The following is a 42,427-nucleotide window of genomic DNA, read 5'->3' as shown; positions in this document are numbered from 1 at the left end:
CTCTTTGCAAATAGTAAGGGCCTTGGCTTGTATACTTTGTTGCCGATTCTTGATTTAGAATGACTAGATCTTTAAATCGCCGCCGCGTCTACAAACCAAATCAGTCTCGCTGAACCTAGCATATCGAGGTTACTTGGGTATATTAAACGAAAAGAGGCAGCATTCAGCTACCTCTCTTTCTATTCCCAGTAATGCCGTTTTGGTTGCGCTACACTAACTCACCCGCGCCTTGCACCGAGCGTTCACTGTTCTCAACAAGGAAGACTGTGGCAGTTTGTTTAAGTGCTTCCCATTCTCCGTCTTCAACAAAGATACCCTCTTCCCACGACGTTTTCTGTGCACGATTCAGTTCATCTCCATCAATATGAATTGCGTAACCTTGTGAACTTGCTTCGATATCAAAATCCGTTACGGCAAGCTCTATCGTCATACTGTGATAATCGGTACTGTTGTCTTCAATCTGATCAGAAAAGAATACCTCTGGTGCAATCCGCCCACGGTTTAACACATACAAGGTTCGCTTTGGGCTAGTGCCATTAACCCACTGAGCACGGCATGCAATGCCTTTGGCAGATAGCCTAACTAGCTCACTAAATGCTAGCCAACGATTGTGGCATTGTTTCAGTGTGATCGTAACGCTCTTGCTGCTGACCATTTTCTCAAGCGCAAAATCCAACACCGCAGGTAAATGACAGGCAATACTGCCATTGTGTAGCTCGACTTCGATATGAGAGTCGGTGTTACTCGTAATGCTAACCGCACAATCTGAATCTAAGTTGAGAAACAGGCTGGCGTTGTTGAAGTGACGCACGCCGTGCAAACCCACCATTTGCAGATCCGCAACCATATTGGCAATCACATCGGCTTCACCGCAATGACGGCGCATACCAAGAAAAGCTTTGTTTACTGCTGCTACCAGCTCGTTATGCGAAACGATCATAATGCAAAACCTCCAGTGATTTTTTGATTGTCGCTTTGCGCGATTTCTTCACGCTCTGGCATGGTTGGGAAAATCCACGTATCGCTGAAACGCGGGTCCTGAATCTCATCAAGCAATGGTGCGCCTTGGAAAAAGGTCACGCGCACCCATCGGTCTGAACGCGGATCAAACTTAGTCGCACCAAAGATTGCTAACTTACAGCGTAGTAGATGCATCGGCAGTGCGTCTTCACGTAGTACATTCATCTGGATATCGCCCATTTCTCGATTGCCGAGCGTCCATACACGACGAGTGATTGCACGATACTGCGGATGCTGCAGTAAGAACTCCGCCAACGATGTTTCTGGGTGGCACGTTTGCAGCGCATGGTAGAGGCGGTTTACTTGTCGCCCTATATCGAGTGGCAACTCACGTTCTTCACCGATTTCTTCCCCACGAATGCCTAGTCTCGGTTCTTCTTTGTCTTGTGAGCGATACCAGAACCAATAGTTGTTCTCTGGTAACGTGTAGTCGGCATCGATTGACCAACGGTATTTGCTCTCTAGTATTTGCGAAACATCTTGAACGCTTTTTCCACCAGGAATAGAGAGTGACTCATCGGTGTTCATTTGGTTTTCAAATTCATCAACCAAAGACGGGTAAAGCTCGATCAAACATGAAGTTAGGATTTCTTGGGCTTCCAAACTCATGGTTGTGGTTTGTTTGATCAAGCTTGCCCAATTTGAGTGCTCTGCCATCAAAGCATTTAAGTTAATTTGTAGCGCTTGGAGATCAGCAATCGCTTGATGATTAAGCTGATCTTGATGTTCATTGATTGTTATCACTTGCTCTAAGTGTCGCTGTGCTTTTTTAAGCAGGGCTTTTAACGGCAGCTCTAACTCGATAGATTCACATGGCATGGCAAGCACATTGGCAATAGCACGCTCACGTGATGTCATCCATTGGTCGACAATACATGGATGGTTGATTAAATATGGCGCCATACCCAAACCAGTTGCATTCCCCACACCAAGATAGCGCTGCAGGCCTTTGTGAAGTGCAACTGCATTATCTCCGCCTTTTTTCGCAGCAAGGTAATGAACCCAATCTAAACTGAATTCACGCAGCATATAAACGGCACACATTTGTGCACTGAACGATTGGTTGAAATCAGGGTTGTTCTCCAGCAGTTTAAAATCGGCAATACCAAATTTACCGTTACCATAAACGGCGGTGGTTCTTAGGATGTAACCCACTTCTGCCAGTTCCGAAGGCTCTGGCTGCTCACCTTTAGAAAGCGCATTCACAATGTGTTCAAACACACGAACACTCTTATTCGCACGAGCAAGAACAAGCACGTTGTTTGGATTGCGCCCCGCTTCTTGCAAAGGCACATTGGCTCTAAGTTGCTCTAGCAACTCAACATTAACTTCACCTTTGACCAGCGCAAAGGTTACGTCCCATTTTTCAGCAATGACTCGGTCATTACGCTCTTCATCAGCAATTTCATCGCAAAATACAACCAAGTGATAAACGTGTTCCGGCGTCGCTAATTTGTAAATTACATGACCAAAACCGCGTGGACACAATTGCCACTCATGTTTGTTCACTCGCCATTCCTGACTCGCCATTTTTCGGATCAAGCTTCGCACAAAGCTGATTCGATTTTGGTGCATAGCCCCTAGCCTGTCTGGCGCCATCACAATTGCAGCGTTGCGAAGTGTTGCTTCAGTGTAAGTAGAACGATGTGCATCCATCTTGCTCACCACCTATTTTTTATTGTAAGAATAAGGGCTTGTGCGGGTGTGGGGAGGAATCACCCACACAAGCGCCACGTTATTGGGTTTGATCTTTTTGTTATAACCGTTGTTATAGCCCTTGCTCTTTCGCCATCTTCATAGCGATCTGCGGTGCATTCCAAAGTGACGGTAACAGAATTAATGACACTGGAACGGCTGTAATCACGATGAAGGATTGCAGGGCTGATATACCACCAGAGCCAAGTGAGATGAGAATCAACGCCGTGATACCCATAGCCACGCCCCAGAAAGTACGAATAATCGCATTTGGTTCTGTCTCACCACTGATCACAACACTGATGGTGTACGTCATTGAGTCACCGGTAGTGACGATGAAGATCGTGGTCAAAATCAAGAACAAGATTGAAACAAGTAGTGGCATTGGCAGTTGTTGAGTCACTGCGAGTAACGCGCCCGGTAAATTGAAGCCTTCAAATGCTGCACTCACACTGCCTGGGTTCGCAATTTCAAACGCTAAGCCAGAACCACCAACAATGGTGAACCAAAAACATGTAGTAAGCGGAGCAACAATGCTGATCGTCGAGATAATTTGACGAATACTGCGACCACGAGAGATACGTGCAATGAAGATTGCCATCATCGGTCCGTAGCCCAAGAACCAGCCCCAGAAAAATACTGTCCACCAGCTCAACCAACCTTCATCACCACGGTAAGTTGCCATTGGGATAAAGTTATCCAGCATGGTACCTACGCCTTGAATATAACCATTGAAGATAAAATCTGTTGGACCAAATAGAAGGATATAAACCATCAACACCAACGCGAGAATCACGTTGTATCGGCTCAGCATTTGCATGCCGCGGTTTAAGCCACTTAAAGCTGATACGGTGTACAACACAATCGCAAATAAGATGATGACCAACTGTGTGGTAAAGCCATCAGGGATATCAAACAATGCATTTAACGCGTAGCTAACCTGTAAACCTAGGAACCCAATCGGTCCAATGGTTCCAGCCGCTACGGCGATGATGCAACATGCGTCAATCAGCGCACCCGTTTGACCTTTTAGCGCTCGCTCACCCAGCACTGGATAAAGCAAGATGCGAGGTTTTAACGGCAGTCCTTTATCGTAGTGTAAATGCATGACCACGATAGACGTTAAGCTGCCAACAATAGCCCACGCGAGAAAACCCCAGTGCATAAACGACTGTGACAACGCATTAATGGCACCTTGCTGAGGATTGTCTTGCGGACCATACAAAGGTGGAGGACTCACGTAGTGCGCGATAGGCTCTGCCGCCGCCCAAAATACGCCGCCGCCAGCTAAAAGCGTACAGAAGATGATTGCCATCCAACGAAAACCATCCATTTCAGGCTTCGTTGTTCCGCCTAAAATCACCTTGCCTGTTCGCCCTGCAGCCAAGCCAAGACCAATAAGAAAAGTGAGAAGAAGCAGTATCTGCCAGTACGGGCCGAAGACTTTTACTGACCACGCAAATCCCGTATTAACTAACGTTGATAGCAACTCTCCATCGTAAAGCGCGATAGCTACGAACAAGGCAATAAAGCCACCGCTATACCAAAGTGCCGGGTTACTTAACCCTAACTTATCCGGTGAATTTTCCGTTGCTGAAGTGTCGTTGTGTTTTGCTTGTTGCTTCTTTGATGACACGCTCATCGTTGAAGCTTTCATGCTATTGGTTAGATCAGACATACTCTGACTCCAGAGGTTTATTGCAGCTGCCATAACGGCTACAAAAAGTGACTTTAACACTCGCCTTGTTATTATTTTTTGAGCGAGCTATTCCATGTTTATTTGGGTTACGACCTAGCTCGCCTCCAGCCCTTCTTTAAGGAAGTTAAACCAGTTCTCACCCAGGATTTTTCCTGCCTCGGATTCACTGAATCCATGATGCATTAAGCCGTTGTAAATGTTCTCCATCCCTTTACTGCCACTAAACCAAGGCAAAGCATCAGGCCACCCCGCATTACTAGCGGAGCCTTCACCAAAGTCCATTGCTTTGGACCAACGACCGTTGCGCATCCACTCAAGCACTTGCTGTGGTTGGTTTAAACAAAGATCACTGCCGATGCCTAAATGATCCACACCGAACTGATCGGCAGTTTTCGCGACCATTTGGCAGAAATCTTCTAGCGTGCATTGGCTTCCGTTTGGAAGATGGAATGGGTAAAGACTAAAGCCAATCAAGCCGCCACGTTCGGTGAGCGCTTTAATGACCTTGTTCGATTTGTTGCGCAGAGCATCATGAGCAAACGTTGGGTTCGCGTGACTAATACAAATGGGACGTGAAGAAAGGTCAATCGCTTCCAACGTTGAGCGCTCTGCACTGTGGGACATATCGATGATCATCCCGACACGGTTCATCTCTTCGATGGCTTGTTTACCAAAACGCGTGACACCAGAGTCGTTCTGCTCATAGCATCCTGTCGCCAGCAAGCTTTGGTTGTTATAGGTCAACTGCATAATCAGCAAACCTTGACGGCGCATGACTTCTATTAAGCCGATTTCATCGTCAATTGGAGAGCAATTCTGCGCACCAAAAAAGACGCCAACCTTACCCTCTGCTTTTGCTTTCTCGACGTCAGTCATCGAGTAAATAGGCATAATAAGGTCTGCATTTTGTTCAAATCTCAGGTTCCATTCGGCAAAGCGAGTTAAGGTCTCGCGTGCATTCTCATGATAAACAATCGTCGCATGCACAGCCGTAATACCGCTCGCCTTCAGCGTTTGGAAGTATTCTCGATCCCAATTGCAGTACTGCAATCCATCAATCACAATCCGTTGTTGGTACATAACCACTCCTTAAACGTTAATGAGCCTTTAAGGTTGGGCAGCGGAATGCTCGGCTGCCCTATTTCACTTAGTAAGGACGTTGATAAGCGGTTTTCACCACGGTGTAGAATTCTTTTGCGTATTGACCTTGCTCGCGTGGACCAAAGCTCGACTCTTTACGACCGCCAAACGGCACGTGGTAATCCGTTCCTGCGGTTGGTAGGTTGACCATGACACAGCCAGTTTGCACTTGTTGTTTGAAGATGGCGCTATTACGCAGGCTTTGTGTAATGATGCCGCCCGTCAAGCCAAAGCGAGTATCATTCGCGACAGCAATGGCTTCGTCCAAGTCAGAAACTCGAATCACACTTGCCATTGGCGCAAACACTTCTTCTTGGTTCACTTCCCAACTGTTTTGCGTATTGAGGAAAAGGGTTGGCGACATGTAGAAACCGTCATGCTCTAAGCTCAAGCGCTCGCCTCCGAATGCTAATTCCGCACCACTTTGACGTGCTTTCTCAATCCATTCAAAGTTGGCATTCAATTGGTTTCCATCCACAACAGGTCCCATGAAAACGCCTTCTTCTAAAGCGTGACCGACTTTAAGCTCGCTCATTCGTTTGATCAGTGCTTCCACGTAAGCATCATGAATTCCATCCATGACGACTAAGCGAGAAGACGCGGTACACTTCTGACCTGCGCCAGAGAAAGAGCCTGCAATGGTCGCTTCAACTGCAATTTGAATGTCTGCATCATCAGCAACCACAAGTGCGTTCTTACTGCCCATTTCTAGCTGGCAGCGCACAAAATTCGGTGCCGTTGCTGCCGCTACTTTACGTCCGGTATCAACAGAGCCAGTAAAGCTCACACCATTTACATCTTTCGAGTTGATAAGCGTGTTACCCACTTGCGAGCCACTGCCCAACACAAGGTTGAACGTGCCTGCTGGTAATCCTTGACGATGAATAATCTCAGTCAGTGCAACCGCACTAGCAGGTGTTAGGTTAGCGGGCTTCCATACTACGCTGTTGCCGAACGCAAGCGCTGGCGCGATTTTCCATGCAGCCGTAGCGGTTGGGAAGTTCCAAGGAGAGATGATGGCGATAACGCCGACGGCTTCACGAGTGACCTCAACGGAAACGCCTGGACGGACAGAAGCTGCGTTATCGCCAATTTGACGCAGCACTTCCGCCGCGAAATATTGGAAGAATTGACCAGCACGGTAGATTTCACCGCGACCTTCAGCAAAAGGCTTGCCTTCTTCACGTGAAAGCAGCGTACCAAGCTCATCACAACGAGCAATCAGCTCATCACCAATCGCCTGCAAAACCGCTTGTTTGCGCTCAATCGGCGTTTTTTCCCACTCTGGCTGCGCAACTTTCGCGGCTTGAATGGCTTGTTCTACTTGACCTTCACTCGCCTGAGCAAAATCGCCTAAACTCTCACTGATGTCTGAAGGGTTAATGTTCGCAACCGTATTAATACCAGATTGCCATTCGCCTGCAATGTAGAGAGATTTCTCTGCTTGAACATTATTGATAAAAGTCATTGCTCTGTCCTTATTCTTCCTGACGTCTGGTGATCGCCACCAGCTCACTGACAAAGCCCGGTGATGAGGCTTTGATTATTATTCTTTACTCTGGTTGACTCGCTGATGCGTACACCACAAACTCCACCAGCATCTCTTCACGCGCTAGTCCTGCCACAACCATAGCGGCACGATTAGGGTAAGGCGCGTCAAAATACTCAGCGTAGACTTGGTTAACCGTTTTTAAGTACTCACGATCCGTCACATAAATCAGCACTTGCAGAACAGAGTCTAAAGACTCCCCTGCACACTCCAGCGTGTGAACGAGATTATTAAAGGTTTGACGAGTTTGCGCTTCGATACCGTCTTCCACGACAGCACCAGTATCATCAATCGGGATTTGCGCGGTGTATAAAGTACCATTGTTAACAATTGCCCATTCAAGCGGCGCTTTAGAGGCAAACAATGCAGTTTTGACTGGGTATTTTTTCGTAGAAGTATTCACGTGCCTTTCAACCTTTGTAACAACCTTGTTTCAAGATAGTTAAATACTGCACATTGACAGGCGATAAATCGAGCGGTAAATTTTTTACATTTGATAAGAAAAATCTATCACCTTATTAAAACTAAGGTAAATAAAGGGATTGCAGAGGTTTCGCCGTGAGTATCAAGCTTCAACAATTAAAGCATTTTGTGATGGTGGTCGAGGAAGGTGGCTTTCGAGCCGCTTCACATAGAGCAAATCGCTCTCAAGCAGCACTGTCGACATCCATAAAAGAACTAGAAAAGATACTTGGTCAGAGCCTATTTGAATCTGGAAATAAATCCAAACTCACACCTTTCGGCGAGATCTGCCTGCCTAAGATCATTCAGTTTCTCAACATCTATAACGCACTGGATAATGACTTGAAAGCCGCCGCCGCAGGGCAGCAAGGGCGGGTACGCATCGCCAGCGTTCCTTCTGTTGCTGCCAAGCTGATTCCCAGTGTGCTCGGCGCATTCTGTGAACGATACCCGAATGTAGAAGTCAGCCTAATTGATGATAACGCCGCTGGCGTCGAAGCGCGTTTGTTATCAGGCGAAGTGGATTTAGCGTTGGGTAACCCATCACACTTGGACGAAGGCGGTATCGAGTTTACCCCGTTAATCTCTGACCCCATTGGTGTGGTGTGTTTGAAGGATAACCCTATCGCTCAGCATCCGGAAGGCATTGGGTGGCAAACGCTGTTAGAGCAACCTTTTATTCGCAACGGAACTTGCACCCTACTCGATCCCACTCCTGCGCGCGCGTTAAGTGAACAAGCTTTGTATTCTGTTGAAAACATCACGTCTTTGTTCTCAGTCCTTGAGCTCGGTATTGGTGTCACCACCTTGCCAAAGTTAGCGTTCCCAACCAATGAAACTCGATTAGTTTGGATTCCGCTTATTGATCCACCTTTGAAAAGGCAGGTGGGAATCTTTACCTTAACGGACCGAACAATATCGCCTCAAGCTAAAGCTTTCCATGAGCTGTGCATTCAATACTTAAACTACCAAGGGAATGAGGAGTAACAGTATCGATAAAATCGTTACTCGCCTCTCTCCAAGACGAAAAAAAGCCCTTTCCAACCGGAAAGGGCTTTGACTTAGTTCCCAAAAATTTTGCCGTTTTACAGCAGTTCCACCGACTGTTGAGCGATAACCCACTCTTCATTGGTAGGAATAACTAGCGCTTTCGCACCAAGTAACTCAGATGTAGCAACAACACCTGCGTTACCAAATCGTGCATCTTCATTACCTTTCACATCTTCAACAAAACCTAGAAGTTTTAGGTTGTTTAGGATTTCGCGACGAATTGGCATAGAGTTTTCGCCAATACCGCCAGTGAAGATGATGCCGTCGAATGAATCAAGAGCAGCAAGGTAAGACGCGATGTATTTAGACACACGGTATGTGAATACTTGGAATGCTAGAGCAGCGCCTTCGTGACCTTCTTCCATCGCTTCCAAAATACCGCGTGCATCGCTTGTTAGACCAGAAACACCTAAGAAGCCAGAAGCTTTGTTCAATGAGTTGAACACTTTCTCTTGAGACCAACCTTTCTTCAGTAGGTACTCAATGATGCCTGGGTCAAGGTCACCACAACGTGTACCCATCATTAGACCAGACAGTGGCGTGAAACCCATAGACGTATCTACAGATTCGCCGTTGTTGATTGCACAAACAGAAGCACCGTTACCAAGGTGAACAGAGATGAAGCTCGATTCTTCAACCGGCTTGTTAATCATCTTCGCGGCTTCGCGACTTACAAAGTAGTGGCTAGTGCCGTGGAAACCGTAACGACGGATGCCGAAGTCCGAGTAAAGCTCTTTCGCAATTGCACCAGTGTAAGCTTTTGCAGGCATTGTTTGGTGGAAAGCAGTATCAAACACAGCAAACTGAGGTAGCTCAGGGAATGCCGCCATTGAAGCACGCATACCAATCGCATGAGCAAGGTTATGTAGAGGAGCCAAATCACTTAGCGCTTCTACGTCTGCAATAACAGACTCATCTAAACGGACTGTTTTGGTAAACTTCTCACCGCCGTGAACCACTCGGTGACCAACAGCAACAACATCTTCAATTAATTTGTACTCTTTTACTAACTCAACTAGTTTTGCTACTGCAAGTTGATGGTGATTCTCATCGCCTTGAATAGCGTACTCAAATTTCTCACCGTTGAATTTCCAGCTCATACGAGCGTCTGATAGACCAAAGCATTCGCCCAGACCACTTAGCACAGCATCGCCAGATTGAGAGTCGATTACTGCAAATTTTAGTGATGAGCTACCAGAGTTGATCACCAGTACAAACGAATTAGACATGAAATAGTTTCCTGTTGTGGAGCAGAGGTTGTAATTGCGCTTCCGCGCTGCGTACTTCTTGTTTGTGCTTTCTATTATTCAATAATTTTTTAATCTTTCAACTATCTTTTAGCATTACTTAATTAGTTGAACATTTTTTGTTGATCTACGACAAGTTTGAATTTTATTTGAAGACTAAAAAATATGTGTTGTTACAACAAATGTATGAATACTCATATTTGTACAAAACCTAAAGTATGAGCTACGTTGTTTATTGGGGAATGAAAATTAACAAACCTATCAATAGGTCAGAATGATAACGTGCCTACTTTTGCCTTTGTATTGGTCATCATAGGTCTCATGTTACTCTGCTGGGGATGGCAGATGACAAGAAATATTTGCTCGAAAACAGACGTTCCTGGTTGGATAGTTCTGTTGATTTTGATCACCGGGTTCATATTTGCTTATGCGGCTTTTCTTAACGAAATCATCCATAAACCTGCCGCTTCTTTACTCGAAACGGGAGTCGCTCTACTGTTGCTTGGCGGCAGCATATTCATCGTTTTGATGATTAAATGGAGCAACGATTCGATTTTAGAACTTCACGATATCGCTGAACGCGAGAAGCACAATGCTGTTCATGATTCATTAACTGGTCTGCCCAATCGCAAATACTGCTTGGAATCGATAGACAACCGAGTTCAACAAGGAATCCCCTTCTCTGTCATCTTATTTGATGTCGTTAACTTCAAACAAATTAACGACGCCATGGGACACTTCTGCGGTGATCAACTATTGATTCAAATCGGTCAAAGGTTACAAGAAGAACTGGCAGGAGAAGACCGCCTCTTTCGTGTAGGCGGTGACGAATTTGTGATCCTCACTTCATGCGCTTGTGATCACACTGGCACTGAATTGATAGAAAAGTTAGACCATGCGATGGCTCAACGCTTCCATCTTGATGAGTTTCAAGTGTCATCACGTGTTGTATTCGGCTTAAGCACTTATCCGAGCGATGCAGAATCAAACGATCTTCTCATCAAATTTGCGGATATCGCCATGTATCACGCAAAACGCAATGGGCAATTGATGGCGTTCTACAATGAAGACATGAACGTTGGCGCGAAGTACCAGCTCGAAATCTCCTCACGCATCCAGTGTGCATTAGACAAAGAAGAGTTCCAGCTCTACTACCAGCCATTAATTGATGCGCGCTCTAACCTTGCTGTGGGCTTTGAAGCCGTCATCCGCTGGCGCGATAGTAATGGAAAAAATATATCCCCAAATGATTTTATTCCTATTGCCGAAAGAAGTAATCAAGTGCATAGCATCACCATGTGGGTGCTCAACCAAGTTGAAAAAGATTTGCACACTATGAGCGAACAAGGAATAAACCTACCTGTACACGTTAACTTATCGGCTAAGGATCTCTCTTCTAACCGCTTGTTTTCTAGACTAGATAAGATGCTGTCAGACAATCCGCACTTCGCCGATATGATCAGTCTTGAAATCACAGAGACCATGGCTATTGACAGAGTTCGGGAACTCAACCCTCTCATTCACCAAATCAAAGGACTGGGTATAAAAATCAGCTTGGATGATTTTGGTACAGGCTACTCTTCCTTGTCTTTACTGCGCGACTTGCCTGTCGATCAAATTAAGATTGACCGCTCTTTCCTTTGTACAGCAAGTAAGACTGAAGGCACTCGTTCGATTGTGGAGAACACCATTGCGCTCGCACACGGTCTTGGGTATTCAGTGGTTGCAGAGGGAGTCCAAGACATGGATACGCTTCACTTCTTACGTAGTCGAGGCTGTGACATCATCCAAGGTTACTTATTCTGCCCTGCACTACCGTTAAACGAAGTGATAAGTTGGGTAAACACCCATGACGAAGAGCAAAGCCGCATTCGACGCGCATAAAAAAACCGAGCACTTAGCTCGGTTTTTAAATTTATCTAGTGATTAAGCAATTATGCTTCTTGTGAGCGACGACCACGGCCGTGACCACGTTCACCACGGTGTGCACCACGGTGGTCACCACCACGGTTGCGATCGAAACGACGTTCGCCACCTTCACGGTTACCATCGCGGTTGCCGTCACGGTTACCACGGAAGCCACCTTCGCGACGACCGCCTTCACGACGACCACCTTCGCGGTTACCATCACGGTTGCCACGGTAACCGCCGCCATCACGACGACCGCCATCGCGACGACCACCGTCACGGCGACCACCACGAGACTCACGGAAGTCATCAAAGTCACATACTACAGCACCAACATCTTGTTGACGGATACGTAGCTTGCTTAGCTTGTTCGCAGCATCTGAAGTCATTGCTTTAGGTAGCTGAACGAATGTGTGACCTTGTGCTAGCTTGATTGCACCGATAGAGCCTTTACCTAGACCTAGTTCGTTTGCAAGAGCACCAACGATGTCTTTAACTTGAACGCCTTGCTCGCGACCAACTTGAAGCTGGTAAGTATCCCAGTCTTGGTTGTTGAAGTTGCGACCACCGTCACGACCACCTTCACGGCGCTCTTTACGACGTTGCTTGTCACGTTCAATCGCTTCAATCATTGGGTCTTCGCCAATGTAGAATAGCGGGCGTTTACCTTGCTGACGCTTAAGAAGCATTGCAGCAAGCATTGTTGGGTCGATTTCTAGAGAAGTTTGTAGCTTCTCAACAAGCTCTGCGAACTTGTCTAGAGCTTTGTGCTCTTTCTCTGCTTCCAGTTCAGCCGCTAGCTTGTTTAGACGAGCTTCTGCAACTTGGTCACGTAGAGGAAGTTGGATTTCTTCCATAGATGACTTAGTTACGCGCTCGATAGTGCGAAGCATACGGATTTGGTTAGTGCGAACTAGAAGGATCGCTTTACCTTTACGTCCAGCACGACCAGTACGACCGATACGGTGGATGTAAGACTCAACATCGAATGGGATGTCGTAGTTAAATACGTGAGTAATACGTGGAACATCAAGACCACGTGCAACAACGTCAGTTGCAACTAGGATATCGATAACACCTTGTTTGATGTGATCAACAGTACGTTCACGTAGAGACTGAGGAATGTCACCGTGTAGTGCAGCAGCTTTAAAGCCACGTGCAGATAGCCAATCAGCTAGACGCTCAGTGTCTTGACGAGTACGTACGAATACGATTGACGCGTCAGTTTCTTCAGTTTCAAGAAGACGAGACATAGCTTCATCTTTCTCTACACCCTTCACTACCCAGAACTGTTGTTGAACTTTGTCTACAGTGTGGTTTTTACCAGCAACGTCGATAGTTACAGGATCGCGTAGGAAACGCTCAACAATGTTTTTAAGCATTGGAGGCATAGTTGCAGAGAAAAGAACGCGCTGTGCAGATTCTGGAGCGTGCTCCATGATTGCAGTTACGTCGTCCACGAAACCCATGTTTAGCATTTCGTCCGCTTCATCAAGTACGAAAGTGCTAACTTCGTCTAGATGCAGACGTTCACGGTTGATAAGGTCTTGTACACGACCAGGAGTACCAACTACTACGTGTGCACCGTTTTTAAGTGCACGCATTTGATCTACGATAGATGCACCACCGTAGATTTCTAAAACTTTAAGACCCTTGATGTTTTTACCAAGGTTCTTCATCTCAGCCGCAACCTGAATCGCTAGCTCACGTGTTGGAGCAAGTACGATTGCTTGTGGTTTACGTTGGTCAAGATCAAGCTTGTTTAGAAGAGGCAGAGAGAATGCTGCCGTTTTACCTGTACCCGTCTGTGCTTTACCCAGCGCGTCAGCACCTTCCAACAGGTGTGGGATTGCCGCAGCCTGAATTGGAGTTGGTGACACGAAACCCATTCCGTCTAGAGCAGAAAGGATAGAATCATTCAGAGATAAATCGCTGAATTGAATAACAGAATCTTGCATTGGGATCCTACTTAATTAAACAAAAAAACAGTCCCATATGCTCTTCCAATTCGATACTGATCCATCCAATTACTAAATCCGTTCAGACAGGAGCTAGTACAGTACACAACCGCGATAAGCCATTAGGGACGACTAAGGGAGGCGGATTATTCCTTAAATGCATAAAAAAAGCTAGAAAAAATTGAATTACATCACAATTTATTCTCACTAATGGTATTATTCGCATAAATTTCCACCTCTCCCCCCATTCTCCGGAGAGAAAAGCACCAACAAGCTGTTCAATTCATCAATAATTCACAGCGAATTTCTGTGCTTTAGGTAGTAATAATAGTGCGCAATGATTATAGTGTGCCCAATTCCAACGGTAAGTTAAGAAAAGATGTTTCAAGATAACCCGCTATTAGCTCAGCTTAAGCAGCAAATCCAAGAAAACCTGCCTAAAAAAGAAGGCTCAATCAAAGCAACCGATAAAGGCTTTGGCTTCCTGGAAGTGGACAGCAAAACCAGCTTCTTCATCCCACCTGCGTACATGAAAAAGTGCATGCACGGCGACAAAGTCGTTGCCATCATCCGCACTGAAAACGAACGTGAAGTCGCAGAACCACAAGAACTGCTAGAACAAGCCGTAACTCGCTTTATTGGCCGAGTAAAAATGTTCAAAGGCAAGCTAAACGTAGCCCCTGATCACCCACAGCTTAAAAAGCTTTCTCTTAAAGCAAAACTAAAGAAAGGTCTAAAACCTGACGAATTTGCTGAAGGTGACTGGGTTGTCGCGCATCTTATTCGTCACCCACTTAAAGGTGATAACACTTTCTTCGTAGAAATTTCGGAGAAGATTACCGATTCAAACGACAAGATCGCGCCTTGGTGGGTAACGCTTGCTCAGAATGATCTACCAAACTCTGAGCCAGCAGGCATCGAGAACTGGGAACTGAAAGACGACGCCGATCTAGAACGCGTAGACATGACACACGTTCCTTTCGTAACTATCGATGGTGAATCAACCAAAGATATGGACGATGCACTTTACGCGAAGAAAACAGAATCTGGTGATTTCGAACTGACTATCGCAATCGCAGACCCAACAGCGTACATCACACCTGAAGATGATATGGATAAAGTGGCGCGTGAACGTGGCTACACTATCTACTTACCAGGTCGTAACATCCCAATGCTACCTCGTGATCTAGCGGACAACCTATGTTCTCTAATTGAAGGGGAAATCCGCCCTGCTATCTGCTGCACAGTGACAGTAAATAAAGAAGGCGTGATTGGTGATGACATCAACTTCTTTGCAGCGAACATTAAATCACACGCTCGTCTAGCTTACGATCACGTATCAGACTGGCTAGAAAACGGCAGTTCAGACGTATGGCAACCGTCGGAAGAGATCGCGACTATCGTACGCGACCTATTCGACTTCTCTCGCGCTCGTGCTGAATGGCGTGAAAAGAATGCCGTGGTATTCCCAGATCGCCCTGACTACCGCTTCGAGCTAAGCGAAGACAACGACGTTGTTGCAATCCATGCTGACATGCGTCGCAGCGCAAACCGCCTAGTTGAAGAATCTATGATCACGGCAAACATCTGTGCGGGTCGTACGCTACGTGAAAAGTTCGAAACGGGTGTATTCAATACGCATGCTGGCTTCAAAGCTGAGAAGATTGAAGAAGTAGTTGAACTGGTAAACCCAGAAGGCGCACTAGAGTTCACTGCTGAATCTATCGCGACACTAGAAGGCTTCGCAGCGCTTCGCCGTTGGTTGGGTGAGCAAGAGACTTCTTACCTAGATAACCGTATCCGTAAGTTCCAAACGTACAGCGAAGTGGGCAATCAACCTCTTCCTCACTACGCAATGGGTCTTGATATCTACGCAACTTGGACTTCACCAATTCGTAAATACGGTGACATGATCAACCACCGCATGCTGAAAGCTGTGATTTTGAAGAAAGAACCGGTTCAAAAGCCAGACGATGAAGTGGGCGAAGAGCTAGCTCTACACCGTAAACACCACAAAATTGCCGAGCGAAACGTGTCTGATTGGCTATACGCACGCACTCTTGCAGACGAGCCGAACAAGCAAACGTGTTTCACAGGTGAGATTTTCGATATTAATCGTGCCGGAGCACGTGTTCGACTTCTCGAAAATGGTGCAGCAGCCTTTATTCCTGGTAGCTTGATTCTTGATAATAAAGAAAGAATTGAGTGTAACGGCGACAACGGTACCATTTCTATCGATAAAGAAGTGGTATACAAGTTAGGTGATACATTGGAAATCGTTCTAGCAGACGTGAACCAAGAGAACCGCAGCATCGTTGCAAAGCCGACCCAGGTATTCGCTGATAAACCAGCGCCACAAACAGAAGAAACTGTGAGTGAATAATACCGATTGAAGTTTAAAGGCGCTCAATGGAGCGCCTTTTTTATATGTCATGCAAAAAGATAAGAACGAATATGCCGAACATTGAGATCATTCGCTTTAATCACTTCACTGCCCGCAAAAGTGAACGCTACACCGCCACTCACAATGGCTTATATGTTGTTGAAGAAGGCTCGCTCATCATTAACCAACCAAGTGGTGAGCAAATTGAATTAAATGCAGGAGACTTCACTCTATATAATTCTGCAGACCTACGCAGTGCTGAAGCTAAGCCTGGAGTGTTTAAAGCACTCGCGCTTGTGTTTGATATTGGCTTGTTTAGCGAGTTTAAATCTACGCATCCAGGCGTACAGTCAGAGACAGAAGAGCGTCGCTTCTACCCTTTCTCTTCAGAAAGCCAATCATCAATTGTAAAGCTTAAAGACACGTTAATTCAGTTAGCAGACAATAAAGCGCCGCAATACGCCCAGGGTCATATTGCGCTTTCCTTGTTATCACTGATGGTTGAAGTACAGCCGGACATCTTATCGATCATTGATGACGCAAGCAGTCTCACTGCCTCTCAGAAGGCGATTAAGTACATTGAAAAGAACATCGAGAAAGACATCACGTTGGAAGCGCTAGCAACACACATGAGCATGTCTATCGCGACATTGAAACGCAGACTGGCAGCAGAAAACCTTTCGTTTTCGCACATTTTGAAGGTGAAACGCATCAACCACGCAGCAACACAACTGCGAGTGTCACAAAAGTCGATTACTCAAATTGCATTTGAATCCGGCTTTAAGAGCGCCGCACACTTTAGTACTGCGTTTAAATCGATTTATAGCATTACACCAAAAGAATTTCGTAGCCAAATCGCAAAGTAACGCTTGATACGTTACGCATTAGCAGATAGAGAACCTGTTAATCCCAGAAACACGCTTGAGGATCGCTTTCTAATTCGGCGAGAAGCACCTCAAGCGTCTCACTACTTGGTAGCTTTTCATAAGGCACCCACATCAACTCCTCTCCACGATATGTAGGCACATAGAAACACCAAAGTTGAGTGTTGGCATCAAATAGAATTTTAGCGATGGGAGACGTGTATTCACTGTGTTGTGAATCAAGTAAGAAGTGTGCGTGATAAAGCTCTACACCGTTCTCTATGGGCTCGTATAAACACTTCCCTATCGCTTCTACTGGCAAATTGACATTACGCCTAGCGCAGAGCGTTTGAACCAACTTGTGCAAGCGACTGGTCGCCATTTGAGACACGGACATGAGCGTACTCCTGATATGTTGTTCTTAGTATATACCCAAGTGCCTGAGAGAGGCAGAAATCACCATCGGGGCATGCGCCCGCTCAAACCTAGAATAACACCCCATCTGATGCCGAAAAGCTAACTGTGTCACCTCTTTCGTTTCAAATCAGTAAAATCCACTCATCCTACATTACTGATAGTTATCAACTTAAAGTGAGTGCAATCGATCTTTCGCTATGGATATCAACGACCATTCACAAAAGTGTAACCTGAACGAAATATGATGAGCGCTGCTTTATACCGTATTTGGAGTTAAATATGTTACGTCTTTCTGTGGCGACCTTACTAGCCATGGCTTTGTCTCTTCCTTCTGCTATGGCAAAAGAAGTCAACATTTCAGGTTCTACCTCTGTGGCACGCGTAATGGATGTACTGGCTGAAGAATATAATAAAACGCACCCTGACGATTACATTGCAGTACAGGGCATTGGATCAAGCGCTGGTATCACTATGGTGAACAAGGGCGTAGTTGAAATTGGAATGAGCTCACGTTATCTAACAGAAAGCGAGAAAGGCGAAGATCTCAACGTATTCCCTATCGCTTATGATGGTCTTGCTGTTGTCGTTAACCGCACTAACTCTGTAACTAACCTTTCGGAACAACAACTGTTTGATATCTACAAAGGTAAAATCGACAACTGGAAACAGGTGGGTGGCTTAGACCAACCTATCGCCGTTGTAACGCGAGAAGCCTCTTCTGGCTCTCGTTATAGCTTTGAAAGCTTGCTAGGTCTCACTAAGATCATCAACGACCGTTTGGTATCAGACATCAATCCGAACAACTTGGTGGTAAACAGCAACAGTATGGTAAAAACCATTGTGAACCATAACCCACACGCTATTGGTTTTATCTCGGTAGGCTCAGTTGATCGCTCTGTAAAAGCCATTCAGTTTGAAGGTACAGACCCAACTGCGACTAACATCGCCAACCACAAGTACAAACTCGCTCGTCCATTCTTAGTTTTGTACAAAGTGGGTGGTTTAGATAAAGCAGGTAAAGACTTCGTGAAGTTTTTGAAATCGGAGCAAGGTCAAAAAGCGATTGCAGATTACGGCTACACCCCTGTAAAAAGCTTTAATCAATAAAACGCAGACACAAAAAAGAGAGCCAATTTCGGCTCTCTTTTTCGTTTGAATCTTTGAATTCGATTAGAAGTGCAATTGAATCACTGAAACAACTACAGCACCAGGTCGACGTACGCCTTCAATTTCTACTTTGATTTCACGCTCAATCTCAAGACCTTTCTTAATTGGCGTAATTTTAGTTAGCGTACTTGATGCACGTACGTTGTTGCCCGCTTTTACTGGGTAAGGGAAACGTACTTGGTTCAAACCTAGGTTCACCACTAGTTTTGCTGTTGGGAACATTGGTTTTTCTGGATCCACAGAATCTGTCAACTTAGGCAACAGCGCTAGCGTTAGGAAGCCATGTGCAATCGTTGTTTTGAATGGAGATTCAGAAGCCGCACGCTCTGGATCTGTATGAATCCATTGCATATCTTCGGTTACAGAACCAAATTGATTAATGCGCTCTTGAGATACGTGAACCCAATCACCTACATGGATCACTTCACCCACCTTCTCGCTTAGCTCATTAAATAGAACTTGCGCTTCAGGCTTTAGCACGATTGGCTCAGGTTGAGGGATCACTTCTTCGTTCACCGCTGGTTGCTGGTGATCGCGAACTTTAGAAAATAGGAAGCTGCTTTGTGCTCGACCTAAGAAGTCACTCCAGTAATCGCGTAGCGTTGGAGACATCCAATTCATAAACTCTGATTGGTGAGCAGAAATCGCACCAACTTTGTCTTTAAATAGATTCGTGACTTTCATAAAAACCCTTAGATAAATTCAGCACAACTGGCTATACCAGTTAATTTTGAATTAGTTCACAATATGTTGCAAACACTTTCGGGCGAACACATGTTTACTCAAAGTCATTTTATTCTTACTTTTCATTAAGATAGCAATAAAACACTATTTTATTAAGTAACCACAACATAAAGTAAATACTCTACAAAATACTGTAACAAGCGCCCTTTTGAGCATTCCATCAGACTTCATCCGTCTATAGGTGTGACCACAAAACAAGCAAACAGTTCTTTTTCATTAAAACAATGCTTTACAACGTTTATGCCTCCCCCTATTATACGTCCCGCAACGGAGAGATGGCTGAGTGGTTGAAAGCACCGGTCTTGAAAACCGGCATACGTTAATAGCGTATCTAGGGTTCAAATCCCTATCTCTCCGCCACTTTTAAAGATTAAACCGCTGTTTTTACAGCGGTTTTTTCACATCTAGAGCCTCGAAAATCATCTTGCACAGAAAGGTAGCACAGATGTACTTAATGAGACTTCCAAACAGCGTGTACTACACACGCATCGCCACCCCACTTTCACTGCGCAGCAGTGGTTATCCTAAAGAGTTTAAATTCTCCCTACTGACTCGTGAGAGAAAAGTTGCTTACTTAAGAAACGTCGAACAAGTTCAATTGCTTATGACATTGTTTGAGAAAGCCAAACTCACAGCTATGTGTTTCAGTGACTTCAAAGCCGAGCTTGCGGACGTTATTAATCAAGTACGTGAACGTTATAGCCATCAGCCAGAAACCACGACTAGCACCCCAAAGTTAAGTTCAGTATCACCTAAGCAGCCGTGCAAACCTCGTCCTCGATTTGGGCAAGAGGCACTTTCTGAGTTTATCGAATCCAAACAACTGGAGAATGTCACACAATTGACCATTAAGCAGCTCCAACAGCGCTGTACTGACTTTCTCAAGTACCTTTCAGCACAAGGAGCCAATCAACCTACTAATAGTCTTGCAATGGCTTACCGTGATGAATTGATACAACGTCAACTTAACCATAAAACATTAAAAGACTACCTTGCAGCTAATCGTCAGTTCTTTAACTGGTGCGTTGCCAAAGAATTGGTTAAAACGAATCCTTTTGCTGTGGTTAAGTTGCCTAAGAAAACGGCGAAGACCTCAACCCAACGCAGGCGTTGGAAAGCCATAGAGCTCAAGCGGTTGTTCTCCAGCGCATGTTACAAAAATCAGGGCGAGCAATTTGACTGGATTACCAAGATACAGATGTATCATGGTTGTCGCCCTTCTGAAGCGTGTCAGCTTCGAGTCTCTGACATTAAACTAGGAGCTTTACCTTGTATCTATTTTTCCGATAGCGGTGAAAGCCAACATCTAAAGAATGCGTTCTCCAATCGACTCATCCCACTGCATAAGAAAATACTCGACTCAGGCTTTCTCGATTATGTCGAACAACGCAAAAGACTCGGTGCCGTTCAGCTTTTCGATGTTACGCCTCGCGGGGGTGATATGGATTGGTCAAAAGACTATCGTGATGCGTTTGGGAGTGTCTTGGATGCGTCTCGCTTCAAAGCAGGACAGCGCCCTACGCCCTACTCTTTTCGGCATACGGTGATAGATGAATTACAAAAGTCAGGTGTCGCTGAACATCTCGTTGCTCAGGTCGTTGGACATAAGCATCACACCATGACCTACGGGCACTATGCGAAGCGTCTTGAGCCCCAGGAGCTGGTTGATGCAGTGAACAGCTTTGACATGAATCTTAGCTAATCGAAACACAAAAAATCGTCGCACTAAAAAGTGTGACGCAACAGCAACCCGCTGCGGTAGTGTCACACTTTTACTTCGTAAAAGATGAACACCACCTGCGGGCAAGAGAGGTGTCTCTTGACTCTCTGCCATGGGCAACCTTCGGTTGGCATGAATAGAACAGTTGTAAACACCACGTTGCCTCCCTCCAAGCTAGTTCTTTTTAGGGTACAGCACCTGGTTTTGTTGTTTCTGTTATGTCGTTCTCACCAAGCCTGTCAGAGTTCAGTACTCTAACTAAAAGTTATAAGCCTTATAACCTTGCTAGCTTATTCACCAATTATGATAAAATTAAATATTTGCAATTACTCTGTAATTGTATGTTTATTTGATGGATAAATAATGAGATACGATACTGTTAAATTAGGTTTTATAGTTGCTGCGATGATGAATATCGGGGGGGTACTGATTTTCTCTCGTGGATTTAACAACCCAGTGATTAGTGAGTTTGATCCTATGGTTATGTCAAACTTCGGCTTATTAATGATTGTTATCTGGGGATTAGCTTATCTTGGCGCTGCCTCAATCACATCTGGTGTTAAATGGTTAGCGGGCGCATTCACTATCGAGAAACTTGTATATGTGTTTGTTTGGTTACAGTGGATTCAGGGTAATAGCCTTGGTGCAGTATATGAACAAGACCTATTTGCAGGCATCTTCTACAGCATTTATGGATTAAATGACTTCGTGTTTATGTTGTTCTTCGCTTGGGTTTTTCTAACCAAACGTAAGCACTCAGAGCAATAGAATAGAGATATTAATGTCTTTAGATTGTCTTTCCTTAGACCAAAAGCTGAGATAGGAGAATCCCTACCTCAGTTCTGTCCAAATGTGCCAGTTACTCAGTCCGAAGGGTAAAGTTAGTAAGTTAGTTCAGTAAATTATTAACTTACTAACATAACAATCTAATAAATCTTGACGTTAAACCATGAAATCGGCTTTAATTTGTACTAGACAGACCAACAAATTGATTTTCTAGAATTCTAGGTAACACCTTGTAAAATAAGCAAATTTGATTTTTAGGCGTAGCGTTCAAATCCCTATCTCTCCGCCATATTTAGAAAGCTCGTTGAGAAATCAACGAGCTTTCGTCGTTTTAACATTTGGAAAATTACGGGATTTCTATATCCCTAGTCGTGTGCGCCCCCAGCACTCCGCCACATTCCAGTAAAAAGCCCGCTAAGAAATTAGCGGGCTTTTTCGTATTTCAGTGATTTAAAGGGATTAAACTAAATCCCTCCTTGAATGCAAACCCAAACTAGGCGTCCCCGAACTCCGGCATATTCGCCGTGTGACAGCTAGGGAAGAGATTCGAGACTCCCTGCGATTCAGCGATTCATGATCAATATGACTTGCCCACCTACGGCGGTGTTAGAGAGTAGAACTCGCCCATTCAGGTAATTCGCTAGCTCGTAAATAAGTAACATACCAATACCAAAGCCATCTTTGGGTGAAACGTCGTTAACCTTGCCACTATTGAAAGCCTCAATCGTGGCTGGTTCAAAACCATCGCCATCATCACTGATCTTTACAACGTCAACGTTTGGATAAGCCATAAATACAACTTCAATTTCAGAATGACTGTAACGACTCGCGTTCGAGAGAATGTTGAGTAGCAATACTTTAAGCACCCTCTTGTCGGTAAATACAAGTTGCTGTGTGTTCACACGTTTGATTTGTCGCTCACATCCCTGAGCCTCTAACGCAAGATCTAAAATAGCTTGAAAACTGATGAACTCTCGTTGTAAAGGGACTTCTTTGTTCAAGATTTTAAGTAGATGTAAGCTCGATTCACACAGAGTATTTAGGCTGTTTACCTGAGCCCCTAAACGATTCACCAAGAAGGTATTGTCCACACCTCCCTCTTCCATCATGTCGCTCGTAAGTTGAATAGCAGAAAGTGGAGTTCGTATATCATGAGGCAGAGCGGCAAAGATCATTTTTTGCCTTGTTATCAAAGAGTCGATAGCTTGTGCCATCTGATGTTGATTATTGATAAGTGTTTTGATCGCCTCCGGACCAACGACATCGGTTCTTGCCTTAAAATCACCTTTGGCATAACGACTCGATAGATACTGGAGAGACTGAATGCCATTCGTCCACGTTCTCAGTGAAACAACCAGTACCAGTAAAGTGCATAGAATCTGAATTAAGTCTTCAGCCAACTCAACCCACATCAGCTTTTTGATGATGGGATCATTCTGATAAGCGGTACTATTAAAGGTCGCTCGAATATGGCGATCTTGATATTTTCTCGTCAGCGAGTATTCATCTTCATCTACGCGTTGTAGCTCACCAGTCGCGACATCACATTGAAACAACCAAATCGCATCTTTCTGTTCTTCCAAGGGAAGACGAGACTCAAAACCATTCAGAACCAACTCCACACGATGAAAGTTAAACGCCTCTTCTAATGCATTTTTGTAATCTTGAATAAACAGTTTAGACAGACCTGCACTGACTGCATACCCCAACAGCAGTGATGCAAAGATTTGTAGGATAAAAGTTTTCATCTTACAACAACCGGATAGTTCAAATAGAAACCTTTCGTGCGGCGGTTTTTAACCAAGTCTATATCTGGAAGAAACGACGCTAGCTTTTTGCGGATAGAAGAAATTCGCATGTAGACCGAACGATCTTCACAGTGATAAGAAAAGCCATGAATTTGTTCAAATAATTCATGTACTGGAATCGGTCGGCTCTCTTTAGACAGAATTTCTAACAGCTCAAACTCTGAAGGTGTTAAAGGAATCTTTACCTGCTCGTAGAGCAAACATGTCGCCTTTCTTTCAAGTATAAAAGGGCGTTCATCGATACTTGGCACCTCGTGAGAATAGTGCCTCGCTAGTGTGATTTGTCTTTTGATTCGCTCTCGCAAAGCATTAGTGCGTATGGGTTTGGTAATGTAATCATTCGCCCCTAGTGCTAAAGCATTGGTTTCTGTGATTTCATTGTCATTGGCAGTCATCATAATTACTGGGTAGTGATGCCCCTGCTCTCTCAACGACTTGAGTACGCAAAGCCCCGACGTATGAGGGAGTTGAATATCGAGTAACACTAGCTCAGGATTTAATTCCACAATGTGTTCTGCGGCATTCTCACCAGACGTAAGGCAACTGACCTCATAGCCCTCTACAGTAGAAAGAAAGTAACACAGCATGTCTCTCAACTGCTGATCATCTTCTACGATAATGACGTTTGGCATGGAATGGTTCTCCAAATTTATCGTTCGGTTAAAACTCAAAAGTCATGACTTAAAGTATATATACCTACGTGACTTCAAGATGAGGATTCAGAGTATTGGCTTGGATACTTTGTTGCCGATTCTTAATTTAAGCTCACTAAACCTTTGAATCACTGCCGCGTCTACAAACCAAGTCATTCTCGCTGAACCTAGCATCTCAAGGTGGCTTGGGTATAAGCCATATTTGTTACTTGTATTGACTAACAGCGGTTGCCGCGCAGTGTATAGAGGTGAGGTCTCACTTTCTTTAAGCGAATGTAAGCACACGACGAAAAAGCGCTCGATATTGAGAGAAGATGCTGAATTTACAGAAAAATTAATTTGAGAGTTTTAAAGAAACTTGGCATTCCTTTGCCAAGTAACCAACAGAAGAGCAAAAACTAGATGTGTTGTTTCGCGATGTTGATCGCTGCTTCTAGATCTGGAATGGTCGTTAGTTCAGGGACGCGTTGTACGAATAATATTTTATTGTCTTTATCCGTGACTACAATGCTTCGGGTTAGCAAACCTAGCTCTTTAATTTGAGAGCCCGTTTTTAAACCAAACTCATGCTCAGCCGCGTCTGAAAGGTAAGTAGCATTCTTAAGAGAATGGGCTTTTATAAAGCGTTGCTGAGCAAAAGGCGTATCTGCGCTCACTGCATAAAACTCAATGCCCTGAAGCTCACTTTGGTGCGCAGAGATGTATTTTGACAACTCTATTGCTTGTTGAACGCAAACTGGTGTATCGACAGAAGCAAGCACGCTATAAATCTTAACTTTGTCAGATTTAGCACTGGTATCGTATGAATTCAGTTCTGACGTCAGTAAAGTAGCGGAAGGCATATATTGCCCAACTTTTACTGACTCACCAATCAGGTTGAATGTGTTCTCTTTCTCGAGTGTGACAATCTCACCTGCCCCCAACTTTGCGTGGTCAGTGCTTGTCATAAATTGAGCCAACGCGGAACCAGAAGCTAAAGCGGTAAGTAATAATGTAGCCAATTTCATCCTAGTACCCCAAAGCCTTCATCACTGCGTCGTAGTTTGGTTCCTCAGTGATTTCTTTAACCAACTCGCTATAAAGTACGACTCCCGACTCATCAATGACGACAACCGCACGAGATGCCAAGCCTTTAAGGGCACCTTCGCTAATGTTCACGCCGTAGCTCTGAGTGAACGAAGGGGAGCGGAAGAAAGAAGCAGTTTGCGCAATATCGATGCCTTCTGCACCACAAAAACGCCCTGTTGCAAAAGGTAAATCCGCTGAGATGTTAAGAATCTCAATTTCCTTTTTCGCTAGCTTCTGGTTAAAAGTACGAACACTAGTCGCACATACTGGTGTATCAATACTCGGGAAAATATGGAGTACAACTTTTTTACCGCTTAAGCTTTCTAACGGAAAATCGTTAAGTTCTGCTGAGCATAAAGTAAAGCTAGGCGCTTTCTGACCGACTTGCGGGAAAGAGCCTGTGATACGAACTGGATTTCCTTGAAAAGTTACCGACATGATTTCCTCTTTAAGTATTTAATAATTTTAATTATGTGAGCGATATTTTTATCGCGGAGAAATAATACTCTCGTTCAAAACAAATCAAACTAAGCAAATGTAAGTGATAGACTAACTATTAGATTGAATCTGTGCGTTTAGGGCACGACCCTTTAATTCCAACTTGGTTAATAGAACACCAATGAGCAATGGAATTAACATGAATAAAGAATGGTCCGATATTACTTTACCGGTCATATGAGCGTTGATAGAAAGGGCTACTAAAGGAAATATTAGAAAACACAGTGAAGCGACGAAAGGAGAAGATACTTTACCTAGTTTAAAGTAAGCCACAATACCACCGACACTTGCAAACACGCCAAGGTAGCCAACAGCCAACATAGATTGGGTAGAAAACACCAAGGTATTTGGCTTTTCAAACAGGAATGAGCTGATTAAAAGCAACAGCGCAGCAATAAAACTTGGTGTGGCGTTGTAGGTAATGACTTGAATATCAGCACAATACTTTTGCACCACCACATACATCACCGCATGAATCAGTACCGCAGTGATCAGCGCAACGGAACCAAGAATGATTGTCTCTCCTCCGATAGCAAGTTCATTCGACAAAATCACACACAAACTCACAACTGCTGCAAATACACCAAATATCTGATGCGCTGCTAAGCGAAGCCCAAGAAATATCATTGATGTCATCATGACCGCAATAGGCATGTTGGCAAAGATAATAGAAGCTAATCCAGAGGAGATAAACATCTCGCCCGCAATCATTAAGGTAAATGGGATAGCAAAATAAAAAATAGAGACCACAATAACCCAGTGTTCTTTACCTCTTGGAAATAACAATGGTTGGTTTAATAGTCTTGCCAAGAAAATTAGAATGGGGCAAGCAATAAGAAAGCGCATTCCCGTCGCAAATAAAGGAGGAATCGTCGATACGGCTACTTCCATAGCAAACCAGGTCGTACCCCAAATTATGCAAACCGAAAAAAACAATAATATTGTTAATTTGTTTTTGAACATCTTGAAACTCGTTATATAAACTTGAAAAGAAATTTTCGTCACTAAATATCGCCGCCTATCTAGGAGAACTTAGGTAACGTTTATCAGAACTGTCAGGTTTAAGGAGCACATTAGCGTCCACGTTGGCTTCCAGGTTCCGAATGAGGGTCACCATAGTGATAACATTTTTAACATTCAATCCGGGGTGTGTAAGTGCGGGTAAGGAATTGTCAGCCTCAATACTCAACAAGACTGATAATACGCATCTACTTTTGAGGTCACATTTCCCCCAATAAACGGGCTTTTCTCGTAGCAAAACATTGGCATTAGAAAGAGTAAGCTTGGTATAACAAACAAAACGACAATAAATCATGGAAGAAAGACACAATGCCGATTCAATTTCATCAGCTTACTGCAAAGGAAAACACTTCTACTCTCTCTATCGACGATTGGCAGATTGACGCCGGACAATCTTGGGGAATTTTTAGCTCTGAAGGCGATATTGGCTCAATGCTTGGCGACCTACTGTGCGGAGAAATCAAGCCAGAAACTGGCGAATTGAAGCTCGAAGGTTACCATATCGCGCAAGTATCTCTTTCTGAACAGCAAAGGTTGTTGGAGTTAGAGATCGAAAAAGACGATACAGACTTTCTTGATCGTATTGACCAAGGTAGTTCAGTTTATCGATTGATTTTTGAGATCAGCCAAGATGACAACTTAACTCGAGCACTCATTGAAGACCTCGACCTATCTCATTTAACCGAAAGCGGATTTCGAGTGCTTTCAACGGGTGAAACACGACGCGTAATGCTTGCTAGAGCGCTTGCAGCAAAGCCTGACTTAGTGTTGTTAGATAACCCATTCACTGGTTTAGACGTCGCGCACCGTGCTTCACTAGCGGCTTATATTCAAACATTGTCTCAATCAGTACAAATGCTGATTACCTTCTCCCGTGAATCTGACATGCCTGACTGGATAGAACGCATTGCGCTGTTCAGCGGTGGCAAACTTGACAGCACCATGGACAAACAAAGTTGGGATCAGCACCCTATCATCGCGCAAATAAAATCCCAGTCCGAGAAGCAAAGCGAAGAGATGATGACGTTGATTCGCCAACACCAGCATTCAACGCACTTCGATAACCCAATCTTCGAGCTAAAAAACGGTAAGGTGGAATACACCGAAAAGACCATTTTTACTGATTTAAACTGGCGTATAGATAAAGGTCAGCATTGGCAAGTAAAGGGACCAAATGGCTGCGGTAAAAGCACGTTGTTAGGGCTGATATTTGGCGACCATCCGCAATGCTATAGCAACGATATCCATATCTTTGGTAAGAAGCGTGGCACCGGAGAAACTATTTGGGAAATCAAACAACACATTGGCATGGTTTCTTCGGCGTTACATCTTCAGTACCGAGTCAACTGCAGTGCCTTGGAGGTGATTCTGTCCGGCTTCTATGACTCAATAGGTCTTTATTCACAACCAAGTAAAAAAGAAATCAGCATAGCCAAAGAATGGCTAACGATTCTCCACATGACGCAGTATGAGAAAACGTCGTTTAAACAATTGGAATACGGACAACAACGCTTACTTTTGATTGCTAGAGCGATTGTAAAACAGCCTACCCTGCTGATTTTGGACGAACCCTACCAAGGTCTGGACTACTTAGGACGAGTGCTAGTAAAGAACACCTTAGAGCTGATCGCCAAAGAGCACCTAAGCCAGCTTCTCTACGTTTCCCATTATCAAGAAGATGGCTTAGACAGCATTCAGAATTATCTTGAGTTTAAGTTTGATCAAACGGCTCAATGTTACAAAGGGCACATCGAATAAGACGCCTACTTCGCATTGCCGACCACTTCTGCGTAAGGGAGTGGTTTGGCATACAAGTACCCTTGATGAAGGGTTACGCCCAGCGATCTTAAGTGGGCAGCTTGTTCCTCTGTTTCTACCCCTTCAGCAATAAGATCTACGTTCAGATCACCCGCAAGCCTTACGATAGCGTTGAGCACTGTCGAGTTCACGCTATCGATGCCAATAGTATCAATAAAACACTTATCTATTTTTAAATAGTCTACCTTCATATGCTGAAGGACTGCTAAGGCTGTCTGACCAGTACCAAAATCATCTATCAGGACTGGTATACCATGCACTCGCAGCGCAGCAATGTGTTTTCTCGCACTGTCATCAATCAACTGCCTTTCAGTGATTTCTATACTCAATTCGACATTGTTTGTTTTGAGCTTGCGATGAATATTCTCGATCTTTCTTATTACCTGAGAACCAACGAGGTATCCAGGAGGCACATTCACTCCCAAATGAATTGGCGTTTCAAACTTAACTTTAGAGAAATCGTTCGACACTTTTTCGAGAACGTAATCGGTCAGCGATTCGACTAACCCATTGCTTTCTGCCGCAGGAATGAACTCATCGGGTGATATAAAGCCTCTTAATTTGTGAGGCCAACGAATCAACGCTTCATAACCAAATGCATGCCCTGTTGTCGCGTCATATTGTGGTTGGTAATAAAGCAAAAGATCTTGGCGTTTTAATGCCTTTCTTAGTTCGGAAACCAGACTACGTTGTGGGTCAACAAAACGATGAATAACGACAATGAGTAAGTAGAACACCAACAAAATAGGTACCGCAGAGATTGCGTAGGAAAGCAGTTTTTGATCGACATAGATATCACTCGCCTCTATCAGTGCGTCGTAATTAAACTCGTTTGAATGGGCTAATGACACCGCATTCTGTCCGTGCTTTGAAGCGTTTTTAGGTGCCGACGCTCCTCCAACAAACATCGCAGACCGCTTCAGACGTACATCGTTACGATAACCAACAGTGACGCCAAAATAATCGCGATCAACGACAGTAATCGCTTTATATTCCGGACGCTTTTCACTTTTGGTGATCAGAAAAAGAACCTGTTCTTCGTAACCTTTAAGATGACCGAAAGACAATTGCCCGTTGCTATAAATATGCGTGTAATCGGTCAAAGGTCGAGACATCGCGCCTTGTTTTGACGAGCACACTATTTGATCCCCCTTCACAATGAGCATTTCATCAATGTCACGTTCGAACATCAGGTTCTGTTGCAGGGCTTCACAACGCTCAGGGTTAATCAGTGCCGTCCTATTTTCGGTCTTGATCTGAGAGAGGATCTCGTCCGCCACTTGGACATTTTTATCCAATATATGATCGAGGTTTCTCTGAATGCTTTGGTTTGCTAAATAAAACACCTCCGCAACAATCAATGGCAGCGGGAGCATGTAGATAACGGCTTTTTTCAAAAGCTCTTTATTTATCATCAAAAAGATGCCTTTTTTCAATCAGAATTAGTAATATCAAACGATTACTCTTCATTTATCAGCAAGTTAGAAACAACGTTTCATTCACCCCACTGAAAGCACTTCCACTGATTGAGTATGGTTAACAAGACTCAAAGTGGCAAATATAACAATAACTTATTGATATGTGGCTCATTTGCGAGACAGAGGTTATCAGGTTTCTTTACTCAGGTACGATGCGTGAAGAGGAATTCACATAAAATTTGCGTTTGGTTGTTCACTCAAAATCCGGTTGGCTTTCGCTATCTCTAAAGAACAGTAACCATCAAACAAGGGCTGCCAATTTACCTCTAAAATATTAATATGCCATTTTCTCACTGTATGAGAATATCCACTTCTAATTATTTTCCTTTTCTCAGCAACTAAGAATTATAGTTGTTGCATACTCATTATCACGTTACAACACACTCATGACGACAAACAAAGCCAACGCTAACCAAGTCAACGAAAAGGCGCTGCAATTGCTAATGCAAGTCGCAGTTAGTCCATTCCCAGTCTCTGCGAAAACACTCAGTGAACAACTGAATGTGCCTTTAAGCAGTCTTTATAGACACTTAAAGCTCCTCAAAGAGTGGAACTTGATAGAGGAAAGCGTGCACGACAAAACATTTGTGGTTGGTCCTGCCGCCTTGCTGTTAATGCACAGCTATGAGACCGCTCAACACGGTTTGGACATGGTAGAAACCATCCTTGCTCGTTTGGTTCAGCAAACCGGCGAAATGGCAGCTTATATGGTGCCATCTGGTTATCGTGCGCTTTGTGTCAGACAAAAAGAGAGTATGCAGGCGCTTCGATGCAGCTACGTCCAGGGTCAAAGTCAACCATTGCTTCGTGGCGCCTCATCTAAGGTGATGCTGGCTTTCATGCCTCAAAGTCGTTGTGAAAAGATCTTACGCCACTTTGGTCAAGATCATCGTCTCAACGAGTGGGAACAGGAACTCAGCACCATTCGTAAGAACGGATACGCTGTCAGTACATCAGAAATCGATCCTGGTGTCTCTGGCATCAGTGCACCAGTCATGAAAGGAAGTAAATTGATTGGCGCCGTCTCGGTCATGGCTCCGGCTCACCGAGTCGAAAAGGATAAGCAGCGTATCATTTTGCATGTGTTGCAGGCAGCGAGGGCGTTGCCGCCAGAAAGGTAATTCATCATGTTGAGCTTTTTCAAACGTTACAAATTTCATCGAGCTGACAAGCCAATTCATCACTACCCTTTTTCATTTATGACGGTATGTGAACATTTAGCCCCGATGAGCCGCGGAACGTTTGAATTAGCTGATCAAAGCTTAGAAAATGCCAGCGATTGGCTATATCAGCAACATGATCAAGGCTCAGCAGCCAACCTTGGGCACTTTTCCCATCATCAAATCGAGACTGGTGATTTTCAAGAAGCACTGAGCTTATCTCTTTCTCGTCATTCCGTTCCCGTTGTGTTGTCCAATTGCACAGAAGCAGTGCTATCTATGCTGCCCGTTGTCGTTTGTGATGATGACGAAGTGGGCATTATTCACATTGGTCATAAAATGAATTTAAACCCAACACTTGAGCCTCGTGTTGGGTCTGCGTTCCATTTTGCGTTATCCCGTTACCAAAACGTGCGATTGTTCTTTGCAGGCTCTAGTGAGCAAGATACCAAACAAGAAGTATGGGAATATGCAGAAGACCAAGGCTGTGACTGGGTAACCGACCGAGAGTTCTGCTTTCGTCACCGCAACCATCTAAAACAACAAATGGGTAACTACTTAGATCACTGCAATCAAGTGATTGTCTCGATTGATTTGGCATCACTACTGACCAAAAACAGCCTTGATGGAACACCAGCTCTCGATATTCAAATGGTGTTACGCACCATTCGTTTGTGCTTGGTATCTGGCAAAGTAAAAGCCATTCAGTTAGTCGGCGATCGAGATAGACTTGTATACTCAAAACAAACCAAAGCGATCCTTGAAGAGCTGTACCAAATGGCACCTTTAATTGATCACGCAGCCTAATATCTTTGCCTACTGAAACTGAGAGCCAATGACCATTCGTTGGCTCTGCTGCACTTCGTACAAAAATCACCCTTTCTTATTATTTTTTAACAATTTATTACGTCAAAAGTGCGACACAGTTCAGCTCCACATCTTGAACTAAGATCACATTCAAGTTTTAATACTCATCATATGAACTTGGAACAACATACGAAATAAAAAATAACCACAGTTCAATAAGTAAGCGTTAAATAAAAAATAGTACAAGTCGTTGAATCATTCTCTGTGAGTCCATTGCTCACTCTCGCTTGGTGCCATTAAGTTCCACTAAATTTAGGACACTTGATGATGCGCTTTATTAGCATTTTAAGTACAGCATTACTCTTACCCGCGATGGCTGAGGCAAAAGTTTATGATCTTGCCGATATTCCAACGTTGAACGAAATTTGTGCGGGTGATGGATTCACAGTGCAAGGAAACCTCTACACCTGCTCTAGTTCCATTAGCATCCCTGAAGGTGCTCACATCACCAACTCAAATCCTACCCCTCAAACTGCAACGATCGTTGCTCACGGCAATGTTGAGCTCAAAGGGAAAAACAATATTGGCTCTGAAGCAACGCCCATTAATATCAAGACCGAAGGTGGGGACTTTGAGATCATCGTCGAAAATACTGGAGAACCAAGCAAGATAGTCGGTAATTTAACCTCGCATGGTCTGCTTTCTATCAAAGATACGATTGTTTTTGGTCATGTCGAAAGTGCCGGTGGCAGTATTTTAATCAAAGGACAATCCAACTTTGTGTTTGGCGACATTTATGCTCTTCGAAAAGTAGAACTTGAACAAACTCAGGTAGATGGTGACGTCTATGCCGGTTCTTCGAGCTCGAACATGTTAGACACATCTCTATTGGCGAAAGACAGCGTGGTCAATGGCAACCTGAAGAGCGCCGGCAATATCAAGCTAGTTCAAGCAAAAGTCTGCGGAGATTTAAACTCAGAAGGTCAACACATCTTTTCAGAAGGCGGTCGGAGCCAAATTGTTGGCAATACGAGTGCATTTGCAACAGTCGACTTTAAGAATATCGATATCTTTGGTACCAACAACCTAACCAATAGCGTTAAAGGTAACAAAGTCACCATCGATGCCATAAGTAACGTTTACGCGCCTAAATTAGCAATAAACTCATTTCAAAAAACCACACTGCAAGATACCTCAATATGTGGCTTTGTTTACTCTGCAGTTGCGATTGATACGGTTCCTGCAAACTACTGCGGCTTTGACGATGCAGATTGTACATACAGCAACCAAGTATCTAAGTTGTGTCCGATACCAGAAGAGATACCAATCTGCGATATTACACCACCAACTGATGACGATTATGACCTTATCGTCTCACCGACAGATGATATGGCATTAATGTGCGGTGACGATTTACCGGTTTTTACCGTAAAAACAACAAACAAAGGGGAAGCTGCGAGTGCAAAAGTTGTCGCTGCGTTATCTGATCCAAAATTGTTTTCGCTGCAAATGGTCGAAGGCAAAACCGAAGTTGACGAAAACACCTTTATTTCAAACGATGAAGGAACACTGATCATTAAGGTCATCCCGAAAGACATAGACTCAATCGCACTGGATGCAAGCTATAGCCTAACCTTCTCTCTGCTCGACGACACTAACAAAACTCAAGACGTAAAGTTCATGTTTACGCCTTTCATGTTTGAAGCTTACTCGGTCATGTCTGGGGAGTCTCTGGATGATATCAAAGTCATTGCGGGTAAGGAGAAAGATGTACACATGAGATTGCTCGCGTGTACCTCTGGAGATCAACCCGTTATCGCTTCCAATTACAATGGGTCACCCACAGTTAATCCAACAATTACACAACCTAAAAGTGGCAAGTTCGGTGATTTTAAGCTTTTAAACGACTTTAAGAATGGTGAATCAGAAGAGTCGAAGTTGAAAACCTATGAATCAGGGCAATTTAGAGTCGAATTATCGGATAGTTTTCAATGCGCTGATTATAAAGACTGTCCAAGTAGTGGCTCAGTCCCAGTCACAGGGCATTTCAACGTTAGTTCTCGTCCTTGGACTTTGGCTATCTGTGACGGCTCTACCCCACTTGCCTCAGGTACATCAGAAAGTGGAGAGGGTTTCATCGCGGCGGGAGACTACTTTTCTCTTTCAGTAAAACCCATCGTTTGGCAAAACAAAGCGCTGCATACGGATGAAGTAAATACCTCGAATTACTGTAACGCCAGAGTAACGAGTAACTTTATGATGGAGGATGCTCCTGCGGCCAGCATCGTCCTTACCAGTTCACAGCAAACACCAAAGGCAACTGCCGAGCAGACTCATACCTTACTGCGCAGTTCAAATACCCTAAAACTGAGCCATACCGAGAGTGAAAACTCACGCTATTACTTCTCTCAGCTAGTTTGGGACGAAGTCGGCAGCTTAAAAATTAAAGCGCAGCTCGATACTACCTATCTGGGAATGACAGTGAACACAGGCTACCGAAATATCGGTCGCTTCTATGCCAAATACTTCGAGGCAAAAGATGCAGAATGGCAATACCCTGAGAAGCAAGACTTCATCTATATGAACCAGCCATTTGAGCAAGTTACCTATGATGTTGTGGCCCTTAACGCCAAGGAGAAAAACATCGAAAACTACGTGCATTTTAATCCCGCTTTACGCGAGAGTTTTTACCTTGGGGAACTCAGTGACTATACGAACCGATTTATTCCACCAGCAGCAAACAGCGCGGTATGGAACCTAGAGGCAGGAGCAAGCGTTGGAACTTTCACTATTGTTAAACCAGCGAACCATGCGACTTGCGAGAACAGTCCTTGCTGGAAGAAAGATGAAACCGATGGACGCTATCCAGACGGACCATTCAACAAAGTAAAAGACAATACAACAACCAAGACAAAAATAGGTTTGGCTTTCATCAAGCCAGTCGACGAAATTCACTTCATTGACGACACTCATATTCTGAAAGAGCAGCCAGATATTCGCTTTGGTAGACTCAACTTTAAAGATGTCGGGGGCAACCAAGGCATGACCATAAAAGTCCCACTGGATGTCGAAGTTTGGCACAACGGACGCTTTGTTACCCACTTTGACGACAGCGCGACCACGGCAAATGGACAGCATCATTCACGCACGCCAATTTGGTCCAACTCTGATCCTGACAACACTAAGTTATCTGGTGAAGGCACCATGCTGGCTGGCAGAACCTACGATATCGTAGCCAGCCAAGTCGATTCCGCGCGAGAGCAAGTTCGATTCCACTTAGACTTAAGCGACAAGGGAAACAACTTACCTTGGCTTAAATACAATTGGGATAAGAAGAGCAAAGCCGAAGACAACCCACCCACTGTGGTCACCTTCGGGATTCATAGAGGGAATGACCGCATTATCTACCGCGGAGAACCGAACTTCATTGGTATGAATTAAACCGTTTGTATTTCCCCAAATCACCGAGGTGATGGTTAGGTTTCGTGAGTATAAACACAAACAAAAACGCCCCTCGTCATGAGGGGCGTTTTTTATATTCTGAAGTTAGTTAGAAGAGCGACGTGCTTTCAAACGTTTTACCATTGCTAGACGACGTTCAGCTGAACCTTGGTCTGTTGCCGATTGGTTCGGGTTGTTACGACGACCTTGGCGGTTCTTGAAAGCTGGTTTTGAGTTTAGCTTCTCAATGTACGTTTCACGTTGTTTTGGTTCGTAACCTGCAAGTTCGATACGGCGAATACGCTGTTGAATAAGGTTTTCAACCTGTACTACCGTTAGCTCTTCTTCGCGGTTAACAAACGAAACGGCGTGACCTTGCTTACCAGCACGACCTGTACGACCGATGCGATGAACGTAATCTTCCGCTAGGAATGGCATATCGTAGTTCACAACGTGTGGTAGATCTTCAATATCCAAACCACGCGCTGCAACATCCGTTGCGACCATTACACGAGCTTTGCCCGTTTTGAATTCTTCTAGCGCACGACGACGAGCACTTTGCGCACGGTCACCATGACAAACAACCGCTTTAATGCCATCAAGCTTAAGCTCTTTTACTACATCGTTCGCTGTTTCTTTGTAGTTCACGAACACCAATACTTGCTTCCAGTTTTTACGACCAATTAACTCAGAAAGCAGTTCTGTTTTACGTTCTTGATCCACTGGGTAAAGGACGTGCGCAACCGTCTGTGCAGTCGTGTTCGCACGCTCTACTTCGATACGTTTTGGCTTGCGCAGAATGTCTCTCGCCAATAGGTTTAGTTGACTAGACGTCGTTGCTGAGAACATCATGATTTGTGGGTCAGTATCCACATCCAGCATGATCTTACGTACCGCATGGATAAAGCCCATGTCCAAGATACGGTCTGCCTCATCAAACACAAGAAACTCGATGTTCGCTACTGACACATTACCTTGTTCGATGTGCTCTTCAAGACGACCTGGCGTCGCCACCAAAATGTCGACACCGCGCTCTAATGCAGAAATTTGAGAAGACATCTTGCGACCACCAAAGATCGCAGCAACCGATAGCTCTGTATACTTAGTGTACGCTTTGATGTTATCTGCGATTTGCTCTGCTAGCTCGCGAGTTGGAGCCATGATAAGCGCACGTGCCGTTTTACGAGATGCACTACGACCAGATTCCAACAACTGTTGAATCATAGGTAACGAGAACGCGGCAGTTTTGCCCGTACCCGTCTGTGCAGTGGCAAAAATATCATGACCTTTACGAGCCATTGGAATCGCCTTCTGTTGAATTGGCGTTAACTTCTCATAACCGCATTCTGCCAGTGCTTTTACCACTTCTGGCGCAAAACCTTGAGATGAAAATGACATTGAGCGTATTCCTTAAACAAATCACTAAATAGCTTTAAAAATTTTAGCGGTGCACTATACCCGAATTCGAGTGATTTATCTCACTTTTCTCATGCGTTCACGTAAAAACTCATGGAATCACGCGAGTTTCGATTCGGTACTCTTTATTTTATGCCCAACTTTCGTTTACTGAATGAAGAAATAACGATTTTTCCCCGATTTCTTCGCTTCATACATCGCCATATCGGCTTGGTGCATGAGGTCATCAAACGTGCATTCCGGCTCGCAAGAATAGCAGCCACCTATTGAACTGGTCACTTGATGGAACTTACCTTCTACCACTTCGATTGGGTCTTGGATTAAATGAATAAGAGACGCCGCGTAATGTTCAGGGTTTTCCATATGTTCGGTATTGCTCAAAAGGATGGCGAACTCATCGCCACCTAAGCGAGCGAGCAACGCTCTAGAACCGAATACACGACGCATTACCGATGCAATGTGAACCAGTGTTTTGTCCCCTGCAGCATGCCCATATTCATCATTAATGAACTTAAAGCCATCCAAATCGAGATAGATCAAACACGCCTTTTTGCCCTCTTTAAAACAACGCGCTAGGGTTAGCGTCGCTTGTTCTTGAAACGCAGCGCGGTTCACTAATCCTGTTAAGCTATCGTGGTGTGCAAGGTAATGAATGCGTTGATTATCGGAGAAAGCACGTAGCTGGAATCGAGCGATAAAATACGCCAGAGCGACAGCCAAAACCATACCCACTTGCATTAACCATTGACGTTCGTAAATGCCACTACTGATCTCTTTGCGTTTCGCAAAATCAACATAAGACACCAACTTCCATGCTGTTGAGCTGTTTTCGCTCACATGGTAATTCTGGAAACAATAGGGGTTAATTCTGTCCACAGCGCCAACAGACTCTATGGTCATGATGCCATGTTCAGTCTCAATCTGACCGGATTGCGTTTGCTTGATTTGAGCAGCTAATTCAGGGTAAGCATTGTAGACGGTCTCTTGTTGCCTATCGGAATACATAAACGCAAATTCTGCGTCTCGGTTTTGCTTGTTAAAAAGGAAATAGCCGTCTTTATTCAAAAGCATGTAGTTAGTACCCATGTCGAGATTGAACAACGCCATACCTTCCATCAAGTACTTGGCTAAGTAGTTAACCACCACGATCCCTCGCTTGTTTCCCTGCTTATCAAATACTGGCGTCGCCAAGCGGATCATTGGTTTGAGAGGAACTTCGATCTGTCCGTGTTCTATATTTAGGTCCAGAGGAGATACATAGATTTTACGGCATCCAAGTTTAAGGGCTTTTGAAAAATAGTAGCGTTTCGCTTTATTCTGTAATTCTTTCTTAGGTACGACTTCAGAATGACCACCATTAAAGTTGATTCGGATAACTTCATTACCCTGCATATCAAGATAGCGGAGCTGGTCATACACTTCTTTACGTTGACTCACAGCCTCTAGAATCGAATTCAAGCGAGACAATTCAGCACGTTGCGCTTGTTCAGAAGGAAGCTCAAGGGTTTCGTAAACTCGTCTCGCTGCCATGATATCCGCCAACAGAGCCGTCTCTCTCACTACCGACCCCATCACCCACTCAATGTACTGTTTCTTGCCTTTTAATAGCGCTTGTTGCTGCACACGAATATTGCTTTTTGCCGCTTCTTCCGATGCTGATTTGTCGTAATGAATGATGGCGCCAAATACGGCAACTAACAAAAAGAAAATCGCGACAAAGCGTAAACAAAAGAACTTCAGTTCCGAGAGGGTAAAGGTAGGATTCAAGAGATCTCCGGTTTCTTATAGCGCGAGAAAACCGGCGATTATAGTGATACGCGTCGCATATATATAGAGCAACGGCGATAATAAATTTCTATCGTCTCAATAACAAGATTCTATCGAAAAAGACCCAAGTCGATACTCAGGTCTTAATTTTGAGCACTTAACGCTCAGTTATCGATGCCACAAAGCTTAAGTAGAATCGCTTCGAGCTGGTCCCATGGCATTAGTTGTGAGTCGATCACCTCAAGACGAGATTCGAAACCTTCTAGGCTCATTTGGTTTACCGACACCACGCCATTTGCCACGTTAAACGCGAAACAACCTTGGTCTGTGTTAACAACCGCTTTAACACGTTCTGCTGTCAGATCCGATAACATGGAGAACAATTGATCAAAATTAAAGTGGTATTCGGCACCAAACAACCAGCCACAGCTGTAATAGCCCTGTCCTTTGTTTTCTTTACGGATGAACGCTTCGCCAGGAGGCAACTGAAATTGTGGCTCTTGATGCGCGTGATCATGATGATGAGCTTCGATATGAGAAGAAGCACTACCGTGCACGCGTTCAATATCCAACACTTCAATAGGAAGATCACCATCATGAATCAGTTTGCTGAACACTTTTGAAGGCGATTGGTCCGTCACCCAATCGTTGAAAACATCAATGTCATGGCTGGTACACAGATCAACTTTGCTGCCAATAACCACATCCGCGCTATCTAGCTGATCGACGAAGTTCTTATTTGATAGGTACTTCTCAACGCTGAGGTTACGAGGGTCCACCAGCGCGATGGTTGCTTTTAAATCAACATACGGCAGGTACTGATCAGAAGTCAGCGTTGCAATGACTTGCTTTGGATGCCCCAAGCCCGTTGGTTCAATAAGAAGACGATCAGGTTTTTGGCGTAACAATGCTGTAATACCAACAGACATCGGCACACCAGCCGTACAACACATACAGCCACCAGGAACTTCTTTGATCATTGCGCCCTGGTCAGTCATCATCGCGCCATCGATACCAATCTCGCCGAACTCATTCACTAACACTGCCCAGTTTTCGTTTTCTGGTTTGTTTTTCAATAAGTTCAGAATAGTCGTGGTTTTACCGACGCCAAGAAATCCCGTCAGTATGTTGGTAGGTACTCGATTTGACATGCTTTTCTCCGACAAGCTTGTGCTTTAATGCTTAGCCAAAAGTATACGGAGAATGTGACATGCTTCAACGCTTTTTATCTCGGGAGTTTAAGCCCTGATGAAGCGCTTTTGCTTTAGTTTGCTGTGATCGTTCGTAATAACCAAACGCATCTGCATTGCCTACGCCAGATAGATGCATGCTGGTATGAATGACACAAGTAAAGAACGCCACAATGGCAACGAGTATAGGAAGCAGTCCGAGAGTGTTTTCGAATTTTAGGGCCGCAATAGCCAAAGCGAAAACAACCGCAGAGGAAAGCGCAATGATCTTACTTCTATTGCTTTTCATGATAGTTCGCCTTTTTTATTGAAACGAGAGAGCGAAATGAATGAGTTGAACTCTTTCATCTGTCACTTCAATGCTACTCCTTTCATAGCCCACAAAATTTGAGCAACTTAACAGATACAAGAACACCGAGCGATGTGCCTAATGACAGAGGCTCGGTGATATCTCGTCAGCAAATCTGCCCTGCGGTCACGGCGATATCTGATTCATTATCTATGGCTACCTGAGCCAATCGCGCCAACCCTTCAACAATGACGTCCAGTAACATCGTAGGCTGGTTGCCCGAGCTATCTTGTTCTGGCAAAAGTGGGATATGCACAAAACCATGACGTACCGATTTATCGCGTAAATAATGTTGAACACCATAAAAGAGATGATTACATACGAAGGTCCCTGCCGTGTTTGAGACTTGGCATGGAATGTTTTCTTGTTGCAGTGCTCTTGTTATCGCCTTAATCGGTAACGTCGTAAAATAAGCATCCGGACCATCAGGGATCACTGGTTCATCTATCGGTTGATGACCACCATTATCCGGAATACGAAAGTCATCCACATTAATTGCAACGCGCTCAGGAGTAATCGCAGTACGTCCTGCCGCTTGACCAACTGTGATAACAATATCGGGCTGATGCAGTTCTATTGATTCAATCACTGCTTCAATGGATTCATATCGAGTAACAGGCACTTGGCACATTACCACTTCACCCCCATCGAGTTTTCTACCGTTTAAGCGCTTTACGGCCTCTAAGGCAGGGTTGATAGATTCCCCACCAAAGGGTTCAAAACCAGTAATCAAAACTTTCTTCATAGTGGCGGGTCTCATAGTAGTGGTCTTAACGACTTGTTGATGATGAATTTACAACAGCTTAGCTATAGAACGTGAAGCATTATTACATCGCTTTTCCCACCCACCAAAGATTACGCTGCGCTTCGGATTGAAAATCTGAGATCCACCCTGATTTCACCATTGCTTGCTTGAATTCAAACCACTCGCATGTCCCTACTCCTCGTCCCTTGAGCCATTTGGTTAGTACAAATCCTTTCTTGGTTTCTGTCCGTAACTTAGGTAGAGTACGCGACCATTGAGTATCTACAATTCGAAGAGATTGAATACGATGAACATTGATAATCAAGTTATCGAAACACTAGAAGAGCTTGAAGCCTTCTTACACCTTATTGAAAGTGGCGCACTGGGTCTTGAGGGCGTAACCGGTGTGGCACTTGCGACAACGAACACAGATGGTCGTCCATTTGTGGCAGTATTGGGTGACAAACACCAATTGATCCTTGGTCGTTGGGTTTCTCAGCACGTTTACGATAACGGTAAAGACATCGTTCGTAACGGTCCACAGCGCAAACACTAATCGAATGTTTTTACCTCTAATCTTAGAGGGTTCTAAAACAGTAAAGCTCGCTTAAACAGCGAGCTTTTTTATGTCTATTGTCAGAGGTTTAAGGTAATTCCTACAAGCCCTGTTTGGTTTCTAAGCTATTGTTCAAAAATAAAAAATAAGCTTGCCACCAACGACTTAACTCGTGACATTTCGCTGACAAAACTGCGAAAGAAACTCCTAGAATTTATCTCGGAAGCGATTCTAATGTTCGTTTCCGGACACCATCGCAGAGCAGTGTTCCTAGTTGCTCTGTTTGCCTCGTTTAGTCCGCTTGACAGCCTTGGACTAAGCGGGGCTTTTTTCTGGCATCAACGAAAAGATAACGGCTAATTAGCGAACCCAAGTGAGCTCGATTGTTTCTCTTCGTGAGAACATCTCGATATGAGAAGCCACAACAGCCTTCACTTTTACCAACAATTCTTCAGATTCCGCTTCACAGATAACCAAGAGGCACTCCCCTTCCAACCTAAATTCCGTGCTTCCGACAGGAAACGTCACTAAGCCCTTTTCGTCATTCCAAGTCGCAGGTACCTTGCGAGCAAAATGGCGACATAAGGTGACGAGGTATTTACTCGCATGCTCGCTTTCGATTTTCGTCGTTTCTTTGATCATTGGTTTACACTTCCCTTCATAAACTAATCTCTCTCGCTAGGCTGTACCTTTCGAGCTCTCCAGAATAAAAAATGGCTCTCTGATGAGAGCCAAATAGCTAAGGTTGTTATACCCAAGTGACTTCAAGATGCAGGATTCAGAGCGCTGTCATTGATTCGAGAGTAAGGAAAACAACGCAGTGTAATAGCTAGCTCTTTCCAAGT

The 42,427-nt window shown here is 44.3% G+C and carries 34 protein-coding genes and 1 tRNA gene; 13 read left to right on the top strand and 22 right to left on the bottom strand.

Features of this window, described 5'->3' with window-relative positions; genetic code table 11:
- Positions 1–208: 208 nt before the first annotated feature.
- The 6 genes from MHO32_RS22395 to MHO32_RS22370 form a co-directional block, all read right to left on the bottom strand.
- A complete protein-coding gene (locus MHO32_RS22395) occupies positions 209–940 on the bottom strand; it encodes a DUF3726 domain-containing protein (protein ID WP_239214093.1) in 732 nt (243 codons plus the stop codon).
- Positions 937–2,676, bottom strand: a complete 1,740-nt coding sequence (locus tag MHO32_RS22390; protein ID WP_239214091.1) for a hypothetical protein — start codon at positions 2,674–2,676, stop codon at positions 937–939. Before MHO32_RS22390 ends, MHO32_RS22395 begins: the two co-directional genes overlap by 4 nt.
- Positions 2,677–2,788: 112 nt before the next feature.
- On the bottom strand, positions 2,789–4,357 hold the full coding sequence (locus tag MHO32_RS22385; RefSeq protein ID WP_443088424.1) for a BCCT family transporter: 1,569 nt from the start codon (positions 4,355–4,357) through the stop codon (positions 2,789–2,791).
- 150 nt (positions 4,358–4,507) lie between these two features.
- Positions 4,508–5,494 (bottom strand): membrane dipeptidase, encoded by a 987-nt coding sequence (locus MHO32_RS22380; RefSeq protein WP_239214087.1) that lies wholly within the window; start codon positions 5,492–5,494, stop codon positions 4,508–4,510.
- A gap of 67 nt (positions 5,495–5,561) precedes the next feature.
- A complete protein-coding gene (locus MHO32_RS22375; protein WP_239214085.1) occupies positions 5,562–7,022 on the bottom strand; it encodes an aldehyde dehydrogenase family protein in 1,461 nt (486 codons plus the stop codon).
- Positions 7,023–7,107: 85 nt separating this feature from the next.
- On the bottom strand, positions 7,108–7,506 hold the full coding sequence (locus MHO32_RS22370) for a RidA family protein (protein WP_239214083.1): 399 nt from the start codon (positions 7,504–7,506) through the stop codon (positions 7,108–7,110).
- A gap of 155 nt (positions 7,507–7,661) precedes the next feature.
- Here MHO32_RS22370 and MHO32_RS22365 point away from each other — a divergent pair, with 155 nt between their 5' ends.
- A complete protein-coding gene (locus MHO32_RS22365) occupies positions 7,662–8,552 on the top strand; it encodes a LysR family transcriptional regulator (RefSeq protein ID WP_239214081.1) in 891 nt (296 codons plus the stop codon).
- A 98-nt stretch (positions 8,553–8,650) separates the two neighbouring features.
- Here the strand turns inward: MHO32_RS22365 and MHO32_RS22360 are convergent, their stop codons facing one another.
- Entirely contained in the window at positions 8,651–9,844 is a 1,194-nt protein-coding gene (locus MHO32_RS22360; protein WP_009696351.1) for an acetate/propionate family kinase, read from the bottom strand.
- 363 nt (positions 9,845–10,207) lie between these two features.
- Here MHO32_RS22360 and MHO32_RS22355 point away from each other — a divergent pair, with 363 nt between their 5' ends.
- Positions 10,208–11,746 carry a putative bifunctional diguanylate cyclase/phosphodiesterase gene (locus tag MHO32_RS22355; protein WP_239214079.1) on the top strand — a complete coding sequence of 513 codons (1,539 nt, stop codon included), beginning with the start codon at positions 10,208–10,210 and terminating at the stop codon, positions 11,744–11,746.
- Between the two features lie 50 nt (positions 11,747–11,796).
- Here MHO32_RS22355 and MHO32_RS22350 read toward each other — a convergent pair whose 3' ends face one another.
- On the bottom strand, positions 11,797–13,728 hold the full coding sequence (locus MHO32_RS22350) for a DEAD/DEAH box helicase (RefSeq protein ID WP_009696353.1): 1,932 nt from the start codon (positions 13,726–13,728) through the stop codon (positions 11,797–11,799).
- A 379-nt stretch (positions 13,729–14,107) separates the two neighbouring features.
- On the opposite strand from MHO32_RS22350, the gene rnb reads away from it, so the two are divergent.
- A complete protein-coding gene (gene rnb / locus MHO32_RS22345) occupies positions 14,108–16,111 on the top strand; it encodes an exoribonuclease II (RefSeq protein WP_239214077.1) in 2,004 nt (667 codons plus the stop codon).
- 71 nt (positions 16,112–16,182) lie between these two features.
- Positions 16,183–16,977: an AraC family transcriptional regulator gene (locus MHO32_RS22340; protein ID WP_005452179.1), complete on the top strand. Its 795-nt coding sequence runs from the start codon at positions 16,183–16,185 to the stop codon at positions 16,975–16,977.
- A gap of 37 nt (positions 16,978–17,014) precedes the next feature.
- Here MHO32_RS22340 and MHO32_RS22335 read toward each other — a convergent pair whose 3' ends face one another.
- A complete protein-coding gene (locus MHO32_RS22335) occupies positions 17,015–17,371 on the bottom strand; it encodes a DUF3024 domain-containing protein (protein ID WP_005452180.1) in 357 nt (118 codons plus the stop codon).
- A gap of 299 nt (positions 17,372–17,670) precedes the next feature.
- Between MHO32_RS22335 and MHO32_RS22330 the strand changes: the two genes are divergently transcribed.
- Positions 17,671–18,498 (top strand): phosphate ABC transporter substrate-binding protein, encoded by an 828-nt coding sequence (locus MHO32_RS22330; RefSeq protein ID WP_074051391.1) that lies wholly within the window; start codon positions 17,671–17,673, stop codon positions 18,496–18,498.
- A 63-nt stretch (positions 18,499–18,561) separates the two neighbouring features.
- Here the strand turns inward: MHO32_RS22330 and MHO32_RS22325 are convergent, their stop codons facing one another.
- Positions 18,562–19,242 (bottom strand): MaoC family dehydratase, encoded by a 681-nt coding sequence (locus MHO32_RS22325; protein ID WP_005452183.1) that lies wholly within the window; start codon positions 19,240–19,242, stop codon positions 18,562–18,564.
- A 329-nt stretch (positions 19,243–19,571) separates the two neighbouring features.
- On the opposite strand from MHO32_RS22325, the gene MHO32_RS22320 reads away from it, so the two are divergent.
- The 3 genes from MHO32_RS22320 (at position 19,572) to MHO32_RS22310 (ending at position 21,790) form a co-directional block, all read left to right on the top strand.
- A tRNA-Ser gene (locus tag MHO32_RS22320) sits at positions 19,572–19,662 on the top strand.
- Between the two features lie 85 nt (positions 19,663–19,747).
- On the top strand, positions 19,748–21,004 hold the full coding sequence (locus tag MHO32_RS22315; protein ID WP_239214075.1) for a tyrosine-type recombinase/integrase: 1,257 nt from the start codon (positions 19,748–19,750) through the stop codon (positions 21,002–21,004).
- A gap of 381 nt (positions 21,005–21,385) precedes the next feature.
- Entirely contained in the window at positions 21,386–21,790 is a 405-nt protein-coding gene (locus MHO32_RS22310) for a hypothetical protein (RefSeq protein WP_239214074.1), read from the top strand.
- 581 nt (positions 21,791–22,371) lie between these two features.
- On the opposite strand, the gene MHO32_RS22305 is transcribed toward MHO32_RS22310, so the two are convergent.
- The 5 genes from MHO32_RS22305 to MHO32_RS22285 all read right to left on the bottom strand — a co-directional run bounded on the left by MHO32_RS22305 (position 22,372) and on the right by MHO32_RS22285 (position 26,798).
- Positions 22,372–23,556: a sensor histidine kinase gene (locus MHO32_RS22305; protein ID WP_239214072.1), complete on the bottom strand. Its 1,185-nt coding sequence runs from the start codon at positions 23,554–23,556 to the stop codon at positions 22,372–22,374.
- Entirely contained in the window at positions 23,553–24,248 is a 696-nt protein-coding gene (locus tag MHO32_RS22300) for a response regulator transcription factor (RefSeq protein ID WP_074051389.1), read from the bottom strand. The genes MHO32_RS22305 and MHO32_RS22300 overlap by 4 nt, the downstream gene beginning before the upstream one ends.
- A gap of 419 nt (positions 24,249–24,667) precedes the next feature.
- The gene (locus tag MHO32_RS22295; protein ID WP_005452210.1) at positions 24,668–25,276 is read right to left on the bottom strand and encodes a thiol peroxidase; all 609 of its coding nucleotides are present in this window, start codon (positions 25,274–25,276) and stop codon (positions 24,668–24,670) included.
- A 1-nt stretch (position 25,277) separates the two neighbouring features.
- Complete coding sequence (gene tpx / locus MHO32_RS22290; RefSeq protein WP_239214070.1) at positions 25,278–25,775, bottom strand: thiol peroxidase; 498 nt, start codon at positions 25,773–25,775, stop codon at positions 25,278–25,280.
- Positions 25,776–25,886: 111 nt separating this feature from the next.
- Positions 25,887–26,798, bottom strand: coding sequence for a DMT family transporter (locus tag MHO32_RS22285; protein WP_017190695.1), 912 nt, complete (start codon positions 26,796–26,798; stop codon positions 25,887–25,889).
- 366 nt (positions 26,799–27,164) lie between these two features.
- Between MHO32_RS22285 and modF the strand changes: the two genes are divergently transcribed.
- Positions 27,165–28,613 (top strand): molybdate ABC transporter ATP-binding protein ModF, encoded by a 1,449-nt coding sequence (gene modF / locus MHO32_RS22280; RefSeq protein WP_239214059.1) that lies wholly within the window; start codon positions 27,165–27,167, stop codon positions 28,611–28,613.
- A gap of 5 nt (positions 28,614–28,618) precedes the next feature.
- Here modF and MHO32_RS22275 read toward each other — a convergent pair whose 3' ends face one another.
- Positions 28,619–30,088 (bottom strand): EAL domain-containing protein, encoded by a 1,470-nt coding sequence (locus MHO32_RS22275; protein WP_009696021.1) that lies wholly within the window; start codon positions 30,086–30,088, stop codon positions 28,619–28,621.
- A 449-nt stretch (positions 30,089–30,537) separates the two neighbouring features.
- On the opposite strand from MHO32_RS22275, the gene MHO32_RS22270 reads away from it, so the two are divergent.
- The 3 genes from MHO32_RS22270 (at position 30,538) to MHO32_RS22260 (ending at position 35,559) form a co-directional block, all read left to right on the top strand.
- Complete coding sequence (locus tag MHO32_RS22270; protein ID WP_005452217.1) at positions 30,538–31,272, top strand: IclR family transcriptional regulator; 735 nt, start codon at positions 30,538–30,540, stop codon at positions 31,270–31,272.
- Between the two features lie 6 nt (positions 31,273–31,278).
- Entirely contained in the window at positions 31,279–32,118 is an 840-nt protein-coding gene (locus MHO32_RS22265) for an arginase (protein ID WP_009696019.1), read from the top strand.
- A gap of 324 nt (positions 32,119–32,442) precedes the next feature.
- Positions 32,443–35,559, top strand: coding sequence for a polymer-forming cytoskeletal protein (locus MHO32_RS22260; RefSeq protein WP_239214056.1), 3,117 nt, complete (start codon positions 32,443–32,445; stop codon positions 35,557–35,559).
- Positions 35,560–35,664: 105 nt separating this feature from the next.
- Here MHO32_RS22260 and MHO32_RS22255 read toward each other — a convergent pair whose 3' ends face one another.
- The 5 genes from MHO32_RS22255 to pcp form a co-directional block, all read right to left on the bottom strand.
- Positions 35,665–36,957: a DEAD/DEAH box helicase gene (locus tag MHO32_RS22255; RefSeq protein ID WP_009696017.1), complete on the bottom strand. Its 1,293-nt coding sequence runs from the start codon at positions 36,955–36,957 to the stop codon at positions 35,665–35,667.
- Between the two features lie 165 nt (positions 36,958–37,122).
- Positions 37,123–38,742, bottom strand: coding sequence for a sensor domain-containing diguanylate cyclase (locus MHO32_RS22250; RefSeq protein WP_009696016.1), 1,620 nt, complete (start codon positions 38,740–38,742; stop codon positions 37,123–37,125).
- Positions 38,743–38,906: 164 nt separating this feature from the next.
- The gene (locus MHO32_RS22245; RefSeq protein WP_009696015.1) at positions 38,907–39,893 is read right to left on the bottom strand and encodes a CobW family GTP-binding protein; all 987 of its coding nucleotides are present in this window, start codon (positions 39,891–39,893) and stop codon (positions 38,907–38,909) included.
- A gap of 64 nt (positions 39,894–39,957) precedes the next feature.
- Entirely contained in the window at positions 39,958–40,221 is a 264-nt protein-coding gene (locus MHO32_RS22240) for a hypothetical protein (protein WP_005452225.1), read from the bottom strand.
- Between the two features lie 166 nt (positions 40,222–40,387).
- Complete coding sequence (gene pcp, locus MHO32_RS22235) at positions 40,388–41,026, bottom strand: pyroglutamyl-peptidase I (protein WP_009696014.1); 639 nt, start codon at positions 41,024–41,026, stop codon at positions 40,388–40,390.
- A 307-nt stretch (positions 41,027–41,333) separates the two neighbouring features.
- Here pcp and MHO32_RS22230 point away from each other — a divergent pair, with 307 nt between their 5' ends.
- Positions 41,334–41,582, top strand: coding sequence for a hypothetical protein (locus tag MHO32_RS22230; protein ID WP_005452227.1), 249 nt, complete (start codon positions 41,334–41,336; stop codon positions 41,580–41,582).
- 360 nt (positions 41,583–41,942) lie between these two features.
- Here the strand turns inward: MHO32_RS22230 and MHO32_RS22225 are convergent, their stop codons facing one another.
- Positions 41,943–42,224, bottom strand: coding sequence for a DUF2218 domain-containing protein (locus MHO32_RS22225; RefSeq protein ID WP_017818692.1), 282 nt, complete (start codon positions 42,222–42,224; stop codon positions 41,943–41,945).
- Positions 42,225–42,427: the final 203 nt, after the last annotated feature.

This window comes from Vibrio sp. MMH1-50 (genome assembly GCF_022347645.1).
GTDB classification, from domain to species: Bacteria; Pseudomonadota; Gammaproteobacteria; order Enterobacterales; family Vibrionaceae; genus Vibrio; species Vibrio harveyi.
This window is presented reverse-complemented; position numbering and strand designations above follow the sequence as displayed.

Bases quoted from the DNA above. Each gene is read 5' to 3' on its own strand.
- MHO32_RS22395 (WP_239214093.1), bottom strand. From the start codon at position 940: ATGATCGTTTCGCATAACGAGCTGGTAGCAGCAGTAAACAAAGCTTTT.
- MHO32_RS22390 (WP_239214091.1), bottom strand. From the start codon at position 2,676: ATGGATGCACATCGTTCTACTTACACTGAAGCAACACTTCGCAACGCT.
- MHO32_RS22385 (WP_443088424.1), bottom strand. From the start codon at position 4,357: ATGAGCGTGTCATCAAAGAAGCAACAAGCAAAACACAACGACACTTCA.
- MHO32_RS22380 (WP_239214087.1), bottom strand. From the start codon at position 5,494: ATGTACCAACAACGGATTGTGATTGATGGATTGCAGTACTGCAATTGG.
- MHO32_RS22375 (WP_239214085.1), bottom strand. From the start codon at position 7,022: ATGACTTTTATCAATAATGTTCAAGCAGAGAAATCTCTCTACATTGCA.
- MHO32_RS22360 (WP_009696351.1), bottom strand. From the start codon at position 9,844: ATGTCTAATTCGTTTGTACTGGTGATCAACTCTGGTAGCTCATCACTA.
- MHO32_RS22355 (WP_239214079.1), top strand. From the start codon at position 10,208: ATGACAAGAAATATTTGCTCGAAAACAGACGTTCCTGGTTGGATAGTT.
- MHO32_RS22350 (WP_009696353.1), bottom strand. From the start codon at position 13,728: ATGCAAGATTCTGTTATTCAATTCAGCGATTTATCTCTGAATGATTCT.
- rnb (WP_239214077.1), top strand. From the start codon at position 14,108: ATGTTTCAAGATAACCCGCTATTAGCTCAGCTTAAGCAGCAAATCCAA.
- MHO32_RS22340 (WP_005452179.1), top strand. From the start codon at position 16,183: ATGCCGAACATTGAGATCATTCGCTTTAATCACTTCACTGCCCGCAAA.
- MHO32_RS22335 (WP_005452180.1), bottom strand. From the start codon at position 17,371: ATGTCCGTGTCTCAAATGGCGACCAGTCGCTTGCACAAGTTGGTTCAA.
- MHO32_RS22330 (WP_074051391.1), top strand. From the start codon at position 17,671: ATGTTACGTCTTTCTGTGGCGACCTTACTAGCCATGGCTTTGTCTCTT.
- MHO32_RS22325 (WP_005452183.1), bottom strand. From the start codon at position 19,242: ATGAAAGTCACGAATCTATTTAAAGACAAAGTTGGTGCGATTTCTGCT.
- MHO32_RS22315 (WP_239214075.1), top strand. From the start codon at position 19,748: ATGTACTTAATGAGACTTCCAAACAGCGTGTACTACACACGCATCGCC.
- MHO32_RS22310 (WP_239214074.1), top strand. From the start codon at position 21,386: ATGAGATACGATACTGTTAAATTAGGTTTTATAGTTGCTGCGATGATG.
- MHO32_RS22305 (WP_239214072.1), bottom strand. From the start codon at position 23,556: ATGAAAACTTTTATCCTACAAATCTTTGCATCACTGCTGTTGGGGTAT.
- MHO32_RS22300 (WP_074051389.1), bottom strand. From the start codon at position 24,248: ATGCCAAACGTCATTATCGTAGAAGATGATCAGCAGTTGAGAGACATG.
- MHO32_RS22295 (WP_005452210.1), bottom strand. From the start codon at position 25,276: ATGAAATTGGCTACATTATTACTTACCGCTTTAGCTTCTGGTTCCGCG.
- tpx (WP_239214070.1), bottom strand. From the start codon at position 25,775: ATGTCGGTAACTTTTCAAGGAAATCCAGTTCGTATCACAGGCTCTTTC.
- MHO32_RS22285 (WP_017190695.1), bottom strand. From the start codon at position 26,798: ATGTTCAAAAACAAATTAACAATATTATTGTTTTTTTCGGTTTGCATA.
- modF (WP_239214059.1), top strand. From the start codon at position 27,165: ATGCCGATTCAATTTCATCAGCTTACTGCAAAGGAAAACACTTCTACT.
- MHO32_RS22275 (WP_009696021.1), bottom strand. From the start codon at position 30,088: ATGATAAATAAAGAGCTTTTGAAAAAAGCCGTTATCTACATGCTCCCG.
- MHO32_RS22270 (WP_005452217.1), top strand. From the start codon at position 30,538: ATGACGACAAACAAAGCCAACGCTAACCAAGTCAACGAAAAGGCGCTG.
- MHO32_RS22265 (WP_009696019.1), top strand. From the start codon at position 31,279: ATGTTGAGCTTTTTCAAACGTTACAAATTTCATCGAGCTGACAAGCCA.
- MHO32_RS22260 (WP_239214056.1), top strand. From the start codon at position 32,443: ATGATGCGCTTTATTAGCATTTTAAGTACAGCATTACTCTTACCCGCG.
- MHO32_RS22255 (WP_009696017.1), bottom strand. From the start codon at position 36,957: ATGTCATTTTCATCTCAAGGTTTTGCGCCAGAAGTGGTAAAAGCACTG.
- MHO32_RS22245 (WP_009696015.1), bottom strand. From the start codon at position 39,893: ATGTCAAATCGAGTACCTACCAACATACTGACGGGATTTCTTGGCGTC.
- MHO32_RS22240 (WP_005452225.1), bottom strand. From the start codon at position 40,221: ATGAAAAGCAATAGAAGTAAGATCATTGCGCTTTCCTCTGCGGTTGTT.
- pcp (WP_009696014.1), bottom strand. From the start codon at position 41,026: ATGAAGAAAGTTTTGATTACTGGTTTTGAACCCTTTGGTGGGGAATCT.
- MHO32_RS22230 (WP_005452227.1), top strand. From the start codon at position 41,334: ATGAACATTGATAATCAAGTTATCGAAACACTAGAAGAGCTTGAAGCC.
- MHO32_RS22225 (WP_017818692.1), bottom strand. From the start codon at position 42,224: ATGATCAAAGAAACGACGAAAATCGAAAGCGAGCATGCGAGTAAATAC.